The sequence below is a fragment of the Parendozoicomonas callyspongiae genome (genome assembly GCF_023502345.1).
In the GTDB taxonomy this organism is placed as follows: Bacteria; Pseudomonadota; Gammaproteobacteria; order Pseudomonadales; family Endozoicomonadaceae; genus Sansalvadorimonas; species Sansalvadorimonas callyspongiae.
In genome coordinates, this window is record NZ_JAMFLX010000019.1 from 1 (window position 1) to 57,671 (window position 57,671).

A 57,671-nucleotide genomic window follows, 5' to 3' on the forward strand; every position below is an offset into this window, starting at 1 on the left:
GACTGTGACCACGCAGGACACTGTTAAGACAGACACGTCAACAGATGCTATCCAGACAACACCGGAGGCTGATAGCCAGAAGTTCGCCCAGGAGTTTGTCCAGGCGAAGACCGATGACGAGCGTGAAGCGATTAAGCGCAGGTACCAGCTCGATAAAACTTACCCAGCCAAGAAGCCAGTCGTAGCGTCTAATAAAGTTGAGACTGTGACTACGCAGGACACTGTTAAGACAGACACGTCAACAGATGCTATCCAGGCAACACCGGAGGCTGACAGTCAGAAGTTCGCCCAGGAGTTTGCCCTGGCGAAGACCGATGACGAGCGTGAAGCGGTTAAGCATAAGTATCAGCTTGATAAAACCTACCCAGTAAAGGATTCGGTTGTTACTCCATCTGCTGGGCACTTCGCATCGGGTGAAGGACGAAAGAGTAGCTCTGAGGCGAGAGGGTTTGGTAGACGAAAGAATAATGCTGACGGTGCAACTAACTCTCAGCAGAGTCAGTCTGCTGCTACCGAAGCGACTCCAGAGTCAGGCAGCATGCAGTTTGCTAAAGAGTTTGCCCAGGCGACAAATGATGCCGAGCGCGAGGCGGTTAAGAAAAAGTATCAGCTCGACGAAACCTACCCAACAGAGAAGCCGGTTGCGCGCAACCAGCAAGTGGATGCAGAAGAGAGCGGCTCAGAGGATGGCGATACCCCTCCAGGGCACCATACCTCCAAGAATGGTAAAAACAGCGATTCCTCTCAGCGGAATGCCTGGAATAGAAAAGGCAATGGTAAAACTGAGAATGAAAATGAAGAGGAGGTTGAATCCGAATCTGAGTCTGAAAACCCTGAAACCGGTAGTGGTCATAAGAACTCTGAAGGTTCCAGAAACCGTAAGGCGCAGTCTGAAGCTCTGATAGCTTCAAAGCCTGAGCCAGAGTTCGATCGCGAGATGGTTGCGGCTATGGTGGCAACACCTGTCGAGATTCGCAACAATGCAACCATGCAGCTGTTCTCCGGCCATCATCAGATGATCAGTGGCTTCCGCAATGGCAGCAAGGCTCGTGGCGCAGCTATCGCCAGGGAAGATATGGACGAGGTTAAGCGCTCAGTGAATGGCGGTATGAACCTCCATGTTGGCGGAATCTACAGTTATATGCGTGCCAATGGCAGCCGCTCTAATGTCGATCTGAGCAACGGTCTGCCCGGTTACAAGGGTAAGGGCTTCGGTTTTGAAGCCGGTGTCTTCCATGTGGTTGATACAGAACTTCTGGCCGGCCTGATGTTGAGTGGTCAGCATAACCATGCTTCCTTCAAGAAGTCTGGTGGCAGCGTGGATATTGATACTGTTCGCCTGGGGCCATTCATGTCCTGGAAGCGCGGCAACTTCCACATTGATGCTGCGCTGACTGTTGGACACAGCCAGGTTTCTGCCAAGGGTCACGACAAGATCTCTGGTGAGAAGTATAAGGGTGAGAATGGTATTACAGACTGGGCTGGCTGGATCGGCACTGGCTATGATATCCACCTTGACAACTTTGTACCGGGGCTGACAGTGACACCAATGGCTGAGTTCCTGTACATCGACAGCCGTATCTCCGGTCTGAACCTGAAGAATCAGGATAAGACACGGGTGAAGGTGAAAGGTGGAAGCCGTCATGACCGTATCGATCGCTATGGCCTGATGATGAGCTATGTCGCTCCGGGCTCTAACGGTGATCTTGAGTTCCACGGTGGTGCTGGTATTCAGCATAACCACTTCGCATCTCACAAGGTCAACATGACACATGCGGATGGTACTCAGAGTGTGACCCAGAACCAGGAGAAGACGGATCGTCGTCTCAACTGGGTCAGCCTGGGAATGAGCCAGAAGCTGGGCCAAGACAAGAAGATCTCGTTTGATCTGGAAAGCACCAGTGGCAAGCACTCTCGCAGCTACGGCGCTTCAGCAACATTCGAGTACAAGTTCAAGTAATACGCTCTGAACGAAGCGTGAAAAAAACGGAAGCTTTAGGGCTTCCGTTTTTTTATGCCTTGCTGATACCGGTTAAATGACCCGGGAGAAACGCTGCTCAGTCTGGGCTTTCAGATACTGGTCAAACACCATGCAAATATTGCGGATCAGCAGACGTCCCCGTGGCAGAACCTTAAGAGACTGCTCATCCAGTTCCAGCAGGCCATCTTCCTGCATAACTTTCAGCTGTTCCAGTTCCGGGCGGAAAGTGTCGAGGAAGTTGATATCCAGATCATTTTCCAAAGAGTGGAAATCCAGCTTGAAGTCACAGATCAGGCGACGGATAACATGGGAGCGCATCATATCTTCATCGGTGCTTTGCAGGCCACGGTAGGTCGGCAGCTGACCGTTATTAATGCGCTGGGTGTAGTTATCCATATCAGGGAAGTTCTGGGCAAAGACATTGCCCACCTGGCTGATGGAGGATACGCCCATGGCGATCAGATCACAGTGACCATGAGTGGTATAACCCTGGAAGTTACGGTGCAGAACGCCTTCTTCCTGAGCCATGGCCAGATCATCATCCGGCAGGGCAAAGTGGTCCATACCGATGTAAACATAGCCGGCATCCAGCAGTCGGGCTGTTGTCTCTTCCATCATGCGCAGTTTTTCCGCTGGTGATGGCAGGTCGTTACTGTTGATGCGACGCTGGGGTTTGAAGCGATGCGGCAGGTGTGCATAGTTAAAAACGGAGAGACGGTCGGGATGAAGCTGGATTACCTTCTCAACAGTGTTCATAAAGCTGCTGACAGACTGGAATGGCAGGCCGTAGATCAGGTCGAGGTTGATAGACTTGAAGTTTAAAGCCCGGGAGGCATCAATCAGGTCTTCGGTCAGTGAGATTGGCTGAATGCGATTGACTGCTGTCTGTACGCGAACATCAAAGTCCTGCACGCCAAGGCTGATTCTGTTGAAGCCCAGTTCGCGCAGTGCGCCCATGGTGCTCCAGTCAGCTTCGCGAGGGTCAATCTCGATGGAGTAATCAGAATCATCATCATGAACCAGACGGAAATATTTCTCGGCAGCGTGCATCAGCTGCTTCATCTGGTCATCGTTAAGAAATGTAGGTGTGCCACCGCCCAGATGGAGTTGCTGAACAGGGGCGTGGCGGCCAAAAAGTTCAGACTGCATGGCCATTTCCTGAATCAGCAGTTCCAGGTAAGGCTCAGCCTTGCTGCGATGTTTGGTAACGATCTTGTTGCAGCCGCAGTAGTAGCAGACCGTGTCGCAGAACGGAATATGAAAATACAGCGACAGGGGTTTTGATGGATCTCTGCTGGCGACTGCCTTGTTATACAGGCTTTGGTCAAAATCACCTGTAAACTGCACGGCTGTCGGGTACGACGTGTAGCGTGGGCCGGGCTGATCGTAACGTCGAATCAGACTGGTATCCCAGATGAGTGAGTTATTCATGGTTCGGCCCTGAAGTTTACCTAAAGCGATCTTCTTATTATCTGACTAAAAAATGCGCTAATTGCACAAAATACTAATTGACAGTCTACTAAAAAAAGATGTAGCGGCACTTGATGTGTATCAACGGAGTGCTGACAAAACAGGATGTGTGAAATCCGCCCGGCAACCCATAAGATAGGACAGGCATAAGAAAACAGGAGGAAAAAAATCACTTATTGAGGTGAGCTTGCTTCCTCAGAGCATTTTGCATGAAAGCCAGGGGCACCACAATATACACAAAGGGGTATATTTTCTTGTTGTGCGTGTGAAGTTTCGGGTAAGGGATTCATCCGGCATTGCCGGATGAATCGAAAGGGGAAAACCAGAACCAAAACCGAAGCAAAAACCTGATCAGGCTTCTTCTGTTTCCCAGTATTTCTCACGGATATCAACTTTGCGGATCTTACCGGCCCCGGTAGTTGGGAACGGATCTTCCTGGAACTCGACACTGCGTGGACATTTGTAACCTGCAATCCAGTCACGACAGTGTTCGATCAGTTCGTCTTCATCAATCTGGGCATCTGGCATCAGTCGTACAATAGCGTGAACTTTTTCACCCCACTGTTCACAGGGCACACCAATCACAACTACTTCATGAACGGCATCATGGCGGGCGACTGCATTCTCGACTTCAACCGAGAAAACATTCTCACCACCGGTAATAATCATATCTTTTACCCGGTCTACCAGGTAGAGATAGCCGTCATCATCCAGATAACCGGCGTCACCGGTATAAACCCAGCCATCTTTTAGGGCCTTGGCTGTTTCTTCGGGTTTGTTCCAGTAGCCAAGCATCTTATTAGGGCCGCGGGCAACAATCTCGCCAATCTGGCCCGTTGCCAGAGTGTTCCCGTCCTCGTCGGCAATTTTGATATCAGCACAGATAACAGCCTGCCCTGCAGAGCGCAGACGGTGAGGATTATCACCATCCGGGTCATGGTCTTCCGGTCTCATAATGGATATCAGCGGAGCCATTTCACTTTGACCATAGGCCTGGAAGAAGTCGACATGGCCCATTTTTTCCATAGCCAGTCGCAGTGTGGCTTCGGTAATTGGAGAGGCGCCGTAGACAATCTTCTTCAGGGAGCTGAGATCACCATTATCAAGAGCAGGATCGGCCAGCATCATGGAGATCATGGTTGGTACCAGCAGGGTGACCGTAATGTTGTTGGCTTCAACGGCTTTAACCACACCCTCTGGGCTAAATGCCGGAATAAACACATGGCTGGCACCCGTCATGGTTGAAGCCATGGATATAGCAATATCAGCCATATGGAACATCGGAGCAGCGTGCAGATAACGGGACGTCTGTTGAATTTCCAGAGACATTGATGCGGTAATACTGCTGGTCCAGATGGCCTTATGAGAAATCATTACGCCCTTGGGGAAGCCTGTTGTTCCACCGGTATAGAAAATGCCAGCGAGAGTATCATCATCTGCTTCGTACTCATCAGCAGGTGGCACCAGTGGTGCTGTCAGCTCATTGATCCCGATAGTCCCTTCGGGAGTTTCATTTTCGCCAATGTAGATCAGCGTGACCTCATGGCTGCTCTGACTGGCAATATCCTTTGCTGAAGCCAGGAAAGCATCATCCACTGCCAGGAAATGGCTGCCTGAATCTTCAAGAGCATAGATATTTTCTTTCACATTCCAGCGAATATTGAGAGGAACAAGCACAGCACCCATCCAGGGAACGGCAAAGAATGTTTCGTAGTAGTAATCCGAGTTTAGAGCTAGAACGGCCACTCTTTCCCCAGGCTTCACTCCCAGCCCAATTAATCCGGTAGCATAACGGGCGATACGGTCGCGGGTCTCGCGGAACGTACGCCGGCGCTTACCGTTCTGGGTCGAGATATTATTGGGCTGAGTCTGGGCGTTGCGGGTAATTGCCTTGGTCAGGCGCATGGAACATCTCCGCTGTCTTTTGTTATTTTTATCAAGCTTTGAATATGGCTTTTTTATATTTGTTTTTAAAGCCAGGGTGAATCCTAAAAAAGAAGGACACAAGAAACAACTTTTAATGTGTCGTTTGAATCAAATGACTACCTGGTTTTGAAGTTTTATGTTTATTTTTATTTGTCCATCTTCTTTCGAGGCGCATCAAAGTAATTGAGTCCTCCTTGTCGATGACCGGCTTTGATGCTGAGTCCCTGTGTACTGAGGAGGGCTCGAAGGAACTCAGTCATAGTTTTTAAGCCTGAGCCTGTAATGATTTCTGATAGAAGATCCGGTTTACACCTTTTTGGGGAAAACCGGTATACATGCCAACATTTTCAAAGCCCAGGTTTTCATAGAACCTGGGTGCCTGGAATGAGTAAGTATCCAGGAACAGATCCGTGACTCCTATCTCCTTTGCCTTGGCCTCTACTTGATTCATCAACTGACTACCTAGATGCTGATGGCGATGCGCCTCAGAGACCCAGAGGTACTTGATAAACAGGGTGTTGGAGTATTGCATGCCATAAAGCCCGGCAATAATTTCTTCATTATTATCCCTGACGAACCAGGCTGGTTTTTGTTCTTTAAGATCCGGGCAGAACTGATCGTTGAAGGCTTTCAGGCCGTCATAGAGTGCATCAACGTCTTTCTCATCCGGTGAGAGGGTGAAGTCAAACTGCATTGGTAATTCCTTTTGGATTCTGTTTATTGCGATATGTATTTGGTCAGGAAAGAGGGCGTACTATTTTCTGAATCAGGTCAGCATACAGGCCGAAGTCTGTATAAAGATGATCGCTGCCTTCAATGGTATAAAGAGAACAAATCTGATGCCAGAGTTTTTGTTTCCGGGTTGGCATCGGGTAAAAACACTACCTTGATAAGTGCTTTCATAGAGGAAATAACCTAAGCAAACATATGTTCCTGTGACCGACTGGGTGAAGATTATCTCAGACCCTTCTTCAAATTTTGATCTTTAACCCGCTAGCAGGATAAAGCCGTACAGTTACGTATTCGGAGTGTCAGGATTACCATGAAAAAGATAGCTTTTGGTTTTAATTGCTGACACATTCCTTAATCTGTAAACAGGTTCTAATAACTCATTTTTGAAATTTTCCCATACACCTTTAGATCCTTCTACTACAGTTACCCATGCACGTTGTCGTGCAAGTTCTGATGTGATGGAGGTACCCAATGTCCAAGAAGTCAAATCAGGCATCAAATATCAGTAACGCAAATAAAAGCAGTTCCGGTCAAACGCAGGATCAACAGAAAGGATCCCAGTTTAACCCCAACCAGGGGCAAGGGCAGCACCAGGGCCATAATCGTCAGAAAGGGAAGAAGTGACCCTTCTGTCAGCAGCGGGTGTCATACCCGCTGCTTTCAACAGGAGTGCACTTTTGAAAAGAGAGCTTCTCTACAAAGATAAAGAACATGTCACAAAATGCTTTTGTTGAGAATAAAGTTTTTGTGACGCTCACCTTCAAACTCAAACCATGTTAATACCCACTTCTTTAAAGTGATGTTTCTGGTAAACCCCCCGAGTCCGAGTGTTTTCATGATAAACAAGCAGCCATAAATCCCTGTGTTGTTTCTCTTTGCAGTAATTAATGCAGGCTTCTGTCAGTTCCGCACCAATTCCCTGTCCGGTAAACCTGTTCTATACATACAGCTTATCCAGCTTTACACCATTGATTGCACTTATTCTATTAATCCAGCACAAGGGGCTGTTGTATTTAACAGGGCATAACCAAGCAGGTGTTCATCCCGGATATACAACAGGTAGTGATAGTTCTCTGCACGAATAATTTCGGCAGTCTTCTGTTCTGTACATGTTGACAGCACGTAGCGTGCGATACTGTCACGAATACCACTGTAGACATAGGTTTCAAGCCATACCTGGATAGACAGCGCAGAAATACTGGCACTGTCTTCTATTGTTGCGGTTCTGATCATTTTATTTGTTAGATTTACAGATCTTTTATGCGGGCCATATGGTAGACATTGGCGTACTGACCATTTCTAAAGGCGTAGACGACAGACTCTCCCTCAATCTCGGCGACTTTCAAGGAAGATGTCGCCTCAACTTACGCAGCTAAATCACAATGCTGCTGATTATCTGACCGCTCAGGGTTAAGCCAGCCCTCCGCTGGCAACTGCCAGTTTCTGGTGTCACGGCTTCCCCATCGCTCAGGGTGTTGCTCTTTCGCTTTACGATAAACATCTTCACGTCTCATAACCTTCTTCTGGTCTTGCCCTGTATGCCTGTCCCGTGGCGTCTGAAACTTGATACCACTGTGCTTATGCTCCAGGTTGTACCAGTTGACGAACCCATGCACCCACTCTCTGGCTGATTCCAGACTGGCGAAGTGGTTCGGATACCCCGGGCGATACTTCATTTATGTATTGTTTTTGTTATCTGGGTCACTGTTGGCCGTAGCTTAATTGCTATGTTGCATGGGCATTTGATCATTCTGATGCTGCATGGTGCCAGCATCATGGTTCGTCTTGCTATTGCCATGCTGCATCTGGTGAGAGCCACCAAAATCAAAGGTTTTCATCACCCACATCTGGTGTGGCCCGGGGATCGTCCAGATACCGAAAAGAATCACCAGAATCGCGGCGCCGGAACGGAATACTTTGCTTTGGAACAAAGCCTGCATCTGTTGGGCCAGCAGGCCGGTGGCAAACATAATGGGCACTGTGCCCACACCAAAGGCGAACATCAGCGTTGCAGATTGCAGCGCATCAGAACTGGCAGCAGCCCAGACCAGCGTGCTATACACCAGGCCGCAGGGCAGCCAGCCCCAGATCAGTCCGGCCATAATAGCTTTGCCGGGGTTATGGATAGGCAGCATGCTGGAAGCTTTGGGTTGAATCTTGCTCCAGATACCATGGCCCATTTTTTCCAGTCTGGTCAGACCCATCCACCATCCACCAATATAAAGCCCCATGGCAATCAGCATAATGCCGGCAAAGATTCTTAAAGCGATACTGGTTTCCCGGCTAAAGCCACCAATAAACCAGCCCAGTAAACCCATCAACAGGCCGATAATGGCATAGCTGGTGATCCGGCCAAGGTTGTAGCCAAAAATTATGGAAAGGTTATGCAGTGACCATCTGTTCTCATCTGGTCGGTGCAGGCTCAGTGCTGCCATAATGCCACCACACATGCCAACGCAGTGTCCGGCCCCCAGTAATCCCAGCAAAAAAGCTGCTGTCAGGCTTAATTCGGTCATGGCTTTATTCCTTATGCCTGGTGTTTTCGGAGTTATGTTCCTGTTTAGTGTTATCGTCCTTGTTTTTTTTCGAGGGTTCTTCAAAAAGAATGCTGTGGGCAGGGCCCTCAAGGTCGTCGAACTGTCCATTATCGACGGCCCAGAAAAATATCCCCACGGCAATAACAATAAAAAGCACAGCTAAAGGAATCAGGATATACAAACTGCTCATTAACCGGTTCCTTTCTCTACAGCACCATCCGTGCCTATGGAATTTGTTGGCTTTTCAACCTCTGTTGTGGAAGTGATGACACGCTTACCATTTTCACGTTTAGTATTAGAGAGCCTCAGTGCATTACCCACCACAACCAGTGAGCTGGCCGACATGCCAATCGCAGCCATCCACGGTGCCAGCAGACCCATAGCGGCCAGCGGCAAAGCCAGCAGGTTATAACAGATGGCCCAGACAGTATTCTCATGAATAATCCGGTTGGTCTGTACTGCCTTGTCAAAAGCATCCAGCAGCCGGTTCAAATCACCGGCCATCAGCAAGGCATCTGCATGTGTACAGGCCAGATCGGAAGCTGTATTCATGGCAACGGAGATATCTGCTCCTGCCAGAACAGGGATATCATTAATACCATCCCCCACCATCAGTACACGGGCTCCGGTTTCCTGAAGCTGACGCACATAATCAAGCTTGTCGTCAGGAGAGGCCATGCCCCGGCTGGAATCAATATTCAGCTCGCCGGCAACCCTGTTGACCACGCCAAGGTTGTCACCACTCAGTAGATCAACCTTCAAGCCACGCTTTTGCAGTTTGCTGATAACACCCGCAGCTTCCGGACGAATGGTGTCGTCCATGCCGAACCAGGCCTGGGGTTGCTGATTGCAGCTCAACATCAGCCAGGTGGTATCAATATCCGGTAGTGTGGCGGTGGTGTTGGGGCTGGCGAAGGACGGTTTGCCTATACGCCAGATGTTGTCACCAATCTTACCTTCCAGCCCCTGGGCGGTGATGTTGCGTACATCTTTTACTTCCAGAGTGGAGGAGGGAAAAGCCTTGGCGATCGGGTGCTCGGAATGGGATTCCAGTGCCGCAGCAATATCCAGCAGCGCCTGTTTATCCATTTCGGCGTTGATAATTTTCATCTCGCGGATGTTCAGCTCACCACGGGTCAGGGTGCCGGTCTTATCAAAAATAACATGCGTCACCTGCGGCAGGCCTTCCAGTACATGACCGTGGCTGATCAAGAAACCTTTCGACTGCAAGTAACCAGTCACTACCGTCAGCGCAGTAGGTGTGGCAAGGGAAAGTGCACAGGGGCAGGTGGCAACCAGCACAGACAGAACAATCCAGAAAGCGTCGTCCGGTTTGGTCTGATACCAGAAGACGTAAATAGCCACTGCGAAAATCAACACAGCAGAAACAAAGTAACTGGCAATCCGGTCAGCCATACGGGCAATAGCGGGTTTGTCGCTCTGGGCCTGTTCCAGCAGGCGGGCAATGGCAGACAAACGGGTCGACTGACCAACCTGGGTCACACGAATATCCAGTGCGTTTTCAGTATTGATTGTCCCCGCCGTCACAGTATCACCGGGGCGGCGCACCACAGGTAAGTGCTCACCAGTCAGGGCTGATTCATTTATGCTGCTGGTGCCGTGTATTATCGAACCGTCGGCAGGAATGCTGTCACCCGGCAGTACCCGAATCTTATCTCCAGGCTGAAGATCGGCCGGAGGAACACGTTCACAGGAGCCGTCATCTTTTACCTTGAAGCAGCTTTCCGGGAGTAACTGGTGCAGGCTGCGTGATGAGTGGCTGGTTTTATGGCGCGCTCGCATCTCCAGGTAACGGCCGGTCAGCAGGAAGAAAGTAAACATACTGACCGAGTCAAAGTACACATCTGCCGAACCGACAATCGTTCCCCAGATACTGGCAACATAAGCGCCACCAATGGCCAGAGAAACCGGAACATCCATGCCCGGATGCAGATTCTTGAGATCGCGCCAGGCTGCACTGAAGAAGGGCCGGGCAGCATAGAAAACAACAGGTGTCGCAATCAGGGCACTGATCCAGCGGATAAAGTCCCGGTACTCCACCTCCATATCCTGCATGCCACCGGCATAGAGGGCGATGGCGTACATCATGACCTGCATGGCGCCGATTCCGGCTACGGCAAGCTGACGTATAAAACGGCGGTTCTCCTGCTCAAGAAGGGCGGTCTGTTTCTCCTGCCGCCAGGGGTGAGCTTTATAACCGACGAACAGCACGGCAGCCATCAGCTCACTGATTTTGGTTTCCTCAGGGTTCCAGGTCAGGGTGGCGGTATGCTGGGTGAGGTTAACACTCACTGACTCAACGCCTTCAAGCTGGGAGAGGTGGTGTTCCAGCAGCCAGACACAGGCGGAACAGGTGATACCCTCGATCAGCAGTTTGGTTTCACGGTTATTATCAGACAGTGTGCGGGTAAAGCTGGACTGAAGGTCATCGCGGTCATAGAGCTGGTATTCAGCTAAAAGTACGGAGCCTTCAGCGGTTAATTGAAGGTTATCTTCGGCCTGCTGGGCGGGTTGCGTTCGATACTGGTAGTAGTTGTCGAGGCCGCTGGCGGCGATAGCTGTGGCAACAGCCTGGCAGCCGGGGCAGCACATGGGTTGTTGAACCCCCTCAATCTCTGCAAAAAACTTTGGCTCTCCAGTTATTGGCAGATGACAGTGATAGCATCGCTCACTCATAGGCTCTTATTTCTACAGCTTCATCGGGTGCGAAGTTGACTTCGCGGTTCAGGCGCCAGCCTCCCTGGTACCCTTCCTCAGGCACCATAACATCCAGTGTTTCCAGCTGAACGAAATAGCGGCCAGTAGGAAGAGCGGCAGGCTGACCTGTATATTGTTCTGCAATGGCAGGGGACTGAATCAGGGCAACAGTCTGCTTCTCAGCCGCAGGAGCCGCAGGCAGCAGCTTCAGCCGCAGCTGCTGGGGCCAATCTTTTACGGCGCCCTGAAGATTGGCATAAACCTTGCCTGAGTCGCTCTTGAAGGCAATCTCGGCACTGATATCCAGTTCCCTGGCGGTTTTATCACGGGTCAGATCCTGGTTGATTGCTTTACCCACCTTGTAGTAATCATCAACCACCACTTCATCCGCATGCTTAATGGCTGTAGTTACCTGGATCGCACCCCAGCAGAAAGTAACAACGAGAACGCCCACGATGTACCAGGCCCAGGGCTCCTGGTACCAGTGGGTAAAGCGGTCATCGTCGTTCATTGAATGATGAGACGCTGTTTGGTTGGAGGAGCGTGTCATGGAGCAGACCTCGGAGACAGGAAGCGGCTTTCTGCACTGGCACTCACCGGATCAGACCCATCCAGCGGTACAGTAACAATGGAAAATTCAATATCGGTGTTGGTGGCACCGGTCAGATGTTCAGGAGCCACAGAGAGACGCAATGGCAGGCTGGCACCTTCCCCGGCAGGAACATCAATGGCAGTGCGGCCTGCCAGAATGGCATTAGGCAAGCCCTCAACAGTCACGTTCAGTGAGACAGCTTTCTGGGTTTTGTTCACCAGCTTCAAGGTGTAGATATTCTCGATATTCCCAGAACTGTTCAGGGTATAGAGCGCCTGCCTGTCGCGCAGCACTTCAAGTTCAAGAGAGGAACGATGAGTCAGGGCATAGGTGAAGGCGCTGATAATGACGCACAGAACCGTGAAATAACCAATCAGACGTGGGCGCAGCAGGTGGGGTTTGTTCCCTTCCACTTCGCTTTCACTGGTATAGCGGATCAGGCCCTTGTCGTAACCCATCTTGTCCATAATGCCATCACAGGCATCGGCACAGGCACCGCAGCTGATGCATTCATACTGTAGGCCATCACGAATATCAATACCGGTAGGGCAGACATGTACACAAAGTTTGCAGTCTATGCAGTCACCCAGTCCGACCTCTTTCGGATCAACACTGCGCTTACGGGGGCCACGGCTTTCACCGCGTTTATCATCATAATGAACGGTCAGCGTGTCCTTGTCGTACATAACGCTTTGGAAGCGGGCGTACGGGCACATATAAATGCAGACCTGTTCCCGCAGCCAGCCGGCATTGCCATAGGTTGCAAGGGTAAAGAAACCAACCCAGAAACTTGCCCAGGGTGAAGCATCAAAAGCAATCAGGTCTGTTATCAGCTCCCGGATCGGGGTGAAATAACCGACAAAGGTAATGGCTGTAGCCAGGGCAATAGCCAGCCATAAAAGATGTTTGGCGAGTTTGCGCAGGAACTTCTCTGCGCTCATGGGATTCTTGTCCAGACGCATCCGTTTGTTACGGTCGCCTTCGGTGACTTTCTCAGCCCACATAAACACCCAGGTAAACACACTCTGCGGGCAGGCGTAACCACACCATATCCGCCCGGCCAGTACCGTGATAAAGAACAGCCCGAAAGCGGCAATCATCAGCATGGCGGAGAGAAGGATAAAGTCCTGGGGCAGAAAGGTTTCCCCAAAGATATAGAAATGGCGGGTGGGAATATCCCAGAGTACGGCCTGGCGGTCACCCCACTGCAGCCAGACGGTACCGAAGAACAGCAGAAACAGCAGGCTGCCGCCATAAAGACGAAGATTGCGGTAAAAGCCGGCAAAGGCCCGGGTATAAATCTTTTCCCGTCGTTTATATAGACTGACGGTTTCGATGATATCCGGTTCATTCCCTTGGGGCTGGCTGCCCTGAGGCTTGTTTTCAGGCTGTGTGTGTGGATTGCTCACAGGTTGCGATCCTCGCTATGGTCTTGCCATGAGTACCCGGTGATATGTGTGTGAATAGAGCCGGATACTTACCTGCGGTGGGAAATACTCCCGCCACCTTGGCGACAACATGGGGCGGGGTATCGGCCGGCTTCTGTTGCCATAGCCCAGGGTTGATACCACATAACCCGTTATCGATATATTACGACCCCCTGGCTACTGTGAAGCAGAACCAGGGGGTAGGTCTTTTACACTAACTACACGAAATCGTAGTCGTTACTTCTTGTCTTTTGTCAGGCTGTAAACATAGCCGGTAACAAGGTGAACCTTGTCCTTGCCCAGTACATCCTTCCAGGGAGGCATAACGCCGTTACGACCCTTACGCACGGTGTATTCAACCTGGGCCTGGCTGCTGCCAAAGAGCCAGACATCGTCGGTCAGATTTGGGGCACCGAACAGTTTGTTACCCTTGCCATCAGCACCGTGGCAGACGGCACAGGTTGTATCGTAAGCGGTCTTGCCTGCCTGCAGCTCCTTGGATGTTGCACCGGTGTCGATACCACTCAGGCTGCGGGCATACAGGGAGACATTACGAACGCCTTTTTCACCCAGAACCGGCCCCCAGGCAGGCATCTGGCCGGTACGGCCGTCAAGAACAGTTGTTTCGATCTCGTCAGCCGAGCCACCCCAAACCCAGTCATCATCAGTCAGGCTTGGGAAGCCAAAGGTACCGCCGGCATCACTGCCATGGCACAGGGCGCAGTTATTCAGGAAGATCCGCTTACCCATATTGAGAGCCTGTGGCTCACTCTGCAGCTCTTCGATGCTCATATTGGCATACTTGCTGAACAGGGGCTGGAACTGTTCCTTATGCTTGGCCTGATCACCTTCAAGCTCGCCGATAGACGTCCATCCCAGAATACCGTCAAACTTGCCGGGGAAGATGCCAGGGTAGAGTACAAAGTAGATCCCACCAAAAATCAGCGTGGCCAGGAACAGCCCGATCCACCACATGGGCATGGGGTTATCGTATTCAACAATGCCATCAAACTCATGGCCAACCGTTTCTTCAGTGGTGTTCTTACGCTGAATCTTCCAGGTCGCAAACAGGATAAAGATCACCAGTCCCAGGCAGGCCAGTGTCAGTATCAGAACCCAGCCACTCCAAAAACTAGACATGTGGTGACTCCTTCTTGTTATTCGTTCCTAGCTCAGGGCTGCTCAAACCGCGCTCAGGGCCGCTTGGTCTGGCTGTAGCCGTACCGGATATCTGGTCATCTGCAAACGGCAGGTTTGCAGCTTCGTCAAAGTCAGCACGCTTGCGGTCACTGTAGGCCCACATGACCACGGCGAAGAACGCGATCATGCAGAAGACTGTGGCCAGGCCGCGCAGGGTGTTGATATCAAATTCCATATCTTTCCCCTAGCGCTTCTGCGTTAACGCAGTGCCGAGACCCTGCAGGTACGCAATCAGGGCATCCATTTCGGTCTTGCCGCGAACGTCCTCTGAGGCACTGGCGATATCTTCGGCAGTGTAGGGAACACCCAGAACACTCAGGGCTTCCATCTTCTTCGGAGTGATGCTCTCGTCAATAACGTTATCCATCAGGTGTGGATAGGCCGGCATAATGGAGGCCGGAACCACATCCCGTGGGTTATACAGGTGAGCGCGGTGCCACTCGTCGGAGTAACGCTGGCCAACACGGGCCAGGTCAGGGCCGGTGCGCTTGGAGCCCCACAGGAAGGGGTAGTCATACACAGACTCACCAGCCACGGAGTAATGACCATAGCGTTCCACTTCAGCGCGTAGGGGGCGGATCATCTGTGAATGACAGCCGACACAGCCTTCTTTGATGTAAACGTCACGGCCTTCCAGCTGCAGCGCGGTATAAGGTTTCAGACCTTCAACCGGCTCAGTGGTCTGCTTGATATTAAAGAGCGGAACAATTTCGACCAGACCCCCGAAGCTGATGCCAAGGACGATCAGGACAATCATCAAGCCTATATTTTTTTCTACTGTTTCGTGATTGAACATGTCCTTTTCCCCTTACGCCATCTTCGCTGCAGCTGTGGCTTCGTCAGGCTTGGCTTCTCTGATGGTCTGCCAGACGTTGTAAAGCATGACAAACATACCGATGACGAAGATGCCACCGCCGATCATGCGGACGATGTAGCCATAGCTACTGGCCTGTACGGATTCAATAAAGCTGTACTGCAGTGTGCCGTCGACGTTGGTGGCCTGCCACATCAGACCCTGGGTAATGCCGTTAACCCACAGGGCAACGATGTAGAGCACGGTACCGATGGTGGACAGCCAGAAGTGCGTGTTGATCAGCGGAATGCTGTACATTTCTGTCTTGCCCCACAGACGTGGAATCAGGTGGTACAGGGCACCGATAGAAACCATGGCAACCCAACCCAGTGCGCCGGAATGTACGTGGCCGATAGTCCAGTCGGTATAGTGAGAGAGAGCGTTCACTGTCTTGATAGACATCATTGGGCCTTCAAAGGTAGACATACCGTAGAAGGACAGGGAGACGACCAGGAATCGCAGGATCGGGTCAGTACGCAGTTTGTGCCATGCACCGGAGAGAGTCATCACACCGTTGATCATGCCGCCCCAGGATGGTGCCAGCAGGATCAGGGACATAATCATACCCAGGCTCTGTGCCCAGTCAGGCAGTGCGGTGTAGTGCAGATGGTGAGGGCCGGCCCAGATGTAAATCGCGATCAGAGCCCAGAAGTGCACGATAGACAGGCGGTAGGAGTAAACCGGACGCTCGGCCTGCTTCGGTACGAAGTAGTACATCATTCCCAGGAAACCGGCAGTCAGGAAGAAGCCTACTGCATTATGGCCATACCACCACTGGATCATGGCATCCATGGCACCGGCATAGGCGGAGTAGGATTTGAATGCAGTGACCGGGATTTCAGCATTGTTTACCAGGTGCAGCACGGCGATGGTGACGATGAATGCACCATAGAACCAGTTGGCTACATATATATGTTTGGTCTTACGCTTCATTATGGTGCCAAAGAAGACAATCGCGTAAACCACCCAGACGACAGTGATCAGAATGTCGATGGGCCACTCCAGTTCTGCGTATTCTTTGGAAGACGTGATACCAAGAGGCAGGGTAATCGCTGCCAGAACGATGATCAGGTTCCAGCCCCAGAATGTAAACGCTGCAAGAGCGTCAGAGAACAGCCTGGCCTGGCACGTCCTTTGCACTACATAATAGGATGTTGCAAACAGCGCACAGCCACCAAAGGCAAAGATGACGGCGTTGGTATGCAGCGGCCTTAGGCGGCCAAAGGTCAGGTAAGGTTCAAAATTCAGTTCGGGAAAGACCAGCTGGGCGGCGATCAAGAGCCCTACTACCATTCCGACAATGCCCCAAATCACCGTCATCACGGCAAACTGGCGAACCACTTTGTAATTGTAATGTGTGTCCGTTGCGTTGCTCATATCGCGATCCAAGATTGCGGTTATACGTACAAACCGAGAGAAGTATGTAAAGATCGAAAGAATGCAACATTGACGCAGGTCAATATACGGGTAATCCGCAGGCAACTTCGAACCTATGAATACGCCTCACCGGCTCCTGGCTTGCTGTAAAAAATATTATCTAGTTGTTTACCATGGAAATAACTTTTCCATCCCTCCGGGATAGAAAGAGATATTTCCCGCTCATGGCTGCTCGCGTGTGGAAAATACGCCCCTGTCTTCGGCTCTAGGACGGGGCGGCTCCCGTGGTGGCGCAATCATACCAGAATGTTGGTATTAATACGCAAGGGCGAAATGGTAGTAACCGTATTTTTTTTGGGGTTTTTATCCGATAGGTAAAACTGCACGTCCATATTGTTCATTAATGACCTCTGCTACTGATAGATACATGGCGCTGGCCCCGCAGATAATTCCCTCATAACCCGCAAATGTGCCGATTGATGTTGACCCGGTAAAGTCCCGCATTGCCAGTAAGAAAAACAGCAGTGTCAGTGATGCGAAAACAAACTGCAGCACACGGGGTTTGTTGAATGTGCCAAAGAACATGCACAGGGTGAAGATTCCCCAGAGCAACAGGTACCAGCCCATGTAATCAGCCGGTGTCGCCTGGGCCAGGGGAATATCGGAAGAGGGGAACAACAGCAGGGCGACCAGGCTGATCCAGAACAGGCCGTAAGAGGTGAAAGCTGTAGTACCAAAAGTGTTACCTTTACGGAACTCCATGATACCTGCAATCACCTGTGCGACCCCGCCGTAACACAATCCCATGGCCAGGATCATGCCGGTGATAGGAAAAAAACCGGCATTATGAATATTCAGCAGAACCGTGGTCATGCCAAAGCCCATCAAACCCAGTGGAGCAGGGTTGGACAGATTGTCTTCAGACATTTGTGAACTCCCGTATTTTGTGCGTTGGTGGTTGCTGTCATTGTTTGGCGGGAGTTGATATAGACCAACTGCGCATGAAATGCCCTTCCCGTTTACCCCTAACCACTCTCCGTGATCTTTTCTTGGAAACAGGTTTGGGTTCGAGGTTTAATGGAGCAAAGGTCTTCAAGTTGTATGGCAAGTTATATGGAAAGAGGAATGGATAAGTATCTGTGGAACCGTTCAGAGCAGGAACGAGCAATCCTGATTCTTGCTCATGGTGCAGGAGCACCGATGGATCACGCCTTTTTGAATGAAGTGGCTGAGTTGTTTGCAGAGCAGGGCATCACGGTAGTTCGTTTTGAATTCCCTTACATGGCTGAAAGAAGAACAACAGGTAAAAAACGACCACCGGATCGTGCTCAAAAACTACTCACCTGCTGGCAGGAGGTGATCGCTGATATTCAGTCGCAGATTGACGATGTCCCTCTCTATATAGGAGGGAAATCCATGGGTGGGCGTATGGCAACTTTGCTGGCAGCTGAAGAAAAGCTGGCAGGTATAAAAGGAGTGGTTTGTCTGGGTTATCCCTTCTATGCCATTGGGAAGCCAGAGAAGCCTAGAACTGAGCATCTGGAATCTATCGGGGTTCCGGTTTTGATTGCTCAGGGCGAGCGGGATGCTATGGGTAATCGGGAAGCGGTGAAAGAATACTCACTATCAGAGAGTATTGAGGTTCACTGGCTTGAAGATGGTAATCACGACCTTAAGCCCAGAAAGGCGTCTAACTGGACTCACCAGCAACATCTCTTTACTGTTGTCCAGGTTGTTTTAAACTGGATAGAGAGCTGATGGAAGTGCCGGCTATTGAGTTGGCCCGCTCCAACACTTCCTCCATGGATTCTGGACGTTGCGCGGGATCAATAGCCAGACATTCAATGGCCAGCCTCCGAAAGAGTTCAAGCTTTTTACTTTGAGGTGTGCCTGATGGGCCTAATCGCTTATCTATGGCTATGATAGATTCCAGTGATGTAAATGTTCGCGGTTTTTCTTTGGATTTGTCTGGCCATCTCAGGTGCTTACAACTGTCGGGGCACATATGAAATGCACAATTTGGGTGGTTACTCCACCCTCGCCAGTTGTACTTCCCCTGCAGGAGATTGAGCAAAACCTTACCCCAGCCGTATATATCACTTTTAGGGGTTGTGATTGTGCCATAGAAAAGCTCTGGTGCCAGCTGGAGGTCACCGTCCTTCAGCTCACGGTTAACATAAACGCCTTGAAACGGTTGGCTGTGTTGAGCTGACTGGCTGCCTGAAGCATTGGGGTTTGGTTGTCCTTCTGCTTTTAAGCGTCCAAAATCAGATATCCAGATATGATTGTTATCAGCCAGAAGAATGTTGCCTGCTGTCAGATCCCGGTGAACAAGTTGGAGAGAATGCAGGTAGATTAACCCGTTGGCAACTTGCTGGCAGATGTCTAGACGCTGGTTCCAGACCATGGCTGTTCTTTCTATTTGCATATTTATCAGAATGGTGCCTAGAGATTCTCTGGCCCTTGGAAAGAGCAGAAATGTTTGGTCTTTAAGGAATGCATAGCCGGGACATGGCAGAATATTGTCATGGTGGAATCCAAACTGTTGCCGGGCTTCTTCCAGAAGGTTGCTGGCTCCAGTCAGCTTCAGATTGGTTTTTACAACGAATTTATTTGCTGATTTCTTAACTGGTCCTTTAGCAGGGACAACGCTTCCAAATGCCCCCCTCCACTCGGACTCGAATTTTTCTCCGTCACTTATGGCTTTTATTGAACGGGTCAAGATATTAACGAGCTGTGTTTTGGAATATATGTGGTAAGGACGACACTGCAATAATACTTTGGTTTTTCGTTTGGGTGTATTTCTGCCTCTGTTCAAAGGATTCGACAGCATCGAGTAGGTTAAGCTCAGTTGATTCCCTTCAGGGTAAAGAGGCGTACATCTACTTTTCTTTGTGTCGGGGGGCTTTATGTCTTTATCCTGGCCGTAGCCAGAAAACTCCCCGGGATATATCCTTTTAGTATGTGACCGTAAGACCATGTTGACTCTGCTTGCTTGCTGATTTGTTCCTTTAGATGGCATCTGTCAAAGAGTATTTCAGACAGTGTTGACAGGTATGGTTTGAATCGCTGACAGGAAGGTTAGTGCTCTGAAAGTATGGCAACACTTTGATGGCACTTGATAGTGAGAAAACTTAAAATACGCGCCATTTTTGATATTGCTATTGGCTCTGATTTTTACCTATGTCGCGCAATCATCTTTTGCTCTATTGCCGTTCCGGTTTCGAATCTGATCTGGCAGCTGAAATCCAGGAAAAAGCCGCTTCTGCCGGTATCTATGGCTATGTCAAAACCCAGAAGAATAGCGCTGGCTGGCGGTACAAGATGCTTTGGGGATGATGGAAGAGTGGGCTGATGAGTATGATATCAGGCTCCAGCTTCGCTGCCGTCAGCTCTACCATGACAGTGAAGAAGTGACTGTTCACGTTGTACGGTTAGACTAACGACTTCTATTTCCGGGGCGCTGTCCCCGGACTTTTTCCCTCTCATCATCCCTTCGCTGTTCTTTTCACTTGATAATCACTGAAAGAATAATAAGTTGGTTATGCGCTGGTAGTCTACATTATCCCCACCTTATTCAAGGGCGTTTCAGGGTTTAAAATCAAGGTTTGGGTAAATAGTCCTTTGTTTACTGCGTTATTGCGATGGCTGCTGGATTCAAATAATAAGTGCTGTCAGTCTTCACTTGCTCTTGCTTTTTTTACAGTCTTTTCTCTGGCCGGGTATGGAGATGATGACTGGTTTACAACACGTGTTGCCAAAGGTATGCATGCAATGGTGTGGTATGGCGAGACTGAGGAAGAGGAGCTTCATGCTAATGTGGAAATATTGAGGGAGTTGCTGAAAGACTACAGGGCATCGTCTCCTTACTATATACCTTCCCTCTTTGCTGATATTCATGCACTGCTATTGCAAAACGCAGATCTGCTGAGTGACAAGGATTTCAGGTGGCTGTTATCCCATAAAAAAGAACTTGAAAAGGCAGCCAATGTTACTCTGGGAGATGTTATTGAGTGGCGAAGAGTTCCCCCCGAAGTATCGAAAAAGAAAAAGAAAAAAAAGAAGCACGAAAAGAACGTACGTGAACTGAAAGCGGTGGAAGCCGATGAGGAAGTTCCTTTGGATATAGCATCTCAAACTTTACGGGAACAGCCTGATAAGTGGTTTGATAGGCTTAGGGGCGAGATAAAACAGTGCAGGAATCCTGAAAAGTTGGAAGAGACTGTCGAGCTCCAGAGAGAAGCTCATGAGTCTTTGGAAAAACTTGATCGGAAGCTGTATGAATCATTGCAAAGGTTTATTCAAAAGCATAGGCATGAGTTGACCGAGAGACGGTTCGGGCATCTCAATCACCACGATCGTAAACACTACCTGAAAGAGCTTGATGGCTTTCTGCAAAAGCATCATTTGGTCAAGGTTGATGTCCCTGGCGATGATAACTGTATCCCATCAGTCCTGGCCGAGCAGCTGACCCATCGCAGTGCTTCCAATCATCAATACACCTCGCAAGAAGTACGTCGTCATCTTGCGGATCATTACCAGTCGCTTCAGAGCAATGACCCTCAACATATCCTGGTTGCTGTTCTTGGGGACTGGGGGCAGGAAAATATCGGTGAAGATAAATCCTGGATGGACGTACAGCCCACTTTGATGCTGGCCGCTGATCGTTATCAATACCCCGTTATCCATGTTTATCCCAGGGGGCGTTCGCCTGTGGTGGAAACCTACTGGCCAAATAGTCATGCGCTGGTTTCTCGCCATCCATTCCAGCAGGCTCTGATTATCATCCATAACGGTTATGGCCATTATGATGCTGCAATATATAAACCGGACAGAAGCAGATCAGAGCACAAACCCCATAAAAAGCGCGAGTCATCTTCAAAGCGGTCAATCATCATTCAAGAGCCTGTTCATGCTACAAGCCACAAGGATCCACAGCAGGTTGATCAACTTAAGAGAGAAGCGGAAGCGTATTTAAAACAGGCATTGAACCTGTCGGTGGATTCTTCTTTTGAGCACGAACTGGTAAGAGTGTCCATCCCAGATGATTTTGGTCAGGGGGACACGGATGACTGGTTGGATTTACTTGAGGCAACCAGTTCATCAGCAGGCATAGTACCGGCCTCTGGAAACAGCACTGTTATTGCAGAGGAATCCGAGAACGATCCAGAATTCGATGCTGCCCTGGAGAGCTTGAAACAGCGGCTGGCTGCCTTTGAGAAGGGAGAAAAATCAGAAGAAGATGGTCTTGAAAGTCTTTATTTGCTTCTGGAGCAGAGTCGAGGCCGGACAATGGATCTTCCTTTGCTAATGAAGGATATGGGAGGAGATACTGATTTGCAGATAGTCGCTCCCGGTGATGTTCGGTTGAATCATGGTTTTTTTTCTGTTCTCTGTGAGCTGATCGGGCAGGGAACTGCAGGGGTAATGAGACGTCAGCAGCGCTCTGCCATGCAATGTAAACATGGTCTGCAGTCCGGGATGAAACTGCTTCAGGAGGATAATTATTTATGGGACACGATCAATATCCTGTATACCGGGCTGCAGTGGGCTGAGCTGTTTCAGCACCCTGATATCTGGACCAGCCTGGGTTCTGATTCTGACCCGCTATGGAATCGTCCTGAAATTTTCTGGCTGCTGGCAATGCACTTGGGAAGAGATATTATTATTTCCCTACCTACTGAAGATAAATGCTCAGGCATTGTTTATTCGCCCTCGTCTGCGCCTCAAGTCTTGCATTATAAACAGCTTGCTGAAGCCGCTGGACAATTACATAGAGGGCATTCGTCTCCGTTGATGATGGCATATGATGGATTCTGCTGGTCGGCTATTCAGTTGAAAGCCGAAGAAGGCGGTCAAGAAGCAGAAAAAGACGTCGAGGATATCGACGCTGAACTTGAGCGTGATACTGATACTGGTCAGTTATTGCATCTTCTGGATGAGGAAAGCCAAGAACATAGGGCAAAGTCGAAAACAGTTAGCATGACACCATCCAGCAGCACTTTATTAAAAAAAGATTTCAGGAAGAATATCCAAAAAGTCATTCGGTTGCATTGTAATCAGCAGTGGGACGGTGTTGTGCGTTTGCTTAAAAAGGATGTTCATAAATTTCCGCGAATATTCCGGGTCACGGCTCGATATTATCTGGCACAAGCCTATTTGAAGCTGAAAAATAAAGAAAAGTTTCTAGAGCAGTTTGAAAAATTGCAAAATGCTGTGTCTATGGATGATCTGGAAGGACGACTCAAGGTTATCATCCTTAAGAAATCAGGTGAGGGTTATCTGCGTAGGTTAAAGCTGTCCCAGGCTATTGAAGATTTGGATGACATGCCCATAGAAGGTCCGCGGTCTTATATTCTGCATCTTGCCAGGATTTATGAAATAAAATTCTCTGCTTATCTGAAAGCAATTGGTTGTCTGCAAAAGTATCTCGACCACCATAAACATGATTGGCAGGTTGCCCTCAGTATTAATGTTTTGATTCAAAAAATTAAAGACCGAAGTAGACGTGATCAGCTTTTTTCCGAGCTCGCTCCGGTTTTAACACAGCTTCATCAGCGCAATCCGGGCAATCACAGTATTACCATTGCCTATGCCATAAACTGTGCTCAGCAGGGAATGTGGTCAAGGGGAATTGAGGCACTGGAACAAGCCGGGCTTGAAAATATTAAGGTTTTGGAAGCCTGGCTATCGCTGGTATTGAGAAGTGAAGAAAACGCTGAGCACTTTGACAAGGCTTACCAGTATCTGACCCCGGTTTATAAAAAGACTCCGATTCTGCAAAAAATGTGGCTGCGTTTACACTCTTATGAACGCGACCCTGAAAAGGTAAAAGTCATACTCCCAGAGGCTGTTGTAATGGTTAATGCTTCCCGAGGCAGCAAGCATTACTATGCCAACTTGATCTCTTTGCAGAAGTTCTATGTCACCTTGAACTACGCATTCCAGCTGGATGAACTATCTCACATGATGCGTCACAGACATCCAGGCAGGAGGCACTTTAATGAGACGGGAGTTATTATTCAGAATCTCTATTTAGGGAGATATAAAAAAGCCCAGAGACTTGCTGACCGTGCTGTCAAAAGCTGGCCAAAAGTTCCTCATATTTATGCTCTTCAGGCCCGGGCACATTCCAAAGCGCGAAGCCCTGATGCCGCAGAACTAATGAATGGGTTGGTGACATGGTTTCGTAGGAACCCCGTAAAACTCCGAAATCTGGCTATGGAAGTACAGCGTTATTATGAAGAAAAGGATGAGCTCCAAAAACAATATGAGATCTTGGTTGAAATTAACGATAATAATAAAAATTTTCAAACAGCCAGAAAGAAACTTGTTCATGTCGGGTTAAGGGCAGGAGATTACCTGAGTGACCAGCCTGATGCATATAGCAAAGCAGCCGACTGCTATCGTCGTTCGTTTGCTTGCAATCGCTCATCTGTCGATGGCTTGACTTCCGGTTATAAGGCGCTACTTCTCTATGCAAAAAGGAATGATAAAGAGAGATTTTGGGGTTTCGTGGAGTTGTTTGAGACGTGCAGAAATGAAAGTGAACTATGGAAAAAACACTGTCAACTTGGAAAAGATCCATTTATTGAGGAGCTGGACCAGTTCAAAAATTCAATATCGAGACCAGCTAATTTAAGGGGTTACCGCAAGCGCTGGCATATAACAGGCGATTAACATCTTTTTCCTATGGATTTCTTCGGTGTTAAAGTAGTTTAAAGAAGACAAAAAACAACAAATATAAGTTGCTGATAGCGAATGCGTTATTCGTCGAATACCAATTTCCAGTATTGTGCTGTCCGGTAAAATTGGCACACTGATTTCCAGTATTCTCAGGGGGACAATTTGCTCTCTTCCAATCGTCAGGTTTGGCAGTTTGCCTTGCCAGTCATTGTTTCCAATATTACTGTTCCCCTGCTTGGCCTGGTTGACTCTGCCGTTCTTGGTCGCCTGCCGTCGCCTATTTACCTGGGAGCTGTGGCCGTAGGTGCCAGTCTGTTCAGTTTTATCTTCTGGGCTTTCGGTTTTCTGCGCATGGGAACCACTGGTCAGGTTTCCAGGGCTTATGGTCGTGGTGACGGCCAATCTTTGCGGGATATTCTGGTTCAGTCCCTGGCGATATCAGCAATACTGGGTGTTTTGTTGATTCTTCTTGCCGAACTAATACTGCATACAGCTCTGCCTTTCTTTAAACCGGGGCCGGACGTTGTTCCTGAAGTGGGTAATTATTTTCTAACCAGGATCTGGTCGGCACCAGCCACACTGGCCAATTATGCAGTTCTGGGCTGGCTGCTTGGGCGACAGGTGGCCCGTGCCCCCCTGATTCTTCTAATGTTTCAAAACGCCATCAATATTGCTTTAAACCTGTTCTTCGTAATCGGCTTAGGAATGGCTGTGAAAGGGGTGGCCCTGGCAACCGTAGTTGCAGAGTATGCCAGCCTGCTGCTGGGGCTGGTACTGTGCTCTCGCTATTTGAAGAGTATTGACGGGTTCATGCGTTTGAAGGAAGCGCTGCATCTGTCAAAAATCTCATCCCTGATGACGGTGAACCGACAGCTGTTCGTTCGCAATCTCTGCCTTCTGTTTACCATGTCCATGTTTACTGCCTGGGGAGCAAGGCAGGGGGATATTATTCTTGCCGCCAATGCGCTGCTGGTAAACTTTGTTATGCTGACGGCCAACGCACTGGATGGTTTTGCTTTTGCCGCTGAAGCTCTGATTGGAAAAGCGACAGGAGAAAATAATCCTCGTGTAGTTCGGGGAGTACTGAAGTCGACCCTGCAGTGTTCAGTGATTATGTCGCTGGGGCTGAGCCTGTGTTACTGGCTGTTTGGTGAGCCGGTTCTGTTTTGGTTAACGGATATTGAAGGCCTGGCTGCCACTGCGTTGATTTACCTGCCGTGGCTGGTGGTCATGCCAGTGTTGGGTGTGCTCTGTTTCTGGCTGGATGGTGTGTTTATTGGGCTTGGAAAAACCGCGTTGATGCAGCAGATTATGATGCTCTCAACCTTTGCTGTATTTGTGCCGGTCTGGTATCTGACCCGCTCAGCAGGCAATCATGGTCTGTGGTTTGCGTTTAGCCTGTTTACGCTGGCTCGAAGCTCTGGAATGTTTATGGCTTTTCTACCAGCTTACAAGCGTATCAGGGCAGAATGTACCAAAGATTAAGACCAGGCTCAGGATTCAGTGAGTCAGGATTGTGATCTGTTCTTCATGGTCCAGAAGAGGATCAATATGACTATGGAGTTTGCGGCGGTTATCGGAGCTGGCCCATTGGCTCCAGCACTGAAGGTTATCCCAGAGGCTGACGGTGACACGATGGCTGCTGTTCTCGATATCACGCAGGGTTTCGCTACCAAGAAATCCTGGGGTATTTTCAATCAGTGAAACCGTATCCCGCAGGCTCTGATCGTAATGTTGTTCGAGGCCTTCGGCTATCAAGCGGTCGATAATCACCTTGATCATGGGGGCAAGTCCTTATCAAAGTCTTTTTTTGAACGGATTAACCTATTACCCTGTTTATTTCGCCCGCTGCGAATGAAGTTTTAGAATTTAAGATCTGGCAGGTTATTTCATTTATGAGTTACACAATTTCCCGAACCCTTGATACATGCGGCCTGAACTGTCCTGAACCAGTGATGATGCTGCATAAGACCGTTCGAGAAATGGCCGTAGGCGATATTGTCGAGGTGATTGCTACTGACCCTTCGACCAGCCGCGATATTCCCAAGTTCTGTAACTTCCTGGAGCATGAACTGCTGGTGAATGAAGAGCGGGATGACCGGTTTTATTACCATATCCGCAAGGGTGAAGCGGCCTGATCAGGCCGCCTGAGCTGCTTTCTGAATTATTTATCAATCAGCTTTGAGAAGGCTTCTATAGCATCCGGATCGCCAGATTTGATTTTGTTGGCGATCACATGATGGAAGAAGTACTTGAAGCTGTTATCTTCCTGAGCCGGGTAGAGACACTCATCCCCCGGAAGAACCGGAGTGTTACCAATCTTCTCGTTGTCCGCGATCATGGCCTGAATAGCGCCATCATCATTCAGGCGCCAGCTGGTCACCTGATTCAGAGTGATAGTCTGGAATGCATTGCTGGACATCACCACATGGGTGCCGATGCAGTCCGGGATCTCCTGCATCACCTGGGCAACAGGTTTTTCCTTCTCTTTTACGCTTTTGGGGGGAGGTGGTTCATCATCCTTGAAATAAGTGGCTGCACCTTCCAGTTCAACAACCTTATGGACGGGAGGATCATAAAATAGACGCTCATGCTTGCTGTCGTAATAGCCTTCCCAATGACCGTTGAGCGGGTCATTCAGATTTTTTGCCGGAACAAGGCGGGTCAGCCAGGGCACCATGGCATCCACCTCACCATTTTGCCTCAGGGCCCAGCACAGAATCTTCATACTGAACATTTTGTCTTTGTTGGCATCATTGCTGTAGAGCATTTCCAGGCCATCAAGCTCCGGTGCTATGCGGATAATCTTGTTCGCTTCGGCATCCTTGACCTCGCGGCGGGTGAATATATCAACCACATTATTAGATTTTGCTGATGAGCTTTTCTTGTTGGAAGAGGATTTATCAACTTTTTTATCAGACATGCCACATCCTTGTGCACAATACAGCCATTAAGAAACTGATGAATCAACGTATCTTTTCAGTCTAGCCCGAACATTTCATAAACTTCCCCGAAATTTACGTAGGGCTTTGTGGCTCTAAGGGCTTTGGCGAAGAAGCGCCGTACCGGAGAGTACGGTCGACTGAGTCAAAGTTCTTAGAGCCACCAATAACAAGTAAAATCGGACGTATGTTTATGAAATGTTCGGGCTAGCCCTCAGTTTTTATATAGGCTGTTGAAAAAGCCCTTTCACCTGAAACAACTGTGAGTCGTTATCTGCTCCTTTGGTTCTTCCTTATCTGGGCGATATGACTAGTAGACTTGATTTCCCTCAAGGGTATCTTCGTGAGCCATACTTCAGAACAACCTGATACACATTCCACGCAGCCAGAAGGTTCTGGGGATGAAAAAAATTATCTGCTCTGGGCTGCTGGCTTTGTAACCGGACTGGCTCTTCTGCTGGTCCCGCTTTATTTTGATGCTCCCATTGGAATGTCCGATATGGCCTGGCGCTGCGCCGGTCTGGCAATGATGATGGCTGTCTGGTGGGCATTCGAGATTCTTCCTATAGCTGTCACAGCACTGCTTCCTCTGATTCTTGCACCTTTGCTGGGACTTGGTCGTCTGGACTCAGTGGCTGCTCCTTACGCCCATCCGGTGATCTATCTCTATTTGGGTGGTTTTATGCTGGGCCTGGCTATGGAACGCTGGGGGCTGCACCGCCGAATCGCGATAAAGGTCATGCTGCTGGTGGGAACGGGCGAGCAGAGGCTGGTTATCGGCTTTATGCTGGCAACGGCGCTGCTCAGTATGTGGGTCAGTAATACCGCTACTGCCGTAATGATGCTGCCAATTGGTGTGTCTGTTATCTATATGCTCCGTGAGGAGGGGCTGGGAAGTCGTGGTTTCTCTGCCGCCCTGCTGTTGGCGATAGCCTACGGCTCTTCAATTGGAGGAATGGCAACGCTGATCGGCACTCCGCCCAATGCGTTGATGGCTGCATTCCTTGAAGAACAGTACGATCTGAAAATCGGGTTTGCTGAATGGATGGCGATAGCATTGCCGGTTTCTGTTCTTATGCTGGCGATGACTGGCTGGTGGCTTAGCAGAGGTGGCTATTCACTGTCATCCGGGCAGAATGATCGTGTCCAACAGGAGCTGCAGAAAGAGTTGCAGGTGATGGGTGGAATGAGCAGGGGAGAGTGGCTGGTTGGTATTGTCTTTGTTCTGGCAGCTGCGGCCTGGCTGTTCCGGCCACTGCTCAGTTCCATGCTGCCGGGTATTCCGCTTTCCGATACCATGATCGCAGTTACCGCCGGTGTTATTCTGTTCCTTCTGCCGGTTAATATCCGTACTTTGACTTTTGTGATGAACTGGGATGCTACCAAAAGGCTGCCTTGGGGAGTGTTGATCCTGTTTGGCGGAGGCTTAAGCCTGGCTGCGATGATTCAGGGAACGGGGCTGGCCAGCTGGATTGCAGGGCAGTTTTCGGTCATACCCATGGGAACAGAGCTTCTAACCGTAATTCTTGCGGTGACGGTGATTATTTTCCTGACCGAAATTACCAGCAATGCTGCAACAACCGCAGCATTCCTGCCTCCGCTGGGTGCTCTTGCCATGTCTCTGGATATACCGCCCGCCCTGCTGGCAATTCCTGCAACTCTGGCAGCCAGCTGTGCCTTTATGCTGCCTGTTGCCACACCCCCTAATGCGATTGTCTTTGGTTCCGGCCAGATCAGTATTCGTCAGATGATTCGAAGTGGCATGATTCTGAATCTTGTTGGCATTGTAGTGATTGGCCTGCTGGCTTACTGGCTGGTTGGTGTGGTTCTGTTCTAAGAGGTCAAGCTAAGAGGCCCTTTTACCGCTTTGCGGTTAAATCGTTCCAGAAAATCAACGGTCGGGTTACATAGAACGGCAATAAAAAATGCCAGAAGAATGGGAATAACAATATCGCTCGCCAGTTTAAAACTGAGCAGGATAAGAATAATGGCCGCAATCGTAACGGAAGAGCGATGAACCGAAAATGATGGCTGAACTGGCATGGTAGAGCTGTGTGGTCAATTTGGTCCGGTAAGAATACCTGTCAGCATGCTTGCAACACAAAGGTTAAGAAAGCTAAATAAGCTCAGGGTTGAATTCAGATGGCTCTGGTAAATGGCCTTGTCGATAAAAATCAGTCAGCCTACAGATAAATGTGTTGGGTCTATCCAGTAGATTGCCAGCCAGGAACCTGCATGCCTGGTGATAAACAGCATTTTTGAACTCCTCACTGGTTCCGGCTGTCCCCGTGAGGTTATCGGCACTGACCCTGAAACGCAGGTTGCAGCAGGCTGAAAGCACCCATTCCAGAGCCTGAGGTTCTACTTCAACCCTTTCAAATTCCTTCTGCTGTTCAGCGGTTCGGCCATCCGGTCTGTACCAGTAACCGTAATCCTCCTGCTGGCGCCGCTGTTCACCGGCAATACACCAGTGGGCGATTTCATGCAGAGCACTGGAAAAATAGTCGCGGGTAAAGTAGATATAGGCGCACCTCTTCGAAGTAGCCGGGGTGTAAAGTGGCTCTTCGGCTCCTCCAACCAGGCGGGTCCGGTAACTCTGGTAGAAGCATTGATCAAAAATCCGGATCAGATCCTGGCAGTTATGCATAGATATATCGGTTATCTGAAATTGCTGAGAGGGTGGTCCGCATTATACCATCCGCTTCTAATTGAAGCTGGTTATGGAAACCGCAGGTTCTGATGAAAATAGTTGCAGACGAAAATATTCCCCTGCTTGAAACTTTTTTCCGGGATTTCCTGGGCGAAAACGGTGAGCTGTATACCTGTCACGGGCGCAATATGACGCCGGAAGATGTGGCCGATGCCGACATGCTTCTGGTGAGATCCATAACCCAGGTAAATGAAAAACTGCTTGCTGGAAGCCAGGTGCGTTTTGTCGCCACGGCCACAAGTGGCACTGATCATGTCGATAAAAAATGGTTAAAGAACAATAACATCGGCTTCTCTTCTGCGGCAGGATGTAATGCTGATGCCGTAGTGGATTATGTGCTGGCTGCTCTGGATAATATGACGGATGAACATGGTATCCAGCTTCAGGAACGTACGGTCGGTATTGTCGGATATGGCCAGGTTGGCAGCCGCCTGTATGACCGGCTGAAGGCTTTGGGAGTGACCTGCCTGGTCTGTGATCCGTTCAAGGAGGTGCCAGGTGGCGGCATCACCATGGATGATCTGGTGAACTGGTCTGATATTATTTCTTTCCACACTCCGCTGACAGATTCCGGCCCGCATCCAACTTTCCACATTCTTGACCAGGACCGATTACAGCGCCTTAGGCCAGGCACAATTCTGGTGAATGCCGGTCGTGGTGGTGTTGTTGACAATAACGCTTTGAAACAGCGTTTGCAGGAACAGAACGATATTATTGCGGTGCTGGATGTCTGGGAAGGTGAGCCGGAGCTTGATCCGGAGTTGCTGGATCTGGTTGCTATCGGTACTCCGCATATTGCCGGTTACAGTGTGGATGGCAAGGTGCGTGGTACAGCCATGATTTATCAGGCTGCCTGTAAATATTTTGGCCAACCTGAGACAATTCGCTTTCATGAAGTGGTACCTGCACCATCCCTGCGCAGCCTGACAATGAGCGAGGGAGTTTCCCCGCAAATTGCCGCCACTATGGCCTTGAAGGCTGTTTACGATATTCGCCGGGATGATCGGTGCCTGCGTCAGGCGGTTAGAAAACACCCGGATGCCATTGCCAGGGAGTTTGATCTTTTGCGACGCAATTATCCCAAGCGTCGTGAGTTTAGTACTCTGGAAGTGATCATGATAGATACTCATCCGGCCGCCAATGACCCTGTTGCCGGGCTTGGCTTTCGGATTACAGAATAATTACAGCGAGAAGCGAGAACTGCCGGTTAGCTTCCCGTTAGAGGAAGTGGCAGTTCTATTGAAACCGCTTCGTTAGAACAAAGGAACACTTGATGCAGCAGTTTTCCATCGGACTGATTATTAACCCACTGGCCGGTATTGGCGGCTCAGTTGGCCTGAAGGGCAGTGACGGTTCAGAGACAGTCACCAAGGCCCTGGCCATGGGGGCAACGCCTCGTGCAACAGACCGTACCCGCCAGGCTCTTATGAAACTGGTTCCCTATAAACACCTGATTGTATTCCATACCTGGCCGGGACCAATGGGGGCTGACCTGCTCCGCGAAATGGGTTTTCTGTTTCAGGTTCACGGCTTTCTTGGCGATGATCTGACCACTGCTGACGACACAGTCCATGCCGCCAAAATGTTTGCAGAAAGTGGCGTAGATCTGATTCTGTTTGCCGGTGGTGATGGTACGGCCCGCAATATCTGTGACTCTATTCCTGAATCTCAGCCGGTTCTGGGCATTCCTGCCGGGGTTAAGATCCACTCTGGTGTTTATGCGGTTACACCTTCTGCCGCAGGCGAAATTCTGTCCATGCTGGTGACTGGAGAACTGGTAGATATCCGTCCGAAAGAGGTGCGTGATATTGACGAATCAGCCTTCCGTGAAGGCCGGGTTCGTGCCCGCCACTATGGTGAGTTGCTGGTGCCGGAATCGGGCCGCTTCCTGCAGAATGTTAAGCAGGGTGGCCGCGAGGTTGAAGAACTGGTGCTGAATGATATTGCCGACGATCTGAAAGAGCAGCTGGACGATGATGTTCTGCTGGTGGCAGGTCCTGGTTCAACGACCAGAGGAATAATGGAGTGCCTGGGGCACGACAGTACACTTCTGGGGGTTGATCTCTTTGCAGAGGATAAACTGCTCGGTGGAGATGTTCGCGAACGGGATATTCTGGAAGCATTCGCCGGTCACACCGGTCCTGTTCGGGTCATGATTACCGCTATTGGCGGGCAGGGACATATTCTCGGCCGTGGTAACCAGCAACTCAGTCCAAAGGTGATTTCTGAAGTTCTGGAGCGTGAAGGGCGCGATGGTCTGATCGTTGTAGCGACCAAGAGCAAGCTGAAGGAGCTGGAAGGGCGACCTCTGCTGGTGGACTCAGGTGATCCTGAACTGGATAAGGTTCTCTCCGGAACGCTGAAGGTGATGACCGGTTACAGGGATGCCGTGCTCTATCCTGTGGCATCTGTCTAACCTTCGATTAAATAAAAACCTCTTATCCTCGCCCCCTCTTTCGTGAGGGGGTACCTATCTGTCTTGTTAGTACCCTCAAATTTCTTTGTTGAGAAAATGAACCTGTTCGTAGTCTAAGTCAGTGCGTCCATCAGCAGGCTTGTGGCTATGATCTGTCTTAATTGCTTTCTATGTAGAACAGGGGAGACTGCTCAAAATGAGCAGAATATTCCGCCTGATTTGAACTCTTCCTTATCATTCAGCAAACGTAACCCCTTGGGAAAAGGCCAGCATGCATCAGTGCTCAGAGGTACTTTTGCCGGAAGGAGGGTGGCAGTCAAAAGGTATAATAGTGAAACCGAAGAGTGGACAACGGAATCTGCCGTTTTCAGGAAACTTGGTGGGCAAACTCATACCAATATTGTTGAAACATTAGGTGTGGGAAAAGTTGGAACCTTGATCAAATCCAGAGTTTGCGTTCTACAGTTTTGCCCTAAATCACTTGAAGACAGTCTAAATGCGCAGGAACCTGTATCCATGCGTGACAGAGTTATGCAAATTGCCGGCATTGCAGATGGGGTCTGTTTCCTTCATCAAAATGAAATCCTCCATCTTGATATTAAACCGGCAAATATTCTTTTGGATACTCATGGGATACCTAAATTGTGCGATTTTTCGATATCTGCAGTACTGCCTTGTTATGATGACCAGTTGATATTTGGTGGGTGTTGTTTCTATCTAGCTCCTGAATTATCAGGGGGGAGAGAGGAACCATTACCTGACAATTATTTTTGTGAAATTGCTGATTCTTTTGGAATGGGGTTTGCTGCTTACTGTATTTGTAAAAACAATTGTGAATCAACTGCTATGTGGGACGAAAGGGTGATCTGGGCTTCTGGTAGAAATAAGCCTCAAAAACACTTAGTTTCGATCTTTGATTTTGAGCAGCACGCTGTGTCAGGGATATACCAGCACTTTTTGGGTGAAGAATCAGTTGATCTAAATGATGACCGTCGCAATCATTCGACCATGAGTGCTGAAGATAACGAGCTGTGTGGAAAGATAATGCATGATCTGGCTAAACCTGCTCTAAAGGTCAATCACCAAACCAGATTGAAGCCAACTGCATTCAGACAAAAAGCCCAGCGTCTGGCCAGACGCACGATGGTGACAACGTTGTAGAAGATCTGCAGCAGGCTGAAGATCTTCTACTTTGTTTGATGTGATTACAGGCTCTGCAAATGAGCAATCCGCTTCTCCAGGGGAGGGTGGCTCAGAAACAGTTCGGATATACCACGCTTACCACTGATACAGAATGCTGCAAGAGAACCTTCCATCTGTGGTTCCTGGCTGCCCTGCAAACGACGTAGAGCGGCAATCATCTTGTGACGGCCTGCCAGATTGGCACCGCCTTCGTCAGCCCGGAACTCACGCTGGCGTGAGAACCACATAACGATAATGCTGGCACCGATACCCAGAATGGCCTCCAGAACGAATACCACTCCCATATAGGCAAACATACCCAGGCCACCGCCTTCTTCATCATTGCGCAGGAAGTTATTAATCATCATGGCGATAGCACGGGCAATAAAGATAACGAAAGTATTTACCACGCCCTGAATCAGGGTCAGGGTCACCATATCGCCGTTGGCAACATGGGAGATCTCATGACCCAGCACGGCTTCTGCTTCATCCTGGCTCATATTGCGAAGCAGCCCTGTGCTGACGGCAACCAGAGCATTGTTGCGGCTTGGACCGGTCGCGAAAGCATTGACATCGGGAGCGTCATAGACGGCCACCTGGGGCATGGCGATACCGGCACTTTGAGCCTGACGGGAAACAGTTTCCATCAGCCAGTGTTCGGTCGCATTGCGGGGTTGCTCGATAACCTGGGCACCGGTTGATCTCAGGGCCATCCACTTGGATATAGCCAGAGAGATAAAGGCACCACCAAAGCCGAAGATCAGGGCGAAAACAAACAGGCCACTCATTCCCTGCGTGTTCAGCCCCAGCATTGGCAGTACGATACTGGTCACAATGCCCAGCACCAGCACAACCGCCAGGTTGGTTGCTACAAATAACAGAATACGCTTCATGGGAACAGGCACTCCTCACTGTTTTATTGGGTTAAGCCATTTATGGGGTTGTTATCTGGGCATTTCAATTGCCAAATTGTACCGAAATGTCGCAGGAGCTAACCCGTAAGTCAGCTCCTTATAAAGACTAGCGCTTTATCCGGTTAAGGAATTGCTCAAAACGGGATAAGGCTTCTTCCAGAATATCAACGCGGGGAAGGGTGACAATTCGGATATGATCCGGGTTTGGCCAGTTGAAACCAGAACCCTGAACCAGCAGGATTTTTTCCTGGCGCAGGAATTCCAGCACCATCTGCTCATCATCCTCAATGGCATAACGGTTCAGGTCAATTTTGGGGAACATATAGAGTGCTCCCTTGGGTTTGACACAGCTGACACCGGGAATGGCGGTCAGCATTTCCCAGGCTTTATCACGTTGCTCCAGCAACCTGCCGCCGGGCAGAACCAGATCATTAATACTCTGGTAACCACCCAGAGCCGTTTGAATGGCATATTGAGAGGGGACATTGGCACAGAGGCGCATGGAGGCCAGCATCAACAGTCCGTCCTGGTAATCCCGAGCGAGATGTTTGGCGCCACTGATAATCATCCAGCCGGAACGGAAACCAGCTGCACGCCATGATTTGGACAGGCCGTTAAAAGTCACACAGACGATATCTTCGGCCAGTGATCCCAGGGCAACATGTTCTACGCCGTCGTACAAAATCTTGTCATAGATTTCGTCGGCAAAAACAATCAGGCCGTGTTCCCGAGCCAATTCGACAATACCTTCAAGAATCTCTTTTGGATAAACTGCGCCTGTCGGGTTATTGGGGTTAATAACCACGATCCCTTTGGTTTTGCTGGTGATTTTACTGCGAATATCTTCCAGGTCAGGATACCAGTCAGACTGTTCATCTTTTATATAGTGGACAGGGCTGCCACCGGCGAGTGTTACTGCAGCAGTCCAAAGGGGATAATCCGGGGCTGGAACCAAGACTTCATCACCGTTGTTCAGCAAGCCCTGCATCGCCATCACAATCAGCTCACTGACACCGTTCCCGATATAGATATCATCAATCGTGACGTTGGGAATCTGACGCTGCTGGCAGTACTGCATAACAGCCTTTCGGGCGGAGAACAGGCCTTTGGAGTCACAGTAACCCTGTGATTGGGGAATGTTCAGGATCATATCCTGAACAATTTCTTCCGGTGCCTCAAAGCCAAATGCTGCTGGATTACCAATATTCAGTTTGAGAATTCTGTGGCCTTCTTCCTCAAGCTTTCGTGCTTCATGAACGATTGGGCCACGAATTTCATAACAAACATTGAGCAGCTTGGATGACTTCTGAATATCCTGCATTGTATTTATGACTGCCTTTTGTAGGGGCTTGCTGTCCAGGGGCATACGGCCACAATAGACGCTATTGCCCGAATTCTATCTATGTATTTCTATTGTGTAGGGTTGTCTGGATAATACACGGGATAGTGAGGGAGGAGATATATTTTTATGTCAGAAAACAGACGTTCAGATCAGGAGTGGCAGAAGCTTCTGACACCCGAGCAGTACAGAGTGTGTCGCGAGAAAGGAACTGAGCCTCCTTATAGTGGGAAGTATCTTGATCATAAGGAAGTGGGAACTTATCACTGCACTTGTTGCCAGAGCCCCCTGTTTATCTCAGATGCCAAGTTTGAAAGCGGTTGTGGCTGGCCCAGTTTTTGGGCTCCCTATTCAAAAGGTTCCATTGTCTATGAGGAAGACAGAAGCCTGGGAATGGCGAGAACAGAGATCATGTGTGCCAGTTGTGGTGCTCATCTCGGACATGTGTTTCCTGATGGTCCACAGCCTTCAGGGCTTAGATATTGTGTGAATTCAGTATCACTTGGTTTTTCCGATGATAGATCTTGATGGCACATAAAAGATTCTGCCTGTAGGGTTGGGCTAACCATCTTCATATCCTTCATCATCTGAATTGTCCCACCCTCCATCCTGGGGCTGAAAGCCCTGGTATCCGTTTTCATCGTATTCATCTAAATCATCTTCTTCTGGCAGGTAATGGCTGGGTGACTCATAGCCCTGATGCTCGTATGTGCTTGCCTGCAGAGAAAGAGTTATGGAAACGGTGGACAGAAAAAAAGAGAAAAAAAGGGAGGGAAGAGAGACTCCGGCTTTCATGACAAGACACTCATTGGATGGTCTTAGTAATTTGAAGTGGTTACTCGGTTTAAAGATAAAAACTGAGCCACTATCGTGACCCAGCTCTTCATCCTTTCCAGCTAACTGAGGGTCTAGTACTGGAGATGCCAGCACTAGACCTGGGTTATGTAATTAGGAAGAGGATGTACTTGTTGTTGCGGTTGATGTTGAAGCCACTGACGTAGCAGCCTCTGACTTTGGAGTATCTGATGTCGGAGAAGTCGCTGACGTAGGAGCACCTGATGTCGGAGAAGTCGCTGACGTAGGAGCACCTGATGTCGGAGAAGTCGCTGACGTTGGAGCATCTGATGTCGGAGGAGCCACTGACGTTGGAGCGTCTAATGTCGGAGGAGCCACTGACGTTGGAGCATCTGATGTCGGAGGAGCCACTGACGTTGGAGCATCTGATGTCGGAGGAGCCACTGACGTTGGAGCATCTGATGTCGGAGGAGCCGCTGACGTAGGAGCATCTGATGTCGGAGGAGTCGCTGACGTTGGAGTATCTGATGTCGGAGAAGTCGCTGACGTTGGAGGTACTATGGGAGTTGTATTTGTATTCGCAGTCGACGAAGTTGTCATTGTAGCAGCAGGAATGGAAGCGGTCGTTGTGGTTGGTGAGGACTGATTTCCTGGTGACTGTCTTGGCGTTACTATATATCCACCCACAGTCTGAGGCGGATGGCTAGATGCTGCTGTAGATACTACAGAACTTGCTGTTGTAGATTTTGACGGAGAGGCAGTACCGGTACCCGTGGTCGCTGGGGGCGGAGTAGTATCTGCCGCACTAACTGGAGGTATAGGCGGAGTGGTATCTGCTGGTGCACCACCGCCAGGACCAGGAGGTGTTGGAGGTGTTGCCCCTGGTGCAGGGGTTACTGGAGTGGCCGGAGCTGCCGGCGGAGTTACTGGTTTGGCTTTGTTAAAGACATTAAATGTCAGTGTATGGAGTACATTCCTTGCAAGGTCGCTGATACCGCTAACATAGTCGCCAGAGCGGGTAATCTTGATGTGCTTATCCGCATGCAGATCTTTAACACGCTGCAGATTTTCTTTATTGATATCACCTTTGTTCTGAGCGGCGACATTCAATACTTCAATAGCAGCAAGCCTGGAGCCGGATTCACTGACAAGCTTGGCATTGAACACCTTATCATCAAGCGTTGTAACTTCACTGGAAAGAGTATTTTTCTCAGTTGATATACGGGCATGGTCGGTTTGGATTGTTCTCAGTGCAGTGCGTTGTGCAGCAAAGCCATTGAAGGCATTAACGGCCTCCTTCACTTTATCTTCTGCAGAGTTCAGGCTGTTATCTATAGTCTGTTTTTGTGTTGCTCTATCTGCATCAGGGAGAGTTTTGGCTTCGAGATCTTTATACTTGGTTTCGAAACCTTTCACTGCAGCAAGCTGGGCATCTGTCAGGCCAAGGCCATTCCTCTGGGTATCATAGTCCTGGTTTGCTTGCTTATGGGCTGCTTCGGCCTGCTCAAACTCCCCAGTCTTCGTTTTAAGCTCAGTATCCTTAGCTGCCAGTTCACCTGTTTTTTGATCAAGGTTGACCTTGAGATCATTATAAGCTTTATAAGGTTGAGGATCTTTGGTCTCAAACTCTTTCCGTGCCGTTTCAGTCGCAGCTCCCCACTCTTCATCGGTTGGAGCCAGTTGATCGAGGTCTTTTAATTTATCGAAAGTGGGATAATCGGGTGCTTCTGAATAACGGACGCTCTTGGCCAGATCCTCACTCAGTTCCGTATTACGGGCTTTCATAAGGTTGCTGGTCATCCAGCTGTAGGCCATCCCCTTGGTAAAGGTGAAGAAGATTTTTTCTGCACCGTAGTAAGGCTGCCAGGCAAGGTGGTCTTCCAGACTGTCCAGAGATTTCTGCTTGATGCTCTCGGCAGAAACGTCTGTATTGATGGTGATTAATGGCAGGTCAATACGCTGACTCCAGTAATCATCAAAGAAGAAGAAGCCTTTGTCTCCCAGAGAAACAACCGTGTGGTGAATTGATTGCTTGGGTTTGGCAGGAAGGCCGAAGTTCACCGTATCGTCAATAGTGATGTTTTCCGGCGTTGCTGCGGTGTGCATCTGTTCTTCGAAAGTGTATCCATAGTCACGGGCAGTTGGTTGATCGACGGCCCACTTCACCAGTTCTGGTACAGTTTCCAGAATCATGTCTGAGAAAGGTGTGATCATGGACTTTCCATAGCCCATTAGCTCATTCAGGTACTTCACAACAGTGTACTGACTGTCATTATATACCCCCTGCAAAATGCTGCGATCTACGGCATCGGTTACCCAGATTTTGTCATTACTGGATCCGAAACTTGCAGGGAAGCGAATCAGGGGACCTGGCTGGTGCTTGAAGTAGGGGCGAACGTAGAGAACCAGCTTTCCCCCCTTACGCTGGTCACCCAGAATGGCCGGGTAGAAACGAAGACGGGTAAGTTCTGTCTCTCTGGAAAGGCTATCAAGATCGACAAGTGCCTTTTCCAGCCGCCCTTTCGGAGTAGTGTAAGGTGTGGCCTGATGTACGAAGTCAAGGTCAAGGTATGCACTGTTAGGGCGGCCAGGATCATCTGCAGAGCTTGAGGTAATCAAGGTAAGGGCGAAATGCTCATTCAGCGAAGGCTTGGCAAATGCAATGCCTGCATAACCTACCTGATGCATAACGTGTTGCCTCAGGGTATCAATACCGGATGGCAACAGAGTTGGGGCATAGGCAAGCAGTCTGCGTAACATCCAGAATGATTTGCTGGATGAGCTTTCAGATGACATCAGCAGGTCAATGTTGGAAGCAAATAGACGCCACATTAACTCGGGGTTGCTGTTTGTTGTTGAAAGGTCTCCCACTGCTTCACCCAGTCGCCATGCGAGGTTGGCAAAAGGCAAACCGCTTTCTTTGGTGAGTCTCTGGTATTGAAGACCAAACTGCTTGGTCAGTACGTAGAGGGCGACAGTCGATGCAACAGGGGCAATCTCTCCTGAGAGGGCTTCCCATGTCCGCCCAGCCATTGTGTATGGCTGTGAACTCAGGGAGTTCCATTTGTAACCGGGAAGCCAGCTCCATTCAGGGTGCTTTTTAACACGGTCTTGCAGCTCTGGATGGCTGATAAAGGAATCGTTTGGTTTTTGAGCTCCACCAAAGGTAGTGAGCATATCCTCCATCGTGCTCGTGGCCACAGCGGGTGACGCTGCAGCCATTATACCTGCGGATAATAGTAATCGACTGGAATCGAACCTGGGGCTCTGAGTAGCTGGCATGTTTTTTCCTCTGCTGTACACCTGGCAGGCCTTGTTCTAATAAGTAGTGGGTTGGAAAGCTAAGGGGTATATCTAGCAGGGGAATGTTGGCTTGCAAGTTCGGGTATAAAAAAAGCTGAAATGGCGATGTTTTATACACTAATTGCTATAAGGTGGGGCTTAAGGTGAGGTTATTTGTAATTAAAGGCGGTTTTTTTTATACGATAGCTGTCTGCTAGTAGTGTGCGTAGCCGTTAACAAGGAGTCTTGGAAATATAGATGATTTGGTATGAGAAGGTGGCGAGTTAGAAGGAAGAAGATAACAAAGGTAAAAGGCGGGCAGGATTGTTACATCCTACCCGGGGGAGATCAGGCTACAGCGGCTTCTTCTTTCTTCTCATAGAAAGAGATGCCTTCAACTTCGTTGGTAATCCAGGTGCCGGCTTCACCGGTAACGATCTTTTCAACATCGTACAGGCTGCCGATAGCGGCAAAACGACCACCCTTTTCTACGAACTGAGCACAGGAATCGATCTTTGGACCCATGGAGCCGGCAGGGAAGTCCAGCTCGCCAATGCCCTGAACAGAAGCCTTGTGGATTTTTTTCTGATCTGGCTGGCCGAAGTTTACGCATACAGCGGCAACGTCCGTCATGATAACCAGTGCATCAGCACCCATCTGCTCAGCCAGCAGAGCTGCAGTCAGATCCTTGTCAACCACGGCTTCAACGCCTTCCAGCTTGCCATCTTCCAGCTTGCGAACTGGAACACCGCCACCGCCGGAACAGATAACCAGGGCACCCATTTCAGACAGTTTCTTAACCATCTCTACTTCAATAATACTCTTGGGCAGAGGAGAAGGCACTACGCGACGGAAGTATTCGCCGTCAGCCTTGATGCTCCAGTTCTTTTCAGCAGCCAGGGCTTCAGCTTCTTCCTTGCCGTAAACAGGGCCAACAAACTTGGTTGGATCCTGGAAAGCAGGGTCGTTGTTGTCAACCAGCGTCTGGGTAACCATGGTGGCGATCTGTGCACCAGGCATCTGGTTGTACAGTTCCTGCTCCATCATGTAACCGATCATACCGGCAGTTTCAGCGCCCAGAACATCCAGGGGGTAAGGAGAAACCTTGTCGTAAGCTGCGTTCTGCAGAGCCAGCAGGCCAACCTGTGGGCCATTACCGTGAGTCAGGATAACTTCGTGGTCCTTGGCAACACGGGCAATCACTTCAGCAGCCTTACGGATGTTTTCACGTTGAATAGCAGCTTCCAGAGGTTGTCCACGTTGCAGCATGGCGTTGCCGCCCAGAGCGATGACGATGCGCATCTCGGTATTCCTTGAAACAGTTATGTTGGTTCTGAACGCCCTAACTCAAGGGGTATCCTTGCCTGAAGGACGCAAATATGAGGAGTAAAGAAACTTCTCCGAATAGTGTGTCCATGATATGACCATGCCATTTTCAGGGAATAAGTAGATTCTCTTAATTGCTATTAATTTTTCTTATCAATGCCTTGATTGAAAAAGTTCATAGCTACAATGGCTAAAACTGGCGACATAATGGAGAAAAAAATACGTCGGGTGGGTTATTTGGGAAAGGGCATGATGTGAGATAAAAAAGCAGGGTGAGAAAGACGATTTTTATCAGATTAGTAAGTGTTTTCGCCCATTTGCATAAACTGCAGATGAGCAAGGCTATAGTTAGTAAATTCTAAGGTTCATGGATGAGTCTGGTTATGTCTATTAATCCCCCTCAGGGTTCAGCTTCAGGAGCGCGATCTCCGGTAACATCTGAAAAGACTAAAAACTTACCTCTGCCACTAAAACATAAAGGTGAAAAGGCTGGCAAAACTGTTCAACATAAAGATAGTGATGAAGGAGGGTATTTTTCATCAGATGATGAATCTCTGATGGTTTCAAAAGGGAGGCTGAAATCCAGAAGTATCAGCGAGGTTGGCAAGACCGAAGAAGTTGAAGTTTTAGAAAAGCCAAAAAAATCTCTTAAAGATTGCTTAGTCATGTCTAAGGTTATTCAGAATAATCTTAGACTGGTTGAAAATAAGTTTTGCCAGACCAGCCCCTTGACTGAATTTTCCCATCCATCATGGTTTTCTGAAAAAGATCCGATCCGTCACATTCGTTTCTACTTGCAGCATGCAAGTGGGCGAGATGATGGATTGACGGCCCGGGTGATGTATCAAGCCAGACAGGTCGAACAAGACTTACATTATTGGCTGAAAAATTTTCCGGATAGTGATGAAGCTCGTCAGGATTTGGAAAAAGCTTTTGAAGTTCTTGCCGCCATGCAAGTACTTGGAGGTAAAGAGGAGGCTGCCCGGGAGACCTTGACTAAGGGTATAAGAAAGATCAGTGAGAAAGGGGCTCCCAACTTAATAACGGCTAAGAAAGCGTTGAAGCTTCCGGAAGAATGTCTGGTGTCAGATGACGCCGTCAAGGTTGAGAAGAGAGCGATCGATTCCTGTCTGGTTGATCACGCCCTGCTGATTGATCAGTTACAGGAGTCTGTAGATCACTGTATGAAGCTTGGTAACCGTCGAAAGAGGCGTTTGGTCAGAGCTGCGCCAATGCAGTGTGCCCGTTTCTATGTCAGGGAAGCTGAAAAGTATGATGGAGAGATGTTGAGACCTTTGCGGCTCTGGGGGCGGCAGCTTGGGCAAGACTTGATGCAGTGGGTTTCGATTGTCGAGTCACGGGACCCTGCTTATCGGGATGAGTCCAGGTCATTGGTCGGAGCTCTGGCACTATGCCAGGCCCTGCAAGGAAGGAACGATCTGGCCAGAAAAACCTATGAGTGGGGGCAAAGCCTTCTGGATGGTGTGTACTACACAACGTTTATTGATGAACTAGATCTGGATGATAAAGATTTGTAATTTGTTCTGTTTAAATAAAAAAAGACCGGCAATATGCCGGTCTTTTTTTGAACATGCACTGATTAAGCAGCTACCACAGAGGCAATGTGCTGATCACGCAGTTCCTGAACCTTAACGACGTACTCTTTGTACTCGTTAGACTCGTAGTGAGCGTAGTTCAGGTTCTTGAACAGACCGGTCAGCTTCATGAAGAATTCACGGGCTTCGGTCTTGTCTGCAAAGCTCAGCTCGTTGTTGGCGATGCTGGCAATCAGATCGAAGCAGAAACGCTGGCGTTCCATTGGGCAGGCTGAGTCGATCTTGTCGAACGCGTCCTGCTGCAGGTAAACCATGTCCAGGAACAGGGCTTTCTGGAAGGTTACGTAGTCGTTCAGGGTAACACCTTCTTCACCGGTTACCTGCATCATCTGGTTGATGCTTTCACCAGTGGAGATCAGCTTCTGCATGCCCTTCACTTCGTCGACCCAGGTCTCAGAGATATTCTCTTTGTACCATGGAGCCAGCTGATCCAGGTAACGGGACCAGGAGATCAGCGGATCTACCGCAGGGAAGAAACGCTTGTAAGCACGGTCGTATGACAGACCCAGGAAGCACTTCACAGTCGCCAGTGTGGACTGAGTCACTGGCTCTTCGAAGTTACCACCGGCCGGAGATACGGTACCGATCATGGTCATGGAACCACTTTCGCCGTCTTCGTTGGTGATGACACCTGCACGCTCGTACAGACCCTTGATCGCGGAGTCGATGTACGCTGGGAAACCTTCTTCACCTGGAATCTCTTCCAAACGGTTGGAGGTTTCACGCATCGCCTGTGCCCAGCGGGAGGTGGAGTCAGCCAGCAGCAGAACGTTGTAACCCATCTGACGGTAGTACTCACCCAGAGTCATACCGGTGTAGATGGACGCCTCTCGTGCCGCAACAGGCATGGAGGAGGTGTTACAGATGATGGTGGTACGATCCATCAGAGTACCGGAGCCGGTCGGGTCAGACAGCTGCGGGAATTCAGTGATGGTTTCTACAACCTCACCAGCACGCTCACCACATGCGATAACGATTACGATATCAACAGATGCGTACTTGGACAGGGTGTGCTGCATTACAGTCTTACCGGCGCCGAATGGGCCAGGGATGCAGCCAGTACCCCCACGGGCGATCGGGAAGAAGGTGTCAACCAGGCGCTGCTGGGTAATCAGTGGCTCAGACGGGAACTGACGTTCGGTCTTGCCGTTCTTGCCCAGAGTTTCGGCGATGGACTGCTTAACAGGCCAGCGCTGAATCATGTTGAGCTCGATTTCCTTGCCCTGTTCATCGCGAACACGTGCAATCACGGTATCAACAGTGAAAGTGCCTTCCTGGATCCACTCAATGGATACAGCGCCTTTCTGGAAGAAGGGAACCATGATCTTGTGAGTGAAGCGACCTTCCTGAACGGTACCCAGAGTTTCACCGGCGCGCAGCTTGTCGCCAACGCGGGCAGTGGCAACGAAGGACCACTCTTTAGAACGATCCAGTGCGTCAACCTGTACACCACGCTTCAGGAAAGTGCCGTGGATCTGGGCCAGACGTTCCAGCGGGTTCTGCAGACCGTCGAAGATCTGGGACAGGCAGCCAGGGCCGAGTTCGACAGACAGCAGTTCGCCAGTCTGGAAAACTTCATCACCAACACCAACGCCGCTGGTGTCTTCGAATACCTGGATGTCTGCACTGCGGCCGTTAACACGCAGTACTTCGGACATCAGCAGTTCCTGAGTGCCTTCAGCGTTTTCAGTGCGGCTGGGGCTCACATAAACCACTTCGTTCTTTACCAGGCGAACGTCATCGCTGCCAGCCTGGATGGTGAGGATATCACCGTTAACCGCGACCACATTGGCCGTGGCTTGCTTTTCGATATTTGTACTCATAAACCTGTAATCCTCGCCACTGCTCTTTACGCTTCTGGGCCGGTTGGCAGCTGGTCACGGAATTCGCCCAGGCTGGTTTCAACCAGACTGCGGAAGCGGACACGGGCCTTCTCGGTGTCGTAGGCCGTCCAGCGTGCCACAAGGTTCCAGCGCAGTACGTAAATGACTACGGCTTCGAAATCGTGGCTATGCTTCATGGCCATATGGCTCAGGTGATCCCAGACAGCCTGAAGCAGAATTTTTTCCAGTGCGATGCACTCGCCATTGCGCAGACATTCCACAACTTTGGGAATCCAGGGGAATGCACTGCCCAGTCCCAGTGTTGCGGAACCCCAATGGTTACGAATGTATTCGTAACGGGAGCCATAGCTCCACTTGGGCTCGGTTGGAGCTGGCTGTCCCGCATGCTTGCGACGCAGGGCTGCAACGATGGTGCGCATATCCAGGCGCCAGTCGATCAGATCGTTCAGGGCCTGGCTGTCGAGTTCGGCACGGGTTCTTTCTGCCTGATGGATCAGGGCTTTCTCTTCGACTTCGTCGTCCAGTTGATCCCAGTGCAGCAGGCTCTCGATCTTGACCAGTCGCTGCTGGTCTGCGGTGCTGAGCATGGACAGTCGCTTGTCCAGCTGGAAGCGGGAGATCGGAGTGATTCTGCTGTTAAACAGGGAATCAATGTGGGGCAGCGAAGTCAGTAAGGTGTAGTAGGCATTTTCTGCCATGACTTGCTCCGTACATGTGACCTGGAAACCCAGTTGAACTGGCTTTCCCCATAACAGGCGTAAGCCTTCTCATGGCTGTTTGCAGTTACAAACGACGGAAATACGTTGACCGTGTTCCGTCGCTTGCCGGATGCAATGGCAACCCTTATCCGGTAACGGTTGCTAGTTGATAACGCCTTCCAGCAGAACCCGGAAACGGGGCTGCAGGTGGCTCAGCAGCATAGTGCTGACAGCGTTATCATCCAGTTCCACCTCAATGTTTTTGTCGTTCAGACGGAAGGTGATGCCAGACTTCTGCTCTTCACTGACAGAGAAGGTCACGCCGTCCATCAGCATTTCCTGACCGTTACGGGCAGCAAAGTAAGCCAGAGTACCTTCTTTCTGATCTTCAGGGTTGTTGCGCAGGTCTTCAACGCCAACAATCTTGGCAGGCAGAACAACTTCAACATTGCTCTCGCCTTTTAGACTGTTGCGGCCGGCAACTTCCAGAATCATCTGCTTCAGGATGCCCTGGTCGGACATTTCCTTGGACACGGCTTCCTGAATACGCTCGGAGAATTTCTCCAGCAGGTAGCTCTTCATGTCCAGAACAGCGTTGCGACCAGCCAGCTGCAGAGACTCTTCACCAGACTTGATGGTGAATTCTGCATCTTTCTTGGCCTTGGCAGTAATAGCTGCGGCTTCCTTGCGGGCTTGTGCAACAATCTCGGCAGCTTCCTGGCGAGCGTTCTCCAGAAGACGCTCACCTTCGGTGCGGCCAGAGCTAACGCCCTGGGTGCGCAGTTTCTCAATCAGCTCCTGAACGCCGACAGAGATTTGATCGTTGGATACGGTCATCAATCTCTCCTTTACATTTCTTATCTAAAGAATGCGGTTTCTTTGCTTCTGCAATAAGTTTCAGCAACATGGCAACCGCATTCCCAGCTCAAAGCTTTTAATAAACTCAAGGCTGTCAGCGATTAGACGATTGCCTGACCCAGTACCAGAGCGAATACGAAGGCGAATACCGCGAAGCCTTCTACGATCGCAGCTGGAGCGATGGACAGACCGAAAACTTCAGGCTTGTTCTTAGAAGCGTTAATGGACGCTGCAACAGCCTGACCCTGGTAGATGGCGGAGTACATCAGAGCAACACCGGTCAGCAGACCGATACCGAACAGGCCGGCGCTGGTTGCTTCGGATACACCCAGAGCGGACAGGGTGAACATGATTACGATACCGTAGATAACCTGAGAAGAAGGCATCGCGGATACACCGACGAACTTACCGTAACCGGATTCAACATCCAGCATTGCACCACAGGCAGCTTGACCGGCTACAGAGCAGCCAATTGCAGAACCGACAGCCCCGAGAGCAACAGGTGCGAATACGCCTACCCAGCCCAGTGCGATGATCAGTTGTTCCATTTTCAGTCCTCTTGTTTACGAAACGCTTTGAACGGGTAGCCTTCGTCAGACATACCCCAGTTAACAAATTCAATGACATTGAGACGCATGCCGTGTACCACGCCACTCATGATGCAGAGTGCGAAGTTCAGGACGTGTCCCAGCAGCAAAATAATTCCCGCGAACAGAACACCGGTAACGGGGCTGCTGTTCAAGGCGTCATGAGCCAGGCTGTTGAAGGTCATGGCCAGGGATGCACCGGACAGGCCAAGTGCGAACAGACGCATGTAGCTCAGGATGTCGCCGAAGGCACCGGTGACGTTATAAACGCCTTTCAGGCCATCGAGAATCCGGAGAGCAAAAGAGCCTGCGGAGGTGATCTTGCGTTCACTGGTGAACAGGAAGATCAGGACCGCGCCGGCAATCATTACTCCAGGAGCAACAACATCTGCCAGAGACGCAGGAATGTAACCGGTTTTAGCGAGATACATGCCCAGGCCACCGGTCATCAGAACTGCCCAGCCCAGCGGGGCATAAGCGGTACTTCTTGAACGGTTTATCCAGAAGCTCATCAGGTTGGCGATCACCAGGTGACCGACACCGATAGCAATGGACAGAGCCATCATTGCGTCGTAGTTGTTCAGATCGACAAAGGCGAGCTTGCCGAGGAAGGTATCCTCACCCGGGGCAACACCAAAGTAACTGCCAATCATCACACCCCATGCCACACCCAGGGCGGACATGAAATAACCCATGTTCATCAGTCGGCGACCAGGAACACTGGTACCCAGCTTGCCACGGTTCATGAAGATGATGCCGGCAAACATTGCACAGTAAGCCGCGTCACTCATGATCATGGCGAAGAACAGGGAGAAGGAGTAAAACACCATGCCGCCCGGATCCCATGCGCGATAGCTGGGAACCTGGAAGAAGCTGAATGCTTCACTACCACCACCGGTAGAGTCAGGGCTGTCGAGCAGCGTCGGAGGAGTATCCTCGTCAGTCGGCTCTTCAATCGTTACAGCAGCTGGCAGGTCGGCGACGAAACTGCGGACTTCGCTTTCCTTGTCAGCAGGCATCCAACCGGATACCAGGAAGAACTGGTCATCTTCCAAAGCGCCCTTGCAGGCGTCGGACAGAGCCTTTTCATCTTCAAAGCGGGCAACGGCCTGGGAGATGATGTAGATCCAGCGAGTCAGACTTTCACGCTCACCCTGCTTGTCTTCCAGTGTCATCTCGGCTTTTTCCAGCATCTCTTCCAGCTCGGTAAGAGAGTGCTGACCCACATGAGAACGCTTCACCGGCAGCAGCTCGGCTTCAGGTTCTTCAGTCGCCAGAACAACGACGTAACAGTCTTTCTGGTCCTTGTGTACGATCTCCCAGGGCAGGTCCAGAGCTTCAACAGCTTCCATCTCCTGCTGGGGTACAACGTAAAACCAGAGTCGTACATCCGCCATCTCGGTAAGATCCGGGAAGGAGAAATCACCCCAGGGGCGCACTTCCTGGATACGCTTGACCAGTGCATCGCGCTGGTCAGCGGCCTGACGGTGTTCCTGCTTGTTTTCCAGAACTGCGGAAACAATGCTATCAGCGGTCAGCTCGCCGGTAGAGCGGGCTTCGCGACGCTTGTTGGGGCAGCTGGACAACCAGCTCAGGGCTTCTTTGGCGGATTGCGGTTCGGTCAGCTCACTGTCACCGTTCTGGGCTTCGCCCAGGGGAATCAGGTGCATGCAGCCGAGATCCTGCATTCCGCGCATCAGCGATTTCTTTTCGCTGGACAGCCCGTAGAGCGTAATTTTCTTGAGTGCTTTTATACTCATCCGCTCATCCTCTCTCTGCTGCCGCAGCAGCTGCGGCAGCATCCATCTTGGATTTCGAGATCTTGGCGTTAACAACGCCGGCCCGATCCTGGTCGGACAGGAAGATCTTGATCTTCGCGATGTTCTGCCTGGTTTGAGGGATCAGCACCTTGGAGAACAGGTTGACGCGCTGTGACGTGGTCTTGGTCGCGGCACTGATTTCCTTGTAACGCAGTTCACGAACCTGACGCTCGATATGCAGTTCAGTCATTTCCTTCAGCTTTTCAACCAGGAAGTCCACCCAGTGGGGACGAACCAGGAAGCTGTAAGGAGTGACTTCAACGTCAACCCGTTCCAGCATGGGAACGGTGGTGCCAACAATGTTCTGTTCACCCAGAACGATATTGGTCACCTTTACCAGATCTTCCAGTACGATATCTTCGCAGGCCAGCATCGGAAGCTGGGCGGCGATATCGCCTTCGATCTGCTCAATACGGAGTTTTGCTTCCTCAAGAGCCTTCTCGGCTTTTTTACGTTCAGCCATCAGCTGCAGGCGCTTCAGTTCCAGCGCGGGCAGATACTGGTTAAACGTCTTGAGACTGCGCTTCTCCTTATTGAGCGAACTTTTGTTCAGCGCAATTTTGCCGGCCATGGTTTAGGCCTCCGTGCTTTCTCTGGCGCTCTGGGCAGTAGCTGCCTCAGCATTCACCTGAGCCTTGTGAGGCCAGTACTTCTCAACCAGGCTCTGCTTCATCAGCGTTTCTTCAGGGTTGAAGCACTTGGCCAGGGTTTCCCAGCTCAGATCCAGAGCGTCTTCCAGGCTCATGGCTACGTCCAGCTTCATGAAGTGTTCACGGAACAGGTCGGCGAACTGGATGGTCTTCAGGTCGTAGTCAGACAGTTCGAATGCCATGGCCTGCTTCTGCTTAGCGTTCATACCTTCGGAGTAGAAGCGGATCATGGTGTTCATGATCTGGCTGTGATCTTCGCGGGTCTCTTTACCGATAACCATCTGCTTCAGACGGGACAGAGAACCGAACGGATCAATGACGCCGTCGTGCAGGTAGAACTGACCTTCGGTGATGTAACCGGTGTTATCTGGAACAGGGTGGGTTACGTCGTTACCTGGCATGGTGGTTACGGCCAGAATGGTTACGGAACCGGCGCCCTTGTAGTCGGCAGCTTTTTCGTAACGCTTGGCCAGCTGGGAGTAGAGGTCACCCATATAGCCACGGTTGGCAGGAATCTTGTCCATTGCCACACCGATTTCCTTCATCGCGTCAGCGTAGGAGGTCATATCGGTCAGCAGTACCAGTACCTTCTTGCCTTCTTCTACCGCAAAGTGTTCTGCAGTCGCCAGGGCCAGATCAGGAATCATCAGACGTTCTACAGTCGGGTCAGATGCCTGGTTGGAGTACATGATGGTACGGGAAGATACGCCAGCTTCTTCGAAAGCAGTCTTGAAGAAGTGGTAGTCATCGAAGATCAGACCCATGCCGCCGAATACTACAACGTCAGCTTCAGCCTGGATCGCGATACGGGCCAGGAACTGGTTGTAGGGTTCGCCGGATACGGAGAAGATCGGAATCTTCTGGGATTCAACCAAGGTGTTGAATACATCGATCATAGGTACGTTAGTACGTACCATGCGGGATGCCAGAACACGCTGGGCTGGGTTTACGGAAGGTCCGTCGATAACAACTTTGGGGTCCTGATCGAGAGCGGGGCCGCCATCGATAGTTTCACCCGCACCATTGAAGATACGGCCCAGGATGTTAGGGGAGTAGGTTGCCTGCATTGGCTCACCCAGGAAGCAGACAGCTGCTTCGGTGGACAGACCCTTGGTGCCGGCAAAAACCTGCAGGGATACTTCGTGGCGGTTCAGCTTGATGATCTGTGCGAGGGAGTAGGGCTGTCCGTCCTGCTCGATCAGCGCCAGGTCACCATTGCGGGCCTGAGATTGGGCACCATCCAGATTGGGTACTTCCACCCGGATGATGTCTCCCACAATACTGAGTATATTGGTGTAGCGTAAAAGGCTCTGGGACATAGTTGTTTCCTGTCCTTACAACGGAGTTGCGGAATAATCAAACACACCGTTTATATCGGGCGTATATCCACAAATGCACATCCATACGCATGACTTTGCTGTAATTGTTTATTAGAGGTAATTCGCTTGGTCAGTAAAAAAACGACCGTTGATACACTGTTGAACGTGAACGGGTGTTTGCGAAACCTGTGAAAAACCTTTCAGCTGCTGAAGCTTTGGTTGTGCACTTGTGGATAAACCCCGACAGATTTGGGGTTTGTTATTACTACTCCGGGTTAACATCTAACTGAATTGTATTCAGAAACTATCAGGGTTCGCGATTATACTCATGCGAACGGTGTTTGTCTCTATAAATCAGTGGGTTCCCGATGTTTGTTCAGTCGTAGTATGTGATTCCACCGGGTACATCCAACTTGATAAGAGTTCCTGAAACACCTTTCAGAATGTCTGTAGCTCGGTTCAACGGGCCAATACCCCCAAACTTACCACCTGCTCTGACGAAGTGGCATACGGATTCAACCTTTGGGCTCATGCTGCCGGCCGCAAAGTGGAAGTCCTTAATTTTTTGCGGCGTACACAGCTTGATCTTGCGGGAATCAGGGCTTCCGTAATCTGTTTCAACAGCAGTGATATCGGTAAGTAGTACTAGTCCGTCAGCTTCGAGGCCTTCTGCCAGGCATCTGGATGCATGATCTTTATCTACAACAGCCTCTATGCCGTGTAATTTTCCCTCGGAATCGCGTCTGACAGGAATACCACCGCCCCCACCGCAGATCACAGTGATGTCACCGGAGGCAACAATGTGCCGAAGTGATGGTAATTCGAGCACTTCTTTGGGTTGGGGAGACGGAACAACCCTTCGGTAGTATTTTCCATCTTCTTTTAGTACCCAATTCGGGTTAGCTTGTTGTATCACCTGTGCCTCTTCGTAGGTATAAACCGGACCGACGAATTTGTCCGGATTCTGAAAGGCATGGTCTGTCGGGTCGACAATGGTCTGAGTAGAAACCGTACAAACCTTTTGCCCTGGCATATGATTACGCAGCTCTTGCTCAAACATAAAACCGATCATTCCCTGGGTTTGGGCTCCCAGGACGTCCAGAGGGTAGTTGTTGACCTCTTCGTAGGCCTCATTCATTAAGGCCAGCAGACCAACTTGCGGACCATTGCCGTGTGTTAATACCACTTGGTGATCCTTGGCTACTTCAGCGATGGACTTGGCAGCCAGCCTGATATTTTCTCTCTGGATATGTGCTTCGAGTGGTTGTCCGCGTTGTAAGATGGCGTTTCCGCCAAGGGCCATAACAACGAGCATGTCCCGATTCCTCCTGAATACAATCGTGTTTTAAGTGGATATCGTGACGGTGTAGCGTCCTGCTGCACCTCTGGATGAGGGTTTCAGTGAATCTGATTCTGTTCTTATAGTCAAAAAAACTAATCTCAGCGAAGAAAACCTCTTTTACGTCTCTGTTGATGGGGGCGACAGGCTAATGCCATCACGTGATGTTTTGTGGTGCCGTTGTTTTTCTATGAGCGCAGCCATGCTCAAGAATGCTTGAGTATTATTTTGGAATACCTACATAAAAGAGGGGAGCAAAATGCTCCCCTCTTTTATGTGCTGCTGAATTGTTTCGGGGGAAATTAGTCGCCCAGAGTTGCAACCATCACAGCCTTGATGGTGTGCATGCGGTTTTCAGCTTCGTCGAACACGATGGAGTGCTCGGATTCGAATACTTCTTCAGTCACTTCCAGACCTTTCATGCCGTACTTCTCAGCAACTTCTGCACCGATGGTGGTGTCTTCATTGTGGAAGGCAGGCAGGCAGTGCATGAACTTGCACAGAGGGTTGCCGGTCTTGGCCATAACTTCAGCGTTCACCTGGTAAGGCTTCATCAGGTTAACACGCTCGTCCCAAGCTTCGGCAGGTTCACCCATGGATACCCATACGTCAGTGTACAGGAAGTCACAATCCTTAACGGCTTCGTCAACGTTTTCGGTCAGGGTGATCTTGGCGCCAGTCTGTTCAGCGATCTTCTGGCATTCTTCAACCAGCCACTCTTCTGGCTGGTAAGCCTTAGGAGCTGCGATACGGAAGTCAACACCCATCTTAACCAGGCCAACCATCAGGGAGTTACCCATGTTGTTGCGGCCGTCGCCCAGGTAGCAGAACTTCATTTCGTGCAACTGCTTGCCACGACCGTGCTCCAGCATGGTCAGCATGTCAGCCAGGATCTGGGTTGGATGCCATTCGTCAGTCAGGCCGTTCCATACAGGAACGCCGGAGAATTCAGCCAGTTCTTCAACGTGAACCTGCTTGGAACCACGGAACTCGATACCGTCGTACATGCGACCCAGAACACGGGCAGTGTCTTTTACAGTCTCTTTCTTGCCCATCTGGGAGCCGCCGGAGATGTAAGTTACCTGGGCGCCCTGGTCAAAAGCAGCCACTTCAAATGCGCAGCGAGTTCGGGTGGATGCTTTTTCAAAAATCAGTGCAACGTTCTTGCCTTTCAGGCGTGGCTGTTCGGTGCCAGCATATTTTGCGCGCTTCAGATCGCGGGACAGATCCAGCATGTACTGGATTTCTTTGGAGGTGAAGTCCAGCAGTTTCAGGAAGCTACGGTTGCGCAGGTTAAAAGCCATGATTGTGATCCTGATTACAAAAGATCTAAGGTGTTGCAATAGCCTTGCGGGAAGCTTGTTGTCCGCAGGGCCCGTAAGGTTCTTTCGTGCCTGACTGCTGGCTGTATCATCAATACAGCTATATAAATGTTGCTACATATATATAGTAGTCAGGCAGTCCTGAATTAATTAGATGTCGTCACGTTCCATTGGGCAGCTCATGCAGCGAGCACCACCACGGCCGCGGCCGAGGTCTTCGCCTGGAATAGCCAGAACTTCGATGCCAGCCTTCTGCATGTTCTCGATGGTGTAAACGTTACGCTCATATGTAACGACAGTACCAGGCTTAACAGCCAGAACGTTGTTGGCGTCGTTCCACTGCTCACGCTCTGCTTCGAATACGTCACCGCCGGTTGGGATCATACGCAGGGAGTCGAGGTCCAGTGCGCGTGCGATAGCGTTAGTGAAGCCATCCTTAACCTGAGTGAAGACGATGTCTTCGTTGTCACCAGGAGTCAGTTCCCAGCAGTTGTTACCCTTCATGATGTCTGGGTAGTAGGTAAAGCAGTCAACATCCATGTGAGTGAACACGGTGTCGAGGTGCATGCAGCTACGTGCCTTAGGCAGTTCCAGAGCGATAACTTTCTTGGCCTGACCAGTTTTGAACAGACCGCGAGCCAGGTTTTCAACACCCTGTGCAGTGGTACGCTCGGACATGCCGATCAGAACGGCGCCACGACCGATAACCAGTACGTCGCCGCCTTCGATGGTAGCCAGGTCGTAGTTCATGTCGCTGTCACCGTAGTAGGTGTGGAAATCAGCGTCTTTGAACATTGGGTGGAACTTGTAGATGGCGCGCATGTGAACGGTTTCACGCTTACGTGCAGGCTTGGCCATTGGGTTTACGGATACACCGCCGTATACCCAGCAGGAAGTGTCGCGGGTGAACAGGTGGTTAGGAATTGGATCCAGGATGAAATCAGTCTGATTCATCATGCCCAGAGTAGGGCTGCCACAGGCGGAGTTCAGCTCGTCAACAGTCAGGCCGCCGATCAGGTGAGAAGCCAAGTCGTGGTTGCTCAGGCTTTCGAAGTAGTTACGAACTTCGCGGGCCAGAGATGGGCCGTAGCGGTGCTCGTTAACCTGACAGTCCAGAACCCATGTCTTGGCTTCAGGGTTGGCCAGAGTTTCAGCCAGAGTGTCGCGCAGCAGGAAGACTTCAACGCCCTGATCACGCAGAACCTGTGCGAAAGCATCGTGCTCTTCGCCAGCCTGTTCGATGCGCAGAACATCATCAAACAGCAGGTCTTCACAGTTGGATGGGGTTAGACGACGCAGAGACAGCTCGGGACGGTGCAGCAGTACTTTTCGCAGCTGACCAACTTCGGAACCAACGTAAAAGCGAGACATTACAGTTCTCCTGAAGAATGAATAACAGGGCGTTTCAGTCCTGCCGCTCAGAAAACCTTCTGTACTTTTGTCCCTGGTCTGGAAGATGAAAAAGTGTTTCCAGCAGGTTCAGTACAATGCATCTAAAGCCAAACCGGGAGGCTGCTGATGAAAATTGCAGTATCCATTGCCTTATTAGCGATGCTGAACGGCGATAAGCAAACCTGTTTAGGTGGGGCATAGACTATCCCTCACTCATTTCTTTAGCATTGCGCATTAATACTTAATTAGCTTCGCTAATGACTAATAAATAATTTATAGAAATTATTGGATTTGGTTCGTTTGATCATATTGAAACCAGTTTTGGGTTGGATGCGCACACTAGCGGGCAATTATAGATCCTTTCCATTACGCAGTTGACGCAAGTCATGGTTTTTTAAAAGTGCTTTTTCAGGTGATATTTTTCTACCCGTGCAGTTGACTGAACCTGTAGAGCATTCAGTCAGCTGAATGCTGGCTATGCAAAAATCAGCCTCTTCGACTATAAATCCCCAAACTTGAAACCGGGCAGGCAAACGTAAGCTGACGTTTTGTTTTCTGGCATTTGTTCAGCGCCAGTGTTCAGGGCCAGAGTCTGATGATTTTTTGCAGGCTATGGAGAAATTTAGCTGACGCACTTCATGTCAACAGAACCTGGCTTGCATGTTCGGTGGCTTCTCATCTATTTCCAGTAGCCTGGAAGGGTCTTCAGCCATGAAGCAATTCAGCTTTCCCTCAGCTTATACGATACTTGTCGCCATAATTATATTTGTTGCCATCCTGACCTGGATTGTTCCCGCAGGTCAGTACCAGACGAAAATGGATGATGCCCTTGGAAGGGACGTGCCTATTGCCGGGACTTACCACGAAGTTGAACCCAATCCCCAGGGCTTTGAAGATGTTGTACTTGCACCAATAGCAGGCTTTTACGATCCGGACTCTTATGAAGCTAATGGGATAGATGTTGCCCTGTTTGTGCTGTTTATTGGTGGCTTTCTTGCGGTGGTGACGAAAACGGGAGCTATCGATGCCGGGATCGCTGCTGCCATGTCGAGTATGGCGGGTAAGGAAAAATGGATGATTCCCATACTTATGTTCCTGTTTTCTCTCGGGGGGACGATATACGGAATGGCAGAAGAGACGCTGCCGTTTTATCTGCTGTTACTCCCGGTCATGATTTCTGCTGGATATGATTCTCTAACGGCTGTCGCCGTCATTATGGTTGGGGCGGGAATGGGTACTCTTGGCTCGACCGTGAACCCGTTTGCAACGGTGATTGGTTCAGACGCTGCCGGGGTTTCTTTTACGGAAGGCTTGAATCTTCGTCTGGCGATATACGCGATTGGTTTAATTCTCTGCATAGCGTATGTCATGCGCTATGCAGAAAAAGTTAAGCGAGATTCTGGACTTTCGCTGGTTGCCTCTCAGTATGATGAAAATCGTGAGCACTTTCTGGCATCGGCCGGTGAAGAGGTTCCGGAGCTCAACGGTCAGCGCAAGCTTATTCTTCTTCTTTTTATAGTCGCTTTCGGAATCATGATCTGGGGGGTGTCGTCCCAGGGGTGGTGGATGGCGCGGATGTCCGGTCTGTTTCTGGTAATGTCGATCATTGTTGGCTTTGTCGGGCGGCTGAGTGAAAAAGAGTTCACTGATACATTTGTTGCTGGTGCTGCAGATCTGCTGGGTGTTGCACTGGTCATTGGTGTGGCCCGTGGAATTGTAGTGGTAATGAATGGAGGTTTGATTACCGACACGATTCTTTTTTGGGCTGAGCAGGCGATCAGTGGGTTGTCAGCTGTTGCCTTTATTAATGTTATGTACTGGATACAGTTTGTCCTGTCCTTTTTTGTTCCCTCAACATCTGGTCTGGCTGTTTTGACAATGCCGATCATGGCACCTTTGGCTGATTTCTCTGATGTTGCCCGGGATCTGGTTGTGACTGCTTACCAGTCAGCCAGTGGTGTGGTGAATCTGGTGACGCCTACCTCCGGGGTTGTTATGGGTGGCCTCGCCATTGCCAGGGTGTCCTACGATAAATGGATTCGCTTTGTCTGGCCGTTATTGATTATTCTCAGTGTGCTGGTGATGATTTTGCTAAGTGTTTCAGCATAAAGAACTTACAAGATACAAAAAAAAAGCAGCTTCAGGCTGCTTTTTTCATGATAGAAGGGCGGCCATCAGCCAGATAGTTTCCGGGCGTTATCGGAAATAACTTCTCCGGTTTTGGTATCGACGACCATGGTTCTCTGCTGCTTAAGCTTGTCGACATAGAGGATGATACGAACATCCCTTCCATCTCTCTGTGCTGTACGGGTTCTGATAACTTTGACGATGCTGTATTTGGTGCGCAGGTTGGAAAGAAGGGTTTCCAGTGGAATCGTCTGTTGTTTTTCGGGAATTTTATAGGCGTGATCATCCATGACGGTTCCGGTGACTGGATCCAGCGTCATAACCCTGGCTTCTTTCTTGTCCGGAAGAAAATAGAAAACGCGGTCAACTTCCTTGCCTCCCATTTGTTCCTTGAATGTGTTGATGATCCGCATGGTGGGATTTTTCTCTCTCGCAATACTTATGATTTTTTCGAGGGGAAGGTTAGTGCTTGAGCTTTTAGATGCTGGAGCATTTTTGAGCGGGTTTTGTGATTCTGACAGTGCTGGCTGTGTAATCAGTAATAACCCACTTAAGGCCAGCAATGGGGTGTGCAGGCGGTGCATGGATGAATCCTCGGTAGAAGATGGCTGAAACTTAGAAGGGGATCGAAGGAAATTCCAGCAGTGTGGTTAAAAGACTTCTATTACTGGTTACCGAGTGTTGGTTTTCTGCT

Annotated in this window: 50 protein-coding genes and 1 pseudogene; 14 read left to right on the forward strand and 37 right to left on the reverse strand. The window is 49.9% G+C overall.

What is annotated here, in order from left to right:
* Positions 1 to 1,960, forward strand: a 1,960-nt coding sequence (locus M3P05_RS13805; protein WP_249700325.1) for an autotransporter domain-containing protein, incomplete at its 5' end; no start/stop codon positions are given.
* 72 nt (positions 1,961 to 2,032) lie between these two features.
* Here M3P05_RS13805 and hemN read toward each other — a convergent pair.
* From hemN to M3P05_RS13820, 3 genes are all read right to left on the reverse strand, one after another.
* Complete coding sequence (gene hemN / locus M3P05_RS13810) at positions 2,033 to 3,412, reverse strand: oxygen-independent coproporphyrinogen III oxidase (protein ID WP_249700327.1); 1,380 nt, start codon at positions 3,410 to 3,412, stop codon at positions 2,033 to 2,035.
* A 390-nt stretch (positions 3,413 to 3,802) separates the two neighbouring features.
* The gene (locus M3P05_RS13815; protein WP_249700328.1) at positions 3,803 to 5,356 is read right to left on the reverse strand and encodes a long-chain-fatty-acid--CoA ligase; all 1,554 of its coding nucleotides are present in this window, start codon (positions 5,354 to 5,356) and stop codon (positions 3,803 to 3,805) included.
* A 286-nt stretch (positions 5,357 to 5,642) separates the two neighbouring features.
* Positions 5,643 to 6,071: a GNAT family N-acetyltransferase gene (locus M3P05_RS13820; protein WP_249700329.1), complete on the reverse strand. Its 429-nt coding sequence runs from the start codon at positions 6,069 to 6,071 to the stop codon at positions 5,643 to 5,645.
* Positions 6,072 to 6,580: 509 nt separating this feature from the next.
* Between M3P05_RS13820 and M3P05_RS13825 the strand changes: the two genes are divergently transcribed.
* Positions 6,581 to 6,733: a hypothetical protein gene (locus tag M3P05_RS13825; RefSeq protein WP_249700330.1), complete on the forward strand. Its 153-nt coding sequence runs from the start codon at positions 6,581 to 6,583 to the stop codon at positions 6,731 to 6,733.
* Positions 6,734 to 6,875: 142 nt separating this feature from the next.
* Here the strand turns inward: M3P05_RS13825 and M3P05_RS21250 are convergent.
* From M3P05_RS21250 to M3P05_RS13885, 13 genes and pseudogenes are all read right to left on the reverse strand, one after another.
* Positions 6,876 to 7,031, reverse strand: a pseudogene (locus tag M3P05_RS21250) (GNAT family N-acetyltransferase); the annotation flags it as partial.
* Positions 7,032 to 7,087: 56 nt separating this feature from the next.
* Positions 7,088 to 7,342 (reverse strand): hypothetical protein, encoded by a 255-nt coding sequence (locus tag M3P05_RS13830; RefSeq protein ID WP_249700331.1) that lies wholly within the window; start codon positions 7,340 to 7,342, stop codon positions 7,088 to 7,090.
* Positions 7,343 to 7,473: 131 nt separating this feature from the next.
* The gene (locus M3P05_RS13835) at positions 7,474 to 7,785 is read right to left on the reverse strand and encodes a hypothetical protein (RefSeq protein WP_249700332.1); all 312 of its coding nucleotides are present in this window, start codon (positions 7,783 to 7,785) and stop codon (positions 7,474 to 7,476) included.
* A gap of 42 nt (positions 7,786 to 7,827) precedes the next feature.
* Entirely contained in the window at positions 7,828 to 8,625 is a 798-nt protein-coding gene (locus M3P05_RS13840; protein WP_249700333.1) for a sulfite exporter TauE/SafE family protein, read from the reverse strand.
* A gap of 4 nt (positions 8,626 to 8,629) precedes the next feature.
* Positions 8,630 to 8,836: a cbb3-type cytochrome oxidase assembly protein CcoS gene (gene ccoS, locus M3P05_RS13845; protein ID WP_249700335.1), complete on the reverse strand. Its 207-nt coding sequence runs from the start codon at positions 8,834 to 8,836 to the stop codon at positions 8,630 to 8,632.
* Positions 8,836 to 11,343, reverse strand: a complete 2,508-nt coding sequence (locus tag M3P05_RS13850) for a heavy metal translocating P-type ATPase (RefSeq protein ID WP_249700336.1) — start codon at positions 11,341 to 11,343, stop codon at positions 8,836 to 8,838. Before M3P05_RS13850 ends, ccoS begins: the two co-directional genes overlap by 1 nt.
* Entirely contained in the window at positions 11,336 to 11,914 is a 579-nt protein-coding gene (locus tag M3P05_RS13855; RefSeq protein WP_249700337.1) for a FixH family protein, read from the reverse strand. The genes M3P05_RS13850 and M3P05_RS13855 overlap by 8 nt, the downstream gene beginning before the upstream one ends.
* Positions 11,911 to 13,365 (reverse strand): cytochrome c oxidase accessory protein CcoG, encoded by a 1,455-nt coding sequence (gene ccoG / locus M3P05_RS13860; protein WP_249700339.1) that lies wholly within the window; start codon positions 13,363 to 13,365, stop codon positions 11,911 to 11,913. Before ccoG ends, M3P05_RS13855 begins: the two co-directional genes overlap by 4 nt.
* Positions 13,366 to 13,620: 255 nt before the next feature.
* Positions 13,621 to 14,523, reverse strand: a complete 903-nt coding sequence (gene ccoP, locus M3P05_RS13865; RefSeq protein ID WP_249700340.1) for a cytochrome-c oxidase, cbb3-type subunit III — start codon at positions 14,521 to 14,523, stop codon at positions 13,621 to 13,623.
* Positions 14,516 to 14,758 (reverse strand): cbb3-type cytochrome oxidase subunit 3, encoded by a 243-nt coding sequence (locus M3P05_RS13870; protein WP_249700342.1) that lies wholly within the window; start codon positions 14,756 to 14,758, stop codon positions 14,516 to 14,518. Before M3P05_RS13870 ends, ccoP begins: the two co-directional genes overlap by 8 nt.
* A gap of 9 nt (positions 14,759 to 14,767) precedes the next feature.
* Positions 14,768 to 15,379, reverse strand: coding sequence for a cytochrome-c oxidase, cbb3-type subunit II (gene ccoO, locus M3P05_RS13875; RefSeq protein ID WP_249700343.1), 612 nt, complete (start codon positions 15,377 to 15,379; stop codon positions 14,768 to 14,770).
* A 12-nt stretch (positions 15,380 to 15,391) separates the two neighbouring features.
* Positions 15,392 to 16,813 carry a cytochrome-c oxidase, cbb3-type subunit I gene (ccoN, locus tag M3P05_RS13880; protein ID WP_249700344.1) on the reverse strand — a complete coding sequence of 474 codons (1,422 nt, stop codon included), beginning with the start codon at positions 16,811 to 16,813 and terminating at the stop codon, positions 15,392 to 15,394.
* A 363-nt stretch (positions 16,814 to 17,176) separates the two neighbouring features.
* Positions 17,177 to 17,740: an acetate uptake transporter gene (locus M3P05_RS13885; protein ID WP_249700345.1), complete on the reverse strand. Its 564-nt coding sequence runs from the start codon at positions 17,738 to 17,740 to the stop codon at positions 17,177 to 17,179.
* A 198-nt stretch (positions 17,741 to 17,938) separates the two neighbouring features.
* Here M3P05_RS13885 and M3P05_RS13890 point away from each other — a divergent pair, with 198 nt between their 5' ends.
* Complete coding sequence (locus M3P05_RS13890) at positions 17,939 to 18,571, forward strand: alpha/beta hydrolase family protein (RefSeq protein ID WP_249700346.1); 633 nt, start codon at positions 17,939 to 17,941, stop codon at positions 18,569 to 18,571.
* Here the strand turns inward: M3P05_RS13890 and M3P05_RS13895 are convergent.
* Entirely contained in the window at positions 18,531 to 19,535 is a 1,005-nt protein-coding gene (locus tag M3P05_RS13895) for a protein kinase (RefSeq protein WP_249700347.1), read from the reverse strand. The genes M3P05_RS13890 and M3P05_RS13895 overlap by 41 nt on opposite strands.
* A 461-nt stretch (positions 19,536 to 19,996) precedes the next feature.
* Here M3P05_RS13895 and M3P05_RS13900 point away from each other — a divergent pair, with 461 nt between their 5' ends.
* From M3P05_RS13900 to M3P05_RS13910, 3 genes are all read left to right on the forward strand, one after another.
* On the forward strand, positions 19,997 to 20,152 hold the full coding sequence (locus M3P05_RS13900; protein ID WP_249700349.1) for a hypothetical protein: 156 nt from the start codon (positions 19,997 to 19,999) through the stop codon (positions 20,150 to 20,152).
* Between the two features lie 285 nt (positions 20,153 to 20,437).
* Positions 20,438 to 24,493 (forward strand): OTU domain-containing protein, encoded by a 4,056-nt coding sequence (locus M3P05_RS13905; protein WP_249700351.1) that lies wholly within the window; start codon positions 20,438 to 20,440, stop codon positions 24,491 to 24,493.
* Positions 24,494 to 24,661: 168 nt separating this feature from the next.
* Positions 24,662 to 25,984: an MATE family efflux transporter gene (locus tag M3P05_RS13910; protein ID WP_249700353.1), complete on the forward strand. Its 1,323-nt coding sequence runs from the start codon at positions 24,662 to 24,664 to the stop codon at positions 25,982 to 25,984.
* 15 nt (positions 25,985 to 25,999) lie between these two features.
* Here the strand turns inward: M3P05_RS13910 and M3P05_RS13915 are convergent, their stop codons facing one another.
* Positions 26,000 to 26,281 carry an antibiotic biosynthesis monooxygenase family protein gene (locus M3P05_RS13915; protein ID WP_249700354.1) on the reverse strand — a complete coding sequence of 94 codons (282 nt, stop codon included), beginning with the start codon at positions 26,279 to 26,281 and terminating at the stop codon, positions 26,000 to 26,002.
* Between the two features lie 113 nt (positions 26,282 to 26,394).
* Here M3P05_RS13915 and tusA point away from each other — a divergent pair, with 113 nt between their 5' ends.
* Positions 26,395 to 26,637: a sulfurtransferase TusA gene (gene tusA / locus M3P05_RS13920; protein ID WP_249700356.1), complete on the forward strand. Its 243-nt coding sequence runs from the start codon at positions 26,395 to 26,397 to the stop codon at positions 26,635 to 26,637.
* A 26-nt stretch (positions 26,638 to 26,663) separates the two neighbouring features.
* Here the strand turns inward: tusA and M3P05_RS13925 are convergent, their stop codons facing one another.
* On the reverse strand, positions 26,664 to 27,422 hold the full coding sequence (locus M3P05_RS13925) for a hypothetical protein (RefSeq protein ID WP_249700357.1): 759 nt from the start codon (positions 27,420 to 27,422) through the stop codon (positions 26,664 to 26,666).
* A gap of 362 nt (positions 27,423 to 27,784) precedes the next feature.
* Between M3P05_RS13925 and M3P05_RS13930 the strand changes: the two genes are divergently transcribed.
* Positions 27,785 to 29,278, forward strand: a complete 1,494-nt coding sequence (locus M3P05_RS13930; RefSeq protein WP_249700358.1) for an SLC13 family permease — start codon at positions 27,785 to 27,787, stop codon at positions 29,276 to 29,278.
* Here the strand turns inward: M3P05_RS13930 and M3P05_RS13935 are convergent.
* Both M3P05_RS13935 and M3P05_RS13940 read right to left on the reverse strand, forming a co-directional pair.
* On the reverse strand, positions 29,275 to 29,484 hold the full coding sequence (locus M3P05_RS13935) for a hypothetical protein (protein ID WP_249700359.1): 210 nt from the start codon (positions 29,482 to 29,484) through the stop codon (positions 29,275 to 29,277). The genes M3P05_RS13930 and M3P05_RS13935 overlap by 4 nt on opposite strands.
* A 73-nt stretch (positions 29,485 to 29,557) precedes the next feature.
* On the reverse strand, positions 29,558 to 30,088 hold the full coding sequence (locus tag M3P05_RS13940) for an elongation factor P hydroxylase (protein WP_249700360.1): 531 nt from the start codon (positions 30,086 to 30,088) through the stop codon (positions 29,558 to 29,560).
* Positions 30,089 to 30,180: 92 nt separating this feature from the next.
* On the opposite strand from M3P05_RS13940, the gene pdxB reads away from it, so the two are divergent.
* From pdxB to M3P05_RS13955, 3 genes are all read left to right on the forward strand, one after another.
* Complete coding sequence (gene pdxB, locus M3P05_RS13945) at positions 30,181 to 31,332, forward strand: 4-phosphoerythronate dehydrogenase PdxB (RefSeq protein WP_249700361.1); 1,152 nt, start codon at positions 30,181 to 30,183, stop codon at positions 31,330 to 31,332.
* A 92-nt stretch (positions 31,333 to 31,424) separates the two neighbouring features.
* Positions 31,425 to 32,567 (forward strand): ATP-NAD kinase family protein, encoded by a 1,143-nt coding sequence (locus tag M3P05_RS13950; protein WP_249700362.1) that lies wholly within the window; start codon positions 31,425 to 31,427, stop codon positions 32,565 to 32,567.
* Positions 32,568 to 32,714: 147 nt separating this feature from the next.
* Positions 32,715 to 33,728 carry a protein kinase domain-containing protein gene (locus tag M3P05_RS13955; RefSeq protein ID WP_249700364.1) on the forward strand — a complete coding sequence of 338 codons (1,014 nt, stop codon included), beginning with the start codon at positions 32,715 to 32,717 and terminating at the stop codon, positions 33,726 to 33,728.
* Between the two features lie 44 nt (positions 33,729 to 33,772).
* Here the strand turns inward: M3P05_RS13955 and htpX are convergent, their stop codons facing one another.
* Both htpX and M3P05_RS13965 read right to left on the reverse strand, forming a co-directional pair.
* Positions 33,773 to 34,642, reverse strand: a complete 870-nt coding sequence (gene htpX / locus M3P05_RS13960) for a protease HtpX (RefSeq protein ID WP_249700365.1) — start codon at positions 34,640 to 34,642, stop codon at positions 33,773 to 33,775.
* Between the two features lie 127 nt (positions 34,643 to 34,769).
* Positions 34,770 to 35,984, reverse strand: a complete 1,215-nt coding sequence (locus M3P05_RS13965; RefSeq protein WP_249700366.1) for a pyridoxal phosphate-dependent aminotransferase — start codon at positions 35,982 to 35,984, stop codon at positions 34,770 to 34,772.
* A gap of 147 nt (positions 35,985 to 36,131) precedes the next feature.
* On the opposite strand from M3P05_RS13965, the gene msrB reads away from it, so the two are divergent.
* The gene (gene msrB / locus M3P05_RS13970; protein WP_249700367.1) at positions 36,132 to 36,530 is read left to right on the forward strand and encodes a peptide-methionine (R)-S-oxide reductase MsrB; all 399 of its coding nucleotides are present in this window, start codon (positions 36,132 to 36,134) and stop codon (positions 36,528 to 36,530) included.
* A 33-nt stretch (positions 36,531 to 36,563) separates the two neighbouring features.
* Here msrB and M3P05_RS13975 read toward each other — a convergent pair whose 3' ends face one another.
* The 3 genes from M3P05_RS13975 to arcC form a co-directional block, all read right to left on the reverse strand.
* Positions 36,564 to 36,797: a hypothetical protein gene (locus tag M3P05_RS13975; protein ID WP_249700368.1), complete on the reverse strand. Its 234-nt coding sequence runs from the start codon at positions 36,795 to 36,797 to the stop codon at positions 36,564 to 36,566.
* 153 nt (positions 36,798 to 36,950) lie between these two features.
* Positions 36,951 to 40,019 carry a hypothetical protein gene (locus M3P05_RS13980; RefSeq protein WP_249700369.1) on the reverse strand — a complete coding sequence of 1,023 codons (3,069 nt, stop codon included), beginning with the start codon at positions 40,017 to 40,019 and terminating at the stop codon, positions 36,951 to 36,953.
* A 408-nt stretch (positions 40,020 to 40,427) separates the two neighbouring features.
* Entirely contained in the window at positions 40,428 to 41,381 is a 954-nt protein-coding gene (arcC, locus tag M3P05_RS13985; protein WP_249700370.1) for a carbamate kinase, read from the reverse strand.
* A gap of 407 nt (positions 41,382 to 41,788) precedes the next feature.
* Here arcC and M3P05_RS13990 point away from each other — a divergent pair, with 407 nt between their 5' ends.
* Positions 41,789 to 42,943 carry a hypothetical protein gene (locus M3P05_RS13990; RefSeq protein WP_249700371.1) on the forward strand — a complete coding sequence of 385 codons (1,155 nt, stop codon included), beginning with the start codon at positions 41,789 to 41,791 and terminating at the stop codon, positions 42,941 to 42,943.
* 62 nt (positions 42,944 to 43,005) lie between these two features.
* Here M3P05_RS13990 and M3P05_RS13995 read toward each other — a convergent pair whose 3' ends face one another.
* From M3P05_RS13995 to arcA, 10 genes are all read right to left on the reverse strand, one after another.
* Positions 43,006 to 44,844: a V-type ATP synthase subunit A gene (locus M3P05_RS13995; protein WP_249700372.1), complete on the reverse strand. Its 1,839-nt coding sequence runs from the start codon at positions 44,842 to 44,844 to the stop codon at positions 43,006 to 43,008.
* A 26-nt stretch (positions 44,845 to 44,870) separates the two neighbouring features.
* On the reverse strand, positions 44,871 to 45,563 hold the full coding sequence (locus M3P05_RS14000; RefSeq protein ID WP_249700373.1) for a DUF2764 family protein: 693 nt from the start codon (positions 45,561 to 45,563) through the stop codon (positions 44,871 to 44,873).
* Positions 45,564 to 45,725: 162 nt separating this feature from the next.
* Positions 45,726 to 46,400, reverse strand: a complete 675-nt coding sequence (locus M3P05_RS14005) for a hypothetical protein (RefSeq protein ID WP_249700374.1) — start codon at positions 46,398 to 46,400, stop codon at positions 45,726 to 45,728.
* 122 nt (positions 46,401 to 46,522) lie between these two features.
* Positions 46,523 to 46,969 (reverse strand): ATP synthase subunit C, encoded by a 447-nt coding sequence (locus tag M3P05_RS14010; RefSeq protein ID WP_249700376.1) that lies wholly within the window; start codon positions 46,967 to 46,969, stop codon positions 46,523 to 46,525.
* Between the two features lie 2 nt (positions 46,970 to 46,971).
* Positions 46,972 to 48,768, reverse strand: a complete 1,797-nt coding sequence (locus tag M3P05_RS14015) for a V-type ATP synthase subunit I (protein WP_249700377.1) — start codon at positions 48,766 to 48,768, stop codon at positions 46,972 to 46,974.
* Between the two features lie 4 nt (positions 48,769 to 48,772).
* Complete coding sequence (locus M3P05_RS14020) at positions 48,773 to 49,399, reverse strand: V-type ATP synthase subunit D (protein WP_249700378.1); 627 nt, start codon at positions 49,397 to 49,399, stop codon at positions 48,773 to 48,775.
* A 3-nt stretch (positions 49,400 to 49,402) separates the two neighbouring features.
* Positions 49,403 to 50,797: a V-type ATP synthase subunit B gene (locus M3P05_RS14025; protein WP_249700379.1), complete on the reverse strand. Its 1,395-nt coding sequence runs from the start codon at positions 50,795 to 50,797 to the stop codon at positions 49,403 to 49,405.
* Positions 50,798 to 51,173: 376 nt separating this feature from the next.
* Entirely contained in the window at positions 51,174 to 52,112 is a 939-nt protein-coding gene (locus M3P05_RS14030) for a carbamate kinase (protein ID WP_249700380.1), read from the reverse strand.
* A gap of 326 nt (positions 52,113 to 52,438) precedes the next feature.
* Positions 52,439 to 53,440 carry an ornithine carbamoyltransferase gene (gene argF, locus M3P05_RS14035; protein WP_249700381.1) on the reverse strand — a complete coding sequence of 334 codons (1,002 nt, stop codon included), beginning with the start codon at positions 53,438 to 53,440 and terminating at the stop codon, positions 52,439 to 52,441.
* A 168-nt stretch (positions 53,441 to 53,608) separates the two neighbouring features.
* Complete coding sequence (gene arcA, locus M3P05_RS14040; RefSeq protein WP_249700382.1) at positions 53,609 to 54,829, reverse strand: arginine deiminase; 1,221 nt, start codon at positions 54,827 to 54,829, stop codon at positions 53,609 to 53,611.
* A 732-nt stretch (positions 54,830 to 55,561) separates the two neighbouring features.
* Between arcA and M3P05_RS14045 the strand changes: the two genes are divergently transcribed.
* Complete coding sequence (locus M3P05_RS14045) at positions 55,562 to 56,959, forward strand: YfcC family protein (RefSeq protein WP_249700383.1); 1,398 nt, start codon at positions 55,562 to 55,564, stop codon at positions 56,957 to 56,959.
* A 65-nt stretch (positions 56,960 to 57,024) separates the two neighbouring features.
* Here M3P05_RS14045 and M3P05_RS14050 read toward each other — a convergent pair whose 3' ends face one another.
* Entirely contained in the window at positions 57,025 to 57,561 is a 537-nt protein-coding gene (locus M3P05_RS14050; protein ID WP_249700384.1) for a hypothetical protein, read from the reverse strand.
* Positions 57,562 to 57,671 lie beyond the last annotated feature (110 nt).

Excerpts from the sequence above, each read along its gene's own strand:
- M3P05_RS14010 (WP_249700376.1), bottom strand. The coding sequence starts at position 46,969 with ATGGAACAACTGATCATCGCACTGGGCTGGGTAGGCGTATTCGCACCT.
- M3P05_RS14030 (WP_249700380.1), bottom strand. The coding sequence starts at position 52,112 with ATGCTCGTTGTTATGGCCCTTGGCGGAAACGCCATCTTACAACGCGGA.
- M3P05_RS14045 (WP_249700383.1), top strand. The coding sequence starts at position 55,562 with ATGAAGCAATTCAGCTTTCCCTCAGCTTATACGATACTTGTCGCCATA.
- M3P05_RS13900 (WP_249700349.1), top strand. The coding sequence starts at position 19,997 with ATGTCGCGCAATCATCTTTTGCTCTATTGCCGTTCCGGTTTCGAATCT.
- ccoP (WP_249700340.1), bottom strand. The coding sequence starts at position 14,523 with ATGTCTAGTTTTTGGAGTGGCTGGGTTCTGATACTGACACTGGCCTGC.
- M3P05_RS14025 (WP_249700379.1), bottom strand. The coding sequence starts at position 50,797 with ATGTCCCAGAGCCTTTTACGCTACACCAATATACTCAGTATTGTGGGA.
- M3P05_RS13815 (WP_249700328.1), bottom strand. The coding sequence starts at position 5,356 with ATGCGCCTGACCAAGGCAATTACCCGCAACGCCCAGACTCAGCCCAAT.
- M3P05_RS14020 (WP_249700378.1), bottom strand. The coding sequence starts at position 49,399 with ATGGCCGGCAAAATTGCGCTGAACAAAAGTTCGCTCAATAAGGAGAAG.
- M3P05_RS13990 (WP_249700371.1), top strand. The coding sequence starts at position 41,789 with ATGTCTATTAATCCCCCTCAGGGTTCAGCTTCAGGAGCGCGATCTCCG.
- M3P05_RS14000 (WP_249700373.1), bottom strand. The coding sequence starts at position 45,563 with ATGGCAGAAAATGCCTACTACACCTTACTGACTTCGCTGCCCCACATT.
- M3P05_RS13830 (WP_249700331.1), bottom strand. The coding sequence starts at position 7,342 with ATGATCAGAACCGCAACAATAGAAGACAGTGCCAGTATTTCTGCGCTG.
- M3P05_RS13840 (WP_249700333.1), bottom strand. The coding sequence starts at position 8,625 with ATGACCGAATTAAGCCTGACAGCAGCTTTTTTGCTGGGATTACTGGGG.
- M3P05_RS13980 (WP_249700369.1), bottom strand. The coding sequence starts at position 40,019 with ATGGCTGCAGCGTCACCCGCTGTGGCCACGAGCACGATGGAGGATATG.
- tusA (WP_249700356.1), top strand. The coding sequence starts at position 26,395 with ATGAGTTACACAATTTCCCGAACCCTTGATACATGCGGCCTGAACTGT.
- M3P05_RS13820 (WP_249700329.1), bottom strand. The coding sequence starts at position 6,071 with ATGCAGTTTGACTTCACCCTCTCACCGGATGAGAAAGACGTTGATGCA.
- M3P05_RS13975 (WP_249700368.1), bottom strand. The coding sequence starts at position 36,797 with ATGAAAGCCGGAGTCTCTCTTCCCTCCCTTTTTTTCTCTTTTTTTCTG.
- M3P05_RS14015 (WP_249700377.1), bottom strand. The coding sequence starts at position 48,768 with ATGAGTATAAAAGCACTCAAGAAAATTACGCTCTACGGGCTGTCCAGC.
- M3P05_RS14005 (WP_249700374.1), bottom strand. The coding sequence starts at position 46,400 with ATGACCGTATCCAACGATCAAATCTCTGTCGGCGTTCAGGAGCTGATT.
- M3P05_RS13950 (WP_249700362.1), top strand. The coding sequence starts at position 31,425 with ATGCAGCAGTTTTCCATCGGACTGATTATTAACCCACTGGCCGGTATT.
- ccoO (WP_249700343.1), bottom strand. The coding sequence starts at position 15,379 with ATGTTCAATCACGAAACAGTAGAAAAAAATATAGGCTTGATGATTGTC.
- arcC (WP_249700370.1), bottom strand. The coding sequence starts at position 41,381 with ATGCGCATCGTCATCGCTCTGGGCGGCAACGCCATGCTGCAACGTGGA.
- M3P05_RS13890 (WP_249700346.1), top strand. The coding sequence starts at position 17,939 with ATGGATAAGTATCTGTGGAACCGTTCAGAGCAGGAACGAGCAATCCTG.
- M3P05_RS13825 (WP_249700330.1), top strand. The coding sequence starts at position 6,581 with ATGTCCAAGAAGTCAAATCAGGCATCAAATATCAGTAACGCAAATAAA.
- M3P05_RS13855 (WP_249700337.1), bottom strand. The coding sequence starts at position 11,914 with ATGACACGCTCCTCCAACCAAACAGCGTCTCATCATTCAATGAACGAC.
- M3P05_RS13940 (WP_249700360.1), bottom strand. The coding sequence starts at position 30,088 with ATGCATAACTGCCAGGATCTGATCCGGATTTTTGATCAATGCTTCTAC.
- M3P05_RS13885 (WP_249700345.1), bottom strand. The coding sequence starts at position 17,740 with ATGTCTGAAGACAATCTGTCCAACCCTGCTCCACTGGGTTTGATGGGC.
- argF (WP_249700381.1), bottom strand. The coding sequence starts at position 53,440 with ATGGCTTTTAACCTGCGCAACCGTAGCTTCCTGAAACTGCTGGACTTC.
- ccoN (WP_249700344.1), bottom strand. The coding sequence starts at position 16,813 with ATGAGCAACGCAACGGACACACATTACAATTACAAAGTGGTTCGCCAG.
- M3P05_RS13995 (WP_249700372.1), bottom strand. The coding sequence starts at position 44,844 with ATGAGTACAAATATCGAAAAGCAAGCCACGGCCAATGTGGTCGCGGTT.
- htpX (WP_249700365.1), bottom strand. The coding sequence starts at position 34,642 with ATGAAGCGTATTCTGTTATTTGTAGCAACCAACCTGGCGGTTGTGCTG.
- M3P05_RS13925 (WP_249700357.1), bottom strand. The coding sequence starts at position 27,422 with ATGTCTGATAAAAAAGTTGATAAATCCTCTTCCAACAAGAAAAGCTCA.
- M3P05_RS13870 (WP_249700342.1), bottom strand. The coding sequence starts at position 14,758 with ATGGAATTTGATATCAACACCCTGCGCGGCCTGGCCACAGTCTTCTGC.
- M3P05_RS13965 (WP_249700366.1), bottom strand. The coding sequence starts at position 35,984 with ATGCAGGATATTCAGAAGTCATCCAAGCTGCTCAATGTTTGTTATGAA.
- msrB (WP_249700367.1), top strand. The coding sequence starts at position 36,132 with ATGTCAGAAAACAGACGTTCAGATCAGGAGTGGCAGAAGCTTCTGACA.
- ccoS (WP_249700335.1), bottom strand. The coding sequence starts at position 8,836 with ATGAGCAGTTTGTATATCCTGATTCCTTTAGCTGTGCTTTTTATTGTT.
- M3P05_RS13955 (WP_249700364.1), top strand. The coding sequence starts at position 32,715 with ATGATCTGTCTTAATTGCTTTCTATGTAGAACAGGGGAGACTGCTCAA.
- M3P05_RS14050 (WP_249700384.1), bottom strand. The coding sequence starts at position 57,561 with ATGCACCGCCTGCACACCCCATTGCTGGCCTTAAGTGGGTTATTACTG.
- M3P05_RS13850 (WP_249700336.1), bottom strand. The coding sequence starts at position 11,343 with ATGAGTGAGCGATGCTATCACTGTCATCTGCCAATAACTGGAGAGCCA.
- M3P05_RS13935 (WP_249700359.1), bottom strand. The coding sequence starts at position 29,484 with ATGCCAGTTCAGCCATCATTTTCGGTTCATCGCTCTTCCGTTACGATT.
- arcA (WP_249700382.1), bottom strand. The coding sequence starts at position 54,829 with ATGTCTCGCTTTTACGTTGGTTCCGAAGTTGGTCAGCTGCGAAAAGTA.
- hemN (WP_249700327.1), bottom strand. The coding sequence starts at position 3,412 with ATGAATAACTCACTCATCTGGGATACCAGTCTGATTCGACGTTACGAT.
- pdxB (WP_249700361.1), top strand. The coding sequence starts at position 30,181 with ATGAAAATAGTTGCAGACGAAAATATTCCCCTGCTTGAAACTTTTTTC.
- M3P05_RS13915 (WP_249700354.1), bottom strand. The coding sequence starts at position 26,281 with ATGATCAAGGTGATTATCGACCGCTTGATAGCCGAAGGCCTCGAACAA.
- M3P05_RS13835 (WP_249700332.1), bottom strand. The coding sequence starts at position 7,785 with ATGAAGTATCGCCCGGGGTATCCGAACCACTTCGCCAGTCTGGAATCA.